Origin of the sequence: Halopseudomonas xiamenensis (assembly GCF_014219065.1) — a bacterium.
Classification (GTDB): Bacteria; Pseudomonadota; Gammaproteobacteria; order Pseudomonadales; family Pseudomonadaceae; genus Halopseudomonas; species Halopseudomonas xiamenensis.
Genome location: NZ_JACLGO010000003.1, coordinates 170,284 through 227,077, shown reverse-complemented (window position 1 = coordinate 227,077; position 56,794 = coordinate 170,284). Strand labels below are relative to the sequence as shown.

Genomic DNA, 56,794 nt, shown 5'->3' with positions numbered 1-56,794 from the left:
GCCGTGGCGCAGTGCTCGCCGCACTCCCGATCAACGATGCAGGAGGAAGGTTATGGGTCGCCTGGTAAAGGGGATATGGCACGACGAGTGGTATGACACGGGCTCCACCGGTGGTGCCTTCGTGCGTGAGGATGCCGGTTATCGCAACCGGATCGAGCCGGGTGGGCGCTTCACCCCGGACAGTGGCCGCTACCATCTGTACGTGTCGCTGGCCTGCCCCTGGGCCCACCGCACGCTGATCCTGCGTAAGCTCAAGGGGCTGGAACCGCACATCGATGTGACCGTGGTGCATCCGCACATGCTCGACAAGGGCTGGGTCTACGATCCGGTCGAGCCGTTGTATGGCTTCGAATTCCACTATCAGCTCTACACCCTGGCCAAGCCGGACTACAGCGGGCGGGTGACGGTGCCGGTATTGTGGGACAAGCAGGAGCAGACCATCGTCAACAACGAGTCGGCGGAGATCGTGCGCATCTTCAACAGTGCATTCAACGAGCTGACCGGCAATACCGACGACTATTATCCCGAGGCGTTGCGTGGGGAGATCGACCGGTTGAACGAGCGGGTCTACAACGAGGTGAACAACGGCGTGTACAAGGCCGGTTTCGCCACCGCGCAGGAGGTGTATGCAAAGGAATGTGCAACGCTGTTCAGCGCACTGGATTGGCTGGACGGCCTGCTCGCGGAGCGCCGCTATCTGGCCGGCGATCGCATCACCGAGGCGGACTGGCGGCTGTTCACCACGCTGGTGCGTTTCGACCCGGTGTACCATGGCCACTTCAAGTGCAATATCCGACGCATTCAGGATTATCCGAATCTGTCCGGCTTTCTGCGCGAGTTGTATCAGTGGCCCGGTGTGGCGGGGACGGTCGACTTTCACCATATCAAGCAGCATTACTACTACAGCCACGAGACCATCAATCCGACGCGGATTGTGCCCCTGGGCGAGGGGCCGGATCTGATGTTGCCGCATGGGCGCGGGGTACGACCGGCGGAGTGGTTGGGGCTTTGAGGTTGTGCCTGCGGGTAGGCTGTTTTCCCCCTCTCCCAAGCCCCGCTCCGCGCCCCGGCCCTTCGCAGAGCTCAGGGCGCTCAAGCGGGCGAAGCAATGCTTCGCTTATTCCGCTTTCGCCCCACCAGGGGAGAGGGAGCAGAACGGTGCTGATCGAAACAGCTCAGTCATTCTGCAATGAGATTACATCAGACATACCCAAAACAACCAGAACGCACAAACTAACTCCCTCTCCCCTGGTGGGAGAGGGCTGGGGAGAGGGGGCGCGCAGGGGCAGCCTCAATACTGTATATCCACCACCCAATACACCCGCTCACCCACCGGCGCCTGCACCACCACCTCGTCATCCACCCGCTTGCCGAGCAATGCGCGGGCCAGGGGGCTGTCGATGCTGATGTGCTGCTGCTTGGGGTCGATCTCATCCGGGCCGACGATGCGGACCTTCAGTGGCTGGCCGTCTTCATCCTCCAGTTCGACCCGGGCACTGAAGAAGATCTTCTGTGGGTCGCTGGGTGGCTGGTCGATGACCTTCAGGTTTTCCAGCCGCTTGCGCAGAAAGCGTACGCGGCTGTCGATCTGGCGCAGCATCTTCTTGCCGTAGGTGTATTCGGCATTTTCCGAACGGTCGCCCTGGGCAGCGGCTTCGCTGACCGCGCGGGTGACTTCCGGGCGTTGTACATTCCATAGCTGATGCAACTCGTCACGCAGGCGCTGGGCGCCTTCGGCGGTGATCAGTGGTGTGCCAGCGGAACGTGGAGGGCGGTAGCGGCTCATGCTCAGGCTCCCCGGTTGATCAGTTTCATGGGGCTCTGGTTGACCACGGCGCGGGTGCCGAGGGCGCCAGCGAAGCCAATCAGCAGGGCGCCGGCCAGCGGTACCAGCAGCCACAGCGAAAAGTGCGGTTGCCAGGCCAGGTCCAGGGCAAAGCGATACAGCAACCAGGTCACCAGTTCGGCGGCAACGATCGCCAGCAGGCCGGCCAGCGCTCCGAGCAGGCTGAATTCCAGCCGGTTGGCCTGGCGCAGCAGTTGCCGACGGGCGCCCAGGGTACGCAGCAACGCGCCTTCGTACAGGCGGGTGTCCAGGGTGGCCTGCAGTGAGGCGAACAATACGGTAAAGCCGGCCAGCAATACGAATATCAGCACATACTCCACGGCCAGGGTGACCTGGTCGAGGATGTCGCGCAGTTGCTGCAGTATGGCTTCGACTTCCAGCAGCGTCATTGCCGGGAAGGCTCTGGTCAGTTCACGCAGGCCGTCGCGCTGGTCGGCGGGCAGGTGGAAGCTGGTCAGCAGGGTGCTGGGCTGGCCTTCCAGTGCGCCGGGAGAGAACACCATGTAGAAGTTGGGGGTGAAGTTGTCCCAGTTGACCTCGCGGATGCTGCTGACTTCGGCCTCCACTGTGGCACCGCCGATGACGAAGCTGAGCTGGTCACCGAGCCCCACGCCGAGACTGTCGGCCAGCTCCGCCTCGACCGATACCCGGTGCTCGTCGCTGGGCGGTAGTTGCTCCCACCATAGGCCTTCACGCAGCAGGTTGTCGGGTGCCAGTTCGCTGGCCCAGGTCAGACTCAGGTCGCGGTTGATGGCGCGTTCCCCAGGGCTGTCCTTGGTGACGTGCTCACGTACCGGCTCGCCATTGATCGCGGTCAGCCGGCCCGGGGTGACCGGATACAGCGGTGCGCTGCGGGCGCCGATATCATCCAGGGCCTGGCGAAATGCCGGCTCCTCGGCGGGCAGGATGTTCAGGGCGAAGTGGTTGGGTGCGTCTTCCGGCAACTGCGCCTGCCAGGCGTCGAGCAGTTCGGTGCGCAGGATGAAGATCACCACCATCGACATCAGGATCAGCCCGAAGGCCAGTATCTGTCCGGCGGCCGCGGCAGGTTGCTTGAGCAGTTGGCCGCTACCCAGGCGCCAGGCCAGCCCGGCATTGCGCAGGCGATTGCCACTGGCGCGCAACAGCAGCCAGGCCAGTGAACCGAGCAGCAGTGCGGCAAGGGCGCCACCGAAGATCACCGCCAGGGTCATCGGCAGGTTGCCGGTGAATTGCCACATCAGCAGGCTCAGGCCGGACAGGGCCAGGCCGTAGATCAGCCAGGCGCTACCAGGCAGCGGAGTCAGCTCGCGGCGCAATACCCGCAGCGGTGAGACCCGGCCCAGGCGCAGCAGCGGCGGCAGGCCGAAGCCAAGCAGACCGACCAGGCCCGTGGCCGAACCCACCAGCAGCGGTTTGGGGCCGGCGGCGGGCAGGTCCGGCGGCAGCAAGTCGCGCAGCAGGTGGATCAGCCCCCATTGCATCAGCCAGCCGGCGAACAGGCCGAGCAGGGTGGCAATGATGCCGAGCCCCAGCAGCTGTAGCAGGAACAGACGCAGGGTACGTTGGCGGCTGGCGCCGAGACAGCGCAGCAGCGCGCTGGTGTCGTAGTGGCGGCTGGCGAAGCGGCTGGCCGAGAGTGCCACGGCAACGCCGGCCAACACTACCGCAGCAATGCTGGCCAGGCCCAGGAACTGGTTGGCGCGCTGCAGCGCGCTGCCAATCTGGCGGTTGTCATCGGCGACCGAGGTCAGCCGCTGGTGGCTTTCCAGGCGTGGTTCCAGCCATTGGCGGTAGCGTTGCAGATCTGCTTCGCTGCCACTGACCAGCAGGCGATAGCGGACCCGGCTGCCCGGTTGCACGACGCGGGTGGCGGGCAGGTCGGCGAGGTTCATCAGTACCCTGGGAGTAAGGCTGTAGAAGTCGCCGGCGCGATCCGGTTCATGGGTCAGCAGCGCGCTGATGCGCAGCTGTGCATAGCCGATTTCCAGCGTATCGCCGACCTCCAGCCCCAGCACATTGAGCAGGCGTGGCTCAATCCAGACGCTGCCGGCATCGGGAATGTCGGTGGCAACCTGTTCGGCGCCGAAGGCCTGCTGGGCGATACGCACCTCGCCGCGCAGCGGATAGTCGGGACCCACGGCCTTGATGCTGGACAGCTGCATCTCCATGTCACTTGAAGTGACGCTGGAAAAATCAACCATATCAGTATGTTGAAGGCTATTGTTGATAGCTTCCTGGAGGAACTCCTGCGGCAGTGGTTCCCGCGACGAGATGCGCATGTCGGCACCCAGGAACTCGGCGGCGCGGGTCGCCATGCCGCGCTGCAGACGGTCGGTAAAGAAGCTGATGGCGGTGCTGACCAGTACCGCTATCAGCAGTGCCAACAGCATTACCCGCAGCTCGCCGGCGCGCCACTCGCGCAGCAGCAGGCGCGAAGCCAGGGGCAGGTCGCGTCCGATCATGGCTGGTCTTCCTTGAGGCGGCCGGCTTCCAGATGCAGTGCAGCGGCGCAACGTTCGGCCAGGCGTGCGTCATGGGTGACCATGACCAGGGTGGTGCCCTGTTCGCGGTTGAGTTCGAACAGCAGGTCGGTGATATGGGCGCCGGTCACCGCGTCGAGGTTGCCGGTGGGCTCGTCGGCGAACAGGATAGCCGGTTCGCTGGCGAAGGCCCGGGCGATTGCCACCCGTTGCTGCTCGCCGCCGGACAACTGTCGCGGGTAGTGGCTCAGGCGATGGCCCAGGCCGACCCGTTCGAGCAACTGCCGCGAGCGCTCCGCGGCGTCGCGACGACCCTCCAGCTCCAGCGGTAGCATGACGTTCTCCAGGGCGTTGAGGCTGTCCAGCAACTGGAAGGACTGGAACACGAAGCCCACCTGCTCAGCGCGCAACGCGGCACGCTGGTCCTCGTCCAGGGTGGCGAGTGATTGCCCGGCCAGAATGACTTCGCCACTGCTCGGCAGATCCAGCCCGGCGAGCAGGCTGAGCAGCGTGGACTTGCCCGAGCCGGAAGCGCCGACGATGGCTACGCTGCCGCCGCGGGCGATGCTCAAGCTGACATCATCGAGAATGGTCAGCTTCGCTTCCGGGGCATCGACGACTTTGCTAAGGTGACGGGCGATGATAACGCTGTCTGACATGGGTATCGGCCTTGATGAATGTCTGGAAAAAATGCGCTGCCGGGGTGTTCTGTTGGGTGCTGGCATGGCCGGCACTGGCACAGAACATTCTGCTGGTCGGCGATAGTATCAGCGCCGCCTTCGGTCTGGAAATCGAGCAGGGCTGGGTAAGGCTGCTGGAGCAGCGTCTGGCGGAGGAAAACCAGCCCTACAGGGTGGTCAACGCCTCGGTCAGTGGCGACACCACCGCAGGCGGCCTGGCCAGGCTGCCCGCGCTGCTGGCGGAGGTCGAGCCGGAACTGGTGGTGATCGAACTGGGTGGCAACGATGGGCTGCGGGCATTGCCGGTAGCCAATATGCAACAGAATCTTTCCAGCATGGTTCGGCTGGCCCGGGAGGCCGATGCCGATGTGATCCTGCTGGGTATGCGGATTCCGCCGAATTATGGTCCGCGCTACTCGGATGCCTTCGAACAGGCTTTCACTTCGGTGGCCGAGGAGCATGAGGTGGCGCTGATTCCCTTCCTGCTGGAGGGCGTGGGCGGGGTCGAAGGCAAGATGCAGGACGATGGGGTGCATCCTACCGCTGCAGCCCAGGCGGTTTTGCTGGATAATGCCTGGCCGGCCATCAGCCAGTGGCTCGAGTCACGCTGATGGCATTGAGAGCGGCATTGATTCAGTGTAAGGAGCAGGTTGGTGACAGTGTCCTGGATGGCCAGACGTTGGTGTGTAGTTGAGCAGGACGAGCAGCAAGACCTGTTCGTGGGAGATCCATGGCATGTGCATCTGGTGGATATCAATCTGCGTCTGGATGCGCCGCTGGAGCGCTCGTTGTGTGGTGATCTGTTGCCATCGAAGCCGGTATACCGGGAGGTGCAGCGCAAGTTGCTGAAGAATCTGTGCCCGCAGTGCATGGATATGGCGCAGACATTGCGCGAGGCCGGCCGGCGTCCGGCGGCACGGCGGGGAACGGTGGTGGCGCCCATGGTTCAACAGTTTGATCTGTATGCAGCGGTCGGAGGGTGAGGGCATGAGGTTGCTAGGCAGGGTGGCAGGTGGCGCACTGGCGCTGTGGCTGACGGCCACGGCGCTGGCGGCCGACTATCCGCTCGAGCCGGGGCAGCAGGTGATCGGCTCGCTGTCCAGCGTGACGGCGGTGTATGAGGATACCTTCGCCGACCTGGCCGATACCTACGGCTTCGGTTTCCTGGAAATGCAGGCGGCCAACCCCGGGGTGGACCCCTGGTTGCCCGGCGCCGGCACCAGCATCCGCCTGCCCGGGCAGCACATCCTGCCCGATGCCCCGCGCAACGGTATCGTGATCAACCTGCCGGAATACCGTCTCTACTACTATCCGCAGGATGGCAACCGGGTCAGCACCTGGCCGGTGGGCATCGGGCGCGAGGGCTGGTCGTCGCCGATCGGCGAGACCCGGGTGGCGCGCAAGGAGGCCAATCCGTCCTGGTACCCGCCACAGTCGATCCGCGAGGAACATGCCGCGGCGGGTGATCCCTTGCCGGCCGTGGTGCCGCCGGGCCCGGACAACCCCATGGGGCCGTTCAAGATGAACCTGGCCATGAGTGGTTATGTGATCCATGGCACCAACAAGTCGTTCGGCATCGGCATGCGGGTCAGCCACGGTTGCTTCCGCATGAACAACCGGGATGTCACCGAGTTGTTCCCCCAGGTGCCGGTGGGCACGCCGGTGACCATTGTCAACCAGCCCTACAAGCTGGGCGTGCTGGACGGCGAGCTGTATCTGGAAGTGCACACGCCGCTCGACGAGCATGGCTTCCCTTCGTCGCTGGACAAGCTGGCGGCGATCCAGGCGTTGTTGCAGGCGCGCAGCGAGCTGGTCGCCGGCTACCGGCTGGACTGGCAGAAGATACGGGACATGGTGTTTGCCGAAGAGGGTGTCGCCGGGGTGATCGGCACGCCGTACAACGAGTTCGGTACGTTCTGAGAGACTGTGAAGGCGTCCGGGCCGTAGCTGGACGCCTTCACAGTTGACGCTGGCTTACTTGCGACTGGCTCTTTCGAGCATACGCAGGGCACGCTCGTTGGCTTCGTCAGCCGTTTGCTGGGCACGCTGTGCGGCAGCCAGGGCTTCCTCGGCCTTGCGGTTGGCCTCGTCAGCGGTGGATTGCGCACGGGCCGCGGCATTTTCGTTGGCAGACAGGCGGGAAGTGGTTTCTTCCTGGTACTGGTTGCTGCTGCAGCCCACTGCCAGCAGCGCTGCCAGAGACAATGCCGAAAGTTTCAGTGCAGTATTCATCTTGATACCCCTTTGTTGACGATAGTGTCGTTTTGCCGACATATGAATCCTAGCAGTTTTCAGACGGATGGCGATTGACTAGCGTCATAACCCCTGTGCGTTTGTCGACATTCAGCTCAATGACTGATGGCCGGGCAGGTTTGTTCCCGGCCGGGGCTGAGCTAATGTAGTTGGTGCAAAATCATAAATATAAAAGGATTGCATCACATGTTGGGATACCTGGGGTTGTTCGCGGGGCTCGCGCTGCTGATCTGGTTTGCGCTCAGGGGTGTGAATATCTTTCTGGCGTCGGTCGTCTGCGCGTTGGTGGTGGCGATTCCCAACGGCATTCTGCTGCCGGCGGCGCTGCTCGAGCATTATCCATTTGGTCCGCTGGGGGCTTTCACCTTCGCCGGTAAGTTCTTCCTGTTGTTTCTCTGTGGTGCGATCTTCGGTAAGGCCATGGCCACCAGCCAGGCAGCCAAGAGCATCGCCGTTGCCATTACCCGGGGGCTGGGGACCCGGCATACGCTGCTGGTCGGGATGGTGGTCTGCGCGCTACTGACCTACGGCGGGGTGGTGGTGTTCGTGGTGGTGTTCACCATGTATCCGCTGGGTATCACGCTGATGCGCGAAGCCAACCTGCCGAAGCGCATCTGGTGTGCGGCTACCGCGATTGGCGCTGGTACCTTCACCATGACCGCTTTGCCTGGCTCGCCCTCGATTCATAACGTGATTTCTGCCAGCGCCCTGGGTACCGACCTGTTTGCTGGTGGCTGGATCGGTCTGTTCGCCGCCGCGATCATGGCCGTGCTCGGCATGTGGTATGTGGAGCGGGAATGGCGTGTGGCCCGGGCCCGGGGTGAGGGTTTTGTCGAGAATGCCCAGGACCTGCGCATGGAACAATTGATCGGTGACCCGAACGAGGCGCCGCCGTGGGGCCTGGCGCTGATTCCGTTGATACTGGTGCTGGCGGTGATCATGTTGCCGCGTCTCATCCTGGGGCTGGCCGACTGGTCGGAAACCGAAGGGCTGTTGGCCCAGATACTGCGCTTCAGTGCCAGCCAGCCGATCGTCTGGCCGAGTATTGCGCTGATCGTCGGCTCGCTGGCCTGCGCCGCGCTGTTCGCCAATGCGCGGCGCAAGATCGGCCAGGTGTTCGGTCAGGGCGCCGAGGACTCGGTCATGCCGTTGCTCAATACCGCCGCGGTGATCGGTTTCGGTGGGGTGGTTACCCAGACCGCCGGCTTCGGCGAGTTTGCCCAGTGGATACTGGGGGTGAACATGCCGCCGCTGCTGTCGGTATTCGCCTCGATCAGTACGCTGTCGGCGATTGTCGGCTCGTCCTCGGGCGGACTGCAGATATTCATGCAGACCCTGGCACCGAGCTACCTGGAGATGGGTATACAGCCGGAGATCCTGCACCGTATCGCGGCGATCGCCTCCGGTGGCCTGGACTCGCTGCCGCACTGTGGCGCGGTCATCGCCACTTTCATGATCATGGGCCTGACTCACCGCGAGGCATACAAGGACATGTTCATGGTGACCGTGGCGGTACCGGTAGCGGCCTGCCTGTTGTCCGTCGCCCTGTTGATGGCGCTGGGCGTGGGTGTCACGCCACCGGCATGATGAAGGAATGGCCAGGAGCGGAATCTTCTGCCCTGGCCGCAGGTCAATTGATGTTCCAGCAACCCCTGGATGGGAGGCAGCAATGATGTCTGATGTTGCGGTTCGGCACGACCCTGCAAACAATATGTTCTATATCGATGGTGATGGTGGCCGGGCCTGTCTCAGCTACATGGACCTCGGCAAGCAGACCATGGATATCTATCGTACCTTCGTGCCCGACGCCCTGCGTGGGCATGGGCTGGCGGCCCGGCTGGCGGCGGAGGCACTGTGTTACGCGCAGCAGCAGGGCTATACGGTGATTGCCTCATGCTCTTATGTCGAGCGCTATATGCAGCGTCAGCAGGAGCCTGGCTGAAGATATGAAAAACCCCGCCGCAGCGGGGTTTTCAATACTCTGGAATCACTGGCCGCGCTTGCGCGCCGGCAATACATCCTTGAGCTTGGCATGCATGCTGCGCACGGCCTGGACCGTGGTGTCCCAGTCGATGCAGGCATCGGTGATGGATACGCCGTACTCCAGTTGCGTCAGGTCCTTGTTGATTGCCTGGTTGCCCCAGCCGATATGGCTTTCGACCATCAGGCCGACGATCGAGCTGTTGCCCTCGACGATCTGGTTGGCGACGTTGTCCATGACCAGTGGTTGCAGGGCCGGGTCCTTGTTGGAGTTGGCGTGGCTGCAGTCGATCATGATGTTCGGTTTGACGCCGGCCTTCTCCAGTTCCTTCTCGCACAGGGCGACGCTGACTGAATCATAGTTCGGCTTGCCGTTACCGCCGCGCAGCACCACATGGCCGTACTGGTTGCCGCGGGTGGTGACGATGGACACCTGACCTTCGGCATTGATGCCCATGAAGCGGTGCGGACTGGCGGTGGACTGCAGCGCGTTGATCGCCACGCCGAGGTTGCCGTCGGTGCCGTTCTTGAAGCCGACCGCCGAGGACAGCCCCGAAGCCAGTTCCCGGTGGGTCTGGGACTCGGTGGTGCGCGCACCGATCGCCGACCAGGAAATCAGGTCCTGCAGGTACTGCGGCGAGATCGGGTCCAGCGCCTCGGTGGCGGTGGGCAGGCCCATGTCGGTCAGGTCGCAGAGCAGTTGGCGACCGATATGCAGGCCATCCTCGATCTTGAAGGTGTCATCCAGGTAGGGATCGTTGATCAGCCCTTTCCAGCCCACGGTGGTGCGCGGCTTCTCGAAGTACACGCGCATCACCAGGTACAGGGTGTCGCCCACTTCGGCAGCCAGGGTCTTGAGACGCTGGGCGTAGTCCTTGGCCGCTTCCACATCATGGATGGAGCAGGGGCCTATGACGATGAACAGGCGCTGGTCCTTGCCATCCAGGATGTCGCGAATCACCTGGCGGCTGTCGACCACGGTAGCCTCCGCTGCCGGGCTCATGGGGATCCTGGCCTTGAGTTGGGCAGGGGTAATCATCACTTCGTTGGAAGCAACGTTCAGATCATTGATAGGTAAATCGGCCATCTTCCTTCCCAGCGAGTCTGCAAGGCCGGCAACCTGCCAGCCTGTCAATAATGGGCGACAGCTTAAAGCATGCATGCCGGCTCCGGCTACCCTGTCAGGTGCTATCGGGGGGATTGAGCCGGTATATCGGCAGCTTTGTCGCCAGGTTGACTGTTGCCCGTCGTGCACAGCGATTACCATGGAGCGGTTTATTGCGCATCGTTCAAACAAGAGAGGAAAGGCGAATGACAAAACCACGTATTGGCGTGATCGGCACTGGCGCCATTGGCGGCTTCTATGGCGTGATGCTGGCCCGTGCGGGCTACGATGTGCATTTTCTGCTGCGCAGCGAGTATGCCGCGGTCCAGCAGCACGGCATTACCGTGGAGAGCCGGGTGCATGGTGAGCTGAACCTCGCGCCGGTGCAGGCCTATGACGATGTGGAGGCCATGCCGGCCTGCGACTGGCTACTGGTCGGGGCCAAGTCCACCAGCAATGATTCGCTGGCACCGCTCATCGCGCGCGCCGCCGCGCCGGGCGCGCGGGTGATACTGCTGCAGAACGGACTGAACAACGAGGCGCACCTGCGTGACCAGTTGCCGGCGGACCTGCATCTGATCGGTGGCCTGTGCTACGTCTGCCTGTACCGCAAGGGGCCGGGCGTGGTGGTGCATCAGGACAATGGCATGATCGACCTGGCCTACCATTCCGGCCCGGCGAGCGTCGAGGAACAGCAGCAGATGATCGCCGACGGCGCGGCCATGTTCCGCGAAGCCGGGCTGAAGGCGCGGGAGCAGGACAATCTGGAGGGCGCGCGCTGGCAGAAACTGGTATGGAATGCGCCGTTCAATGGTGTGTCGGTGATTCTCAATGCCGGTACCGAAACGCTGCTGGCCAATCCGGCGAGCCGCCAGTTGATCCGTGACCTGATGCAGGAGGTGGTCGATGCCGCCGAGGCCTGTGGCCACAGCATGCCCGAGTCGCTGGCTGACAAGCTCCTGGTAGGGACCCAGCGCATGCCCGACTATCTGCCGAGCATGTATCACGACTGGCTGCACAAGCGCCCGATGGAGCTGGACAACCTGTACGGCGAAGCGCTGCAACTGGCCGCCGCTGCCGGCTGCAGCATGCCCCGCACCGAGGCGCTGCGAAACATGCTGCAGTTCATCCAGGATGGTTATCTGGCTGACGCCTGAGTATCGATGGCCGGGCTCTACTCTGGCCAATGGAGGGTCGAGGTCCATCTCGACCCAGGGACGGTCTGAGACCCTGCTGTCGTCGAGTCGATCGCGACCCGGTCCGATCGCGGCCCGAGGCGCTCGACAACCCGAGGGGGTGTAGCGCGCCTGCGCTACGCTTTGAGGTCGCACAGCAGTTCACTAACCGACCAGCGGCACCGTAAATTCCCTGCTGCCTCTTCGCTTTTATCATTCTTCGTCTAACCTCACCGTTGTACCTATGAATTTGGTTATAAACGGTCCATGATGTATCGCTTGTCTAGAACGGGGAGATGACATCGATGAAATTGCAGCAGCTGCGCTATATCTGGGAGGTGGCTCACCATGGTCTGAACGTCTCGGCCACGGCACAGAGCCTGTACACTTCCCAGCCGGGCATCAGCAAGCAGATCCGCCTGCTTGAGGACGAGCTGGGTGTCGAGGTCTTCTCCCGCAGCGGCAAGCATCTGACGCGCATCACCCCCGCTGGAGAACGCATTATCCAGACCGCCGGCGAGATCCTGCGCAAGTGCGAGAACATCAAGCAGATCGCCCAGGAGTTCAGCCATGAGCGCAAGGGCACACTGACCCTGGCCACCACCCATACCCAGGCGCGCTATGCCTTGCCGCCGGTGATCCGCCGTTTCATCCAGAACTATCCCGAGGTGTCCCTGCACATGCACCAGGGCACACCGACCCAGATCAGCGAGATGGCGGTGGATGGCACCGCCGACTTCGCCATCGCCACCGAGGGCATGGAGCTGTTCAACGAACTGATCATGATGCCCTGTTACCGCTGGAACCGTTGCGTGATCGTGCCCAAGGGCCATCCGCTGCTGGAGGCCGGCCCGTTGACCCTGGAACTGCTCAGCGAGCAGCCGCTGGTGACCTATGTGTTCGGCTTCACCGGCCGCTCCAAGTTGGACGACGCTTTCAGCCACCATGGGCTGCAGCCGAAGGTGGTATTCACCGCCGCCGATGCGGACGTGATCAAGACCTACGTACGGCTGGGACTGGGGGTAGGTATCGTGGCCAAGATGGCTGTCGATCCCGAACTGGACGATGATCTGGTGGTCATCGACGCCGGCCACCTGTTCGAGTCCAGTGTCACCCACCTGGGATTTCGCAAGGGAACTTTCCTGCGCGGGTTCATGTACGACTTCATCGAGACCTTTGCACCGCACCTGACCCGCGAGCGTATCGAGGAAGTGCTGCAATGCCAGAACCGCATGGAAGTCGAGGCGCTGTTCGAGTCGGTGGAGTTGCCGGTCTATTGAGCGGGTGCCATCGCATCGCCATTTGATGCGAGCGAGTGGGCTGTGATAATGTTGAGAACGATTATCATAAAGTCCGGAGGGAGAGGAGCATGCGTCTTCATGATGCGGGTTGTGAGCCGGAGGGGCGGACCTCTGCGCTCATCGGCATGCTCGAGCGTTCCTCCCTGTTCGCCAGCGTTGACCGTGACATCCTCTGCAGCCTGCTGGCCGATGCCGACCCTCTGCGCTTGAGCAACCGTCAGCACCTGTTCTACATGGGCCAGCAGGCAACGCATTTCTATCTGGTCCAGAGCGGCACGCTGACCCTGTACCGGCCCAGCTATACCGGCGACAACAAGGTGTTTCGTACCGTGGAGCAGGGCGACCTGCTGGTAGAGACCGCCATGTTCCTCGGCCAGCCGGAATATCCGCTATCGGCCCAGGCGGCGACGGACGCCGTGGTCTATCGCATACCGCGTAATAATCTGCTGCAGCTGTGCCGCGAGAATCCGGATTTCAGCCTGGCGATGCTCGGCGGTATGGCCGAGCGTATCTCCCAGTCGCTCAACCGTATCGACCTGCTGACCATCGGTAACGCCGCCCAGCGCCTGGTGATGTACCTGATGGACCTGTACATGCAGCAGCGCAGCGCCTGGCTGGTGCTGCCAGTGGCGCAGAGCCTGCTGGCGCGCCAGCTCAATATCACCCCGGAAACCCTGTCGCGGCAGATGAGCACCTTCCGCCGCAGTGGCCTGATCGGTGACAACCATCCCGAGGTGGTACTGCTGGATATCAAAGGGTTATGCGAGTCGGTCGGCCTGCCGCCACCGAACCCGCAGTTCGAAAGGGTATCGGCCGCCCAGCGCCTGGGCAGCAGCCTGTTCGACTGCTGCAACTACGCCAGCCAGGTGCTGGGCAAGCGCTGAGCCCCTGGACCTGTGTGGGAGCCCCACACTCGGGGCGAGGGGGACTACACCGAACACCCACCCTGATGCTCTTCTCCTGCTGCCAACGGCTCGGCACACCCCTCTTGACCATCCGTGCGTGGCCCACTGAGGGCTGACCAGTTCATTGCCAGGTAGGCCGCGAAACACCCGGCCCACAGCAGACCGGAGATGGCTTGCAATTGGCTCATCCAGGGCAGGAACAGATGCATGCCGGAGGCCGCCCGCAGCAGGGCAGCCAGCACCAGCAGGGTGGCGGTGATCGGCTGCCAGGGGCGGCGATCGAGCCAGAGTCCGGCGTGAATGCGTCCGGCAACCATCATGATGGCAAAGATCGACAGGCCCATGGCTCCGGCCATCAGCAGATGTCGCCCGGAGGATGGCAGCAGTGGCGCACCGAGCCAGGCAGCACCCATCAGAGCGTAGCCCAGCGCAATCAGCCAGTAACTGGCATAGAGCATCAGCGCCCAGCGGGTGAACAGGGCACGGCCGATATGCCAGTCGTTGAGCAGGTTGAGCATGGCCGCAGCGGCGGCCAGGGCCGTCCAGCCGGTGATGACGTCATGCCCGAAGATGAACTCGGTCATGCTGCAGATCAGGATGGTGACAATCGCCAGGTTGCGTCGGGGCGGGCGGGCCAGGTAGCCGACCTCTTCAGTCTGCTGTCGATCCGGATGACCGTGTTCAACCAGCCCATTGACCACACTCATGGATACCCGGCTGGTGGCGATGATGATCAGCACCATCACCATGCCCACACTCAGGTACAGCCAGGCCAAGGGATTACCGCCGGCACCTGCGGCGACAAAGAAGCCCAGTTGCAGCAACGCCAGTGCGGCGATGGCCCAGGCAAAGCTGACATGCCGACGCTCCGGTGCATTCCACACCCGGGGCAACACCTCCCGCAGCAGCAACACCCATAGCGCCAGATTCAGCAGCGCCGCTGGCCAGAGCCCGATCAGCGCAGGCCAGGCACCGGCCAGCAGGTAGGCCAGTCGGGCTGCCAGCCACAGCAGGGTCATCTGCACTAGCGCTCGGCGCGACGGAATCGGGGTGCGGGTAAACTCCGGCACGGCGGTCAGCACAAACCCGGCAATGGCCGCGGTAACGAAGCCGAACAGTAGCTCATGGCCGTGCCATAGCAGGCTGCCGCCGGGCATGCCAGCGGGTACCAGCCCGCGCAGCATCAGCAGCCAGGCGAGGACCATCACCACTGCACTGGCGCCAGTGAGAATAAAGAAAGGCCGGAAGCCGCACATGAACACCGGCCAGTCGCCGCGCAATGCGCCCTTCAATCCGCCGGGTATGCTGCTCATACACTGCACCCCGAATGTTGCTCATGGTGGCTGATCTGGACCGGTAGTTCGCCTTCGTCCAGCCCGAAACCGATCCGTACCTCCCGCACCTGCATCAGTTCAGCGGTGGTCTGGTAGACCCAGGTACTGCTGCGCTCGGCCTGCGGTTGCTGCAGGGTGAACTCGTAGACCATGCGACCAGGGTCCGGCACCATCATCAATATACGGTCGGCCAGGCGTACCGCCTCCATCAGGTCATGGGTGATCATCAGCACCGCGGTGCCCTGTTGCTGTACTTGCTCCTCCAGCTGTCGATAGAGTTCGGCCTTGAGACCGATATCCAGCGCGGAGAAGGGCTCATCCAGCAATAGCAGGTCGGGCTTGATCGCCAGCGCCCGGGCCAGCGATACCCGGCTCTGCATGCCGCCGGACAGCTCATGCGGGTACTTGGCCAGATCCTCGGGCGCCAGGCCCATGCGCTGGGCCAGAGCCGCCGCCTGGCGTTGCCGGGCGGTCTTGGGTACGCCCAGTGCCTTGAGCCCGAGAGCGATATTGTCTGCCGTGGTTTTCCATGGCATCAGCCGCGGCTCCTGGAAAACACAGGCAAGGCCACGAAAGGTCGACTGCATGACCACCTCCGACGGCGTCAGCAGCCCGGCGATGATATGCAGCAGGGTACTCTTGCCGCAGCCCGAGGGACCGACCAGCGCCAGGGTTTCCCCGGCGTACAGGTCCAGCCCGACATCAGCCAGTACCTCGGTCACGCCGTAGCGGTGATACAGATGGCGGATATGCAATTCACTCATGGTCCGGGCTCCGTACGCCAGCGTTCCACCCGCCGCTTGATCGGCTCCAGCAGCAGGTACTCGAAGGCCAGCAGCAGCCCCAGTACCGCAACGATCCAGCCCAGCGACGAGGCGGTGTCCAGTTGCGCGCGGGAGACCGCCAGCGCCGCGCCGACCCCGTCCACGGTAGTCAGCAGTTCGGCCATCACCACGACCTTCCAGGAGGTGCCCAGCGCGGTGATCCAGGCCGGAAACAGATAGGAGGTGATATGCGGCAGGTAGAGGTCGGTCAACAGCATGCGCCAGGGCAGGCGGTAGGCCAGGGCCACATCCTTGAGCTTGTTGTCCAGTGTGCGACCGCCCTGCATGGCCCCGGCAAAGGCAATCGGGAAGCAGGCGATGAACACGGTGAATACCGGTGTGGCATCGCCCATGCCGAACCACAGCATGGCCAGCACCAGCCAGGCGATCGGTGGCATGCCCAGCAGCAGGGTCACCAGTGGGCGGGACATCATCGCTGCGGTCATCGAGCGGCCGGCCAGCAGGCCCAGCAGGGTACCTATGCCCAGCGCCAGCCCCAGCCCGTACAGCGCCCGGCGGGCGGAAATGATCAGCTCCGGCAACGCCTGGCCACTGTCGAACATGCCCGACAGTTGCTGCAGGGTCGCCACCGGGCCAGGCAACACCAGATCACCATAGACCCGCCCACCCAGTTCCCACAGGGCACAGAACAACAGGATGCTGGCCACTGCGCCCCAGCCGCTCCACAGATAGGCGAGGGTGGCCCCCAGCGCATTGTGCAGTGACCGCAATGGACTCATGGCTGCAATCCGTAGAAGGCCGCATCCGGGAGTTTACCGCCGACACTGGCCGGTTGGCGCTCCAGCAGCAATTGCAGAAAGCGCTCCAGCTCCGGGCGGGCCTCGGCGGCACTGGCGTAATGCCGGGGCAGGCTGTTGATCGAGTCGGTGGCGGCTTCGGCGGTCAGTATGTCGATATGCCGTGCCGCCAGTTCGCCACACTCCACTGCTTGAGCCAGGCACCACTGGTGCGAGGCGGCGTAGGCAGCTTCCAGCTGTTGTACCAGTCGCTCATCCTGTCGCGCCTCGCCCAGCACCACCATGCCGGCCTGGGGAATGCGTGCCTCGGTCTGCAGCAGGCGACCCCATTCCGCCTGCAGATCGACGCTGCGATACAGCTCAGGCGCCACCACCGACACCGGGAACGAGCGGGTCTTGCGCAGCGCCATGGACACCGCCGGCTCGGCCAGCAGGGCATGATCCAACCGGCGCATCACCAGCAACTGCATGGCATCCATCGGCGTCGCCATATAGCGCAGGGTAAAGTCCCTGCGTGGGTCCAGCCCGGCCCGTTCGGCGAGGAAGGTGAAGACGATATCCGGCATATCGGCCCGGAAGGGCACGGCGATTTCCTCGCCCTTGAAGTCCGCCAGCGTCTTCAATTCGGGATTGCGCGACACCAGCCACAACATGCCCCACACTGAGACGTTGCTCAGCCGCAGCGGCACCTTGCGGTTATACAAGTTGGCCGCCACATTGGTCGGCATCGCGGTGAAATCGGCCCCACCCTCCAGGGTCAGCGCACGCAACTGATCGGGGTTGCTCCACAGGCGAAACTGTACCTGCCCGGCCACCGCGTCGAGGGCGCCGCTTTCCAGCATATGCAGAAGAGGATAGGACACCGTCGTCGGCGGTCCGGCCAGCACCAGCTTGTCACGGAGCAATGACTCAGCGGCTACCGGCAATGACAGCAGAGCGGTGAATAGGGCACCCAGGGTGCAGTTCAGGATGGGCTTGATAATGATTCGCATACGCCGAGTATATTTTCTTCGTCGTCGAAACGACATGACAAATATCAAGGCGTAAAAGCAAAAGCCAGCTTGCCAAGCTCATCACAGTCTGTCGCATTGCTCCTGTCCATGTCCCAGCCCCCTCTGTAATCCTGTTGCCACATACCGCCATCAAGGAAGCGATATGGCCCACAGCCACGATCAGAATTTCAAGAACCTGATCCTGGACTATCCCCGGCAGGCGCTGGAGTTCTTCGCCGAGCAGGAAGCAGTTGGTCTGGATCAACAGGTGCGGATTACCCCGATCCGCCAGGAACAACTCAAGGAGCGTCTCGGCGACCATTTTCGCGAACTCGATGTACCGCTACTGGTAGAGTGGCCCGACGGACGTCGGGAGACACTGCTGTTCGTCATCGAAGAAGAAACCGATCCCACGCGCTTTTCCATCCGCAGACTTGCCCGCTACTGCCTGGACCTGACCGAGCTAATGAAAACCGACCGGGTAGTACCGGTGGTGATTTTTCTGCGACCCGGCAAGCGGATTCCCACGCAATTGAAACTGGGTGGTGACCGCCACACCTACCTATCCTTCCGGTACCTGGGCTGTGACCTGGCCAGGCTGGAAGCAGGAGATTGGCTACGGAGCAGCAACCTGGTAGCCCGCCTTAACCTGCCCAATATGCACTGGCTGCCGGAACAGAAGATCGACATCTACGCCAGTGCTGTACGTGGATTACAGGAAATGGAGCCGGATCTGGACAAACAGGTCAAATATCTGGACTTCATCGACATCTACACCGCCCTGGATGATAATGAAATGCGTGAATATCAAGAGCGTTACCCGCAGGAGACAAACAAGATGAGTGGATTGCGAGAGCGTTGGTTGAGCGAGGGGAAAGAGCAGGGAATTGCGCAAGGCATAGAAAAAGGCGAACGCAGCCTGCTGTATCGCCTGTTGACCCGCCGCTTCGGCCCGCTGGACGAACCTACCGAAGCTCGCCTGCAAAAGGCAACGGCCGCCGAGCTGGAACGCTGGGCCGACAACATCCTCGAAGCCCGAACCCTGGAAGACGTTTTTACCCTGCACTGAACTGGAAGGCTGATCGCGGCCCGGTCGGGTTTCACCTCGGCCGGCGCCATCGCGGGCCGGCCCATCGCTTGAAATGCAGTTCTCCCTTTCTCCAGAATATCGAGCGTTCCGGTAAGCGGAGCCCGTCGGCAACTTCTCGTAAGAGCCGCCATACCCCATAAATCCCCGCCAATTTTTTCCTGCTCTCTTGACATTTATCAAGAGGGTTTCTGATCTCTTCCTGCTAATAATAATGATTCGCATTTGTGGTGGGCTTTGTTTATAGTCATTGACAGTCCTCGGAAGCCTCTGGCAGGGCGTTTCCAGGGACAGGGGGAGGGAAGCGGTAATGCCATTCAAGCAGAAAAAACTGGCGCTCATCATATCGGCGCTATGTCTGGCGGGACCAGCGACGCTGGTACACGGCCAGGAAAATACGAATAACACGGATAAGGTATCAACGGAGGAGGCCGCACGGCAGGACGAGGCGCTGACGCTGCCGCCGATCAACGTTCGCGGCCAGCGGCTGACCCAGGACGAAGTGGGGCATCTGAACGTCTACCAGGAAAACGTCACCAGCGTTTACCAGGGCCGCGAGGAACTGCAGCGCTTCCAGGTCACCAATCCCGGCGACGTGTTCAAGGGCATGAACGGCGTCTACAGCATGGACACGCGCAGCAGCCAGGCCATCACCCCGAATATCCGCGGCATTACCGGCGAGGGGCGCACGCCGCTGACCATCGATGGTACCGAGCAATCGACCAACGTCTGGCTACATTTCGTGGGGGCGGGCAACCGCAGCTATGTCGACCCGGCGCTGTTCCGCAGCATCGAAGTGGAGAAAGGCCCGTCGCTGAGCCGGGGTATCAAGAGCGGCGTGGGCGGGGCGGTGAACATCCGCACCATCGAAGCCGGCGACATCATCCCCGAAGGCGATAGCTGGGGTATCGAAGCTAACCTGAAAACCTCGGGCAATACCAGCAAGCCCCGGTTCGATGCCGCCTCGGTGTATGGTCAGGACTATCGCAGCATACCCGGTGCAGCGCGGGCTAACACGGATGGCATAACGATCGATACGCCACCTGCACGTACCAGAAGCGATAGTCAGGCACTCAACTTCGAGGACCACTCGGAAATGCTGGCCATTGCCGGGCGCAATGAGTTCGTCGATATCCTGCTGTCGCGCAGCGAGCGTACTTCGGGGAACTACTATGCCGGGAAAAACAATGCCGGCAGATATCAGGGACACGATGTATGGGATACCAGTAGCACTGACGTCTACCTCCCTAACCTGACCAAGGTATACGCTGCGGGCAGCGAGGTGTTCAATACCTCCAGTGAAACCGAAACCACCCTGATCAAGAACAATTGGTACCTGCCCAACGAACAAAGGCTGGGTCTGCAATTCATGCGTACCGATACGACCTTCGGTGAAACCACGCCCGGTCGCTCGATGCTGATGTATGCCTATCGAGAGGGCGCGGAGCAAGCCCAGCCGGATCTTGACTGGGCGAACATTCGCAACTTCGTCTATGAAGATCCGCGCTCGGAACTGAGGCTCGACAGTTACAAGCTGAGTTACGACATAAAGCCCATGGACTCCAGATGGCTGGATCTGGAAACCAGTCTGTGGCAGACCAAGGCGAAGGGCACCCGCTATCAAACGGGTGCGTCACCCTGGGGCCTCGATCTTGATGATGCCAAAAGGGATGAATTGGGACTTTGGGATAGTTTCTGTACTGGGCCGTGGGAAGGTACCTGTACTGGGATCTGGCCTGAGCCAGACCACGACGGCACCATTGTTCCCCTTGGCCGGCAATGGACCACTCATGACCGCACTGGCTTTGATTTCAGCAACCAGATGATCCTGGCCAGCAACCTGCAACTGACCCTTGGCGGCAGTTACCAGCAGGAGAAACTGGATGAGCGGGTACAGCAGAGTAATAGAAACACCAACAGCATGCTGCCGGATGGCGTTTATCTGAATACCGGGACCGACCGTTTCGGCCCGCGTTCGGGTGAACGCAAGGAATACTCGGCCATGATGAACCTGGCCTGGCAGGCCACCGATTGGCTCACTGTAACGGCAGGCACCCGCTATCTGCATTACACCGGTAAGGATACCGGCACGGCCAGGCTTCGCCGCCAGCAGAGTGAGTTTTATAAGGCAACACGGCGCAAAACCGGTGTGGAGCTGGAATGGGGAGAGTTGCTGACTCCTGAAGAAAACATGGCCCGTCAAGAAGCAATACAAAATGGAACAATATGGCAGTTCTATGAGGAACACGGAGAGGTTGTCGGAGCAAACGTTAATGGCTATAGATACGTATTCTGGAAGAAAACAGCATTTATTCCCTATAAGGATGGCAAGCCGGACTCTTCGCAAAACCCATTCGCCAATGGTGACGTTGACACTTCGAAGCTATATGAAGTCGTAGAAAACGCTTTGGATCAAAGTGGTAATGCGACAGAGATCAGTGTGCCCGTAATTTACCCAACAAATTCTTTATATGGCACGGATATTTATGAAACGCTGGATGCCAGCCAAGGATGGGAGGCTCCAGAAGAGCAGTCCGGTGATGCCTTTAGTCCGGTGCTTAGCGCCACCGCCCGCATTACCCCTTTTGGTACCGTCTTTGCCCGTTATGCACAAACCACTCGCTTTCCCAGTATCAACGAGCTGACCTCCAGTGCCATCCTCGACGGTGCCGGCACGGTGGGAACCCTGGCGGCGGGTGCCAGCAAGCCGGAACGCAGTAACAACTGGGAGGTGGGTTATGCCCATGACCTGACCCAGTTCTTCCCGAGTCTGGGATTTGCCGATGTGCGCCTGAGTTACTACAACACCGAGATCAAGAATTTTATCGACCGGGGTTCATTCTACGACAGCATTCAGTTCGACAAGAAAAAAACCAGTGGAGTGGAGTTACAGTCACGTTTCGATACGGGGCGTATGTTTGGCAGCCTGGGGGGCACCTACCGGCTGAACCAGAAACTCTGTGACAAGGATTACGCATCGAGCCTTGACCCGTATTACAACAGAATTCCCAGCTGCATGACCGGCGGTTTTCCCGGTACTTACAGCGGCAACAGCCTGCAACCCAAATACTCCATCGATCTATTGCTGGGCACTCGTCTGTTCAATGAGCGGCTGGAATTGGGCTGGCGCAGCGTATACCACGCGGGTGCGGAAAACAGCCAACTGGATAGCCTGCTGGCCTCGGAACTCTCTGCTGGCAACAGCTTGACCAGTCGGGATATGTGGTTCAGAGACGGTAATCAGGATGGCTTCTACTGGCGCTCGGTTCTACTGCATGACCTGTATGCCAATTTCGAGGTGAATAAGCAGGTGGCCTTGAACCTGGGCGTGACCAACCTGACCGATGAATATTATCTGGACCCGATGGCCAAGACCCTGTTGCCGGGACCGGGACGCACTCTTACAGCAGGACTAAAAATTAATTTCTAGTTTTTTGCTGGTTTTTTGTAAAAAACCAGCCGTTTTTAAACTCAATCAAGAGGATATGAAAATGAAAAAATCAACATTGGCTCTGGCCATCATGGCGCTGATAGGTAGTGGTGCTGCACTGGCTGTCCCTCTGGGGGGAACCTCGAATAGTGCGGGCGTGGCTGTGGGGGCGTCGAACCACATCCTGTTCGGTGGCGGTAACTCCGGTGTGGCGCTGAATGGGGCGAGCACCCGTATCGACCTGGCAGGTGGCCCGATCAATGGCTCGAATAACGCCATTGCCGACCATGGCAATGGCGCGATCATGACGCCTTCCGATATGGGCATGCCTGCCTTGCCGATCAACGTCGCCCAAGTGTGGAAAGATACCGGGTCGGTGAATGGCGCGGGTAGCACTTATGCCAACTTCGCCGTCAACAGCATTCGTCAGATCACCACCCTGTCCATCGCGCCGCAGTTCGGTGGCCTGGTGATCGGGCAGGTAGCGGCCAATAGTTCGGGCACTCCGGCCAGCCCTGTCGTTCCGCTGGCCGTGGGCAATGGTGTGTACTTCGGCGAGTGGGCACCTCGCGCTGTGGGTACTCCGCCAGCCAACAGCACCAACCTCAATATGACCGATACTGGTCGCACTGTCTGGTATGTGGGCGATAACCCTGTTGCGAATAACAGCATGCCAACACTGGTCAATGCGGTTTACGGTGTGATCGGTATCAATCAGACGGGTACAGACGCCGTGGGTAATGTTCTGCCTGGTGGCCTGCCGGGTAACCAGAGCTTCTATACTGGCGAGCTGACCGCTAACTATGCCTCGGGTGCAGGTGGTATTACCGGCACCATCGATCGGGGTAGTAGCAGCATTAACTTTGCTGGTACCAGCATTGGCAGCGATGGCACCTTCAATAATGGCAGCACTATCGAAGGTCGCTTCTATAACAATGCTGATGCCCTGGCCGGTATCTATACCGGCGGTGCAAGCGCGGCAGATCATGTCGCCTTCGGTGGCAGTAAAATCGCTCCCTAAGGTTTGACCACTCTCCACTGGCGGCCACCAGTGAAGAGCGTCAAACAGGGCAATCCGGGTGGTTTCCACTTGGCATTGCTTGTACGGAGAGTACCTGTAGTACCTGATGGAGGCCGGTTCGCCGGCCTCCATTCTATGACGCCATCACTCAGAATGGAAAAATTTCTATGTCTTGCCGTTCCACAGCCCTCTGGCTGTCGTTTATGGCGTGCCTTGTTGCGCCCGCAATCTGGGCCGATGACGACGATACGCGCTTTTTGCAGGAGCAGACCCGCCGCAGTCTTGAGCAGCGATCCCAGGCCGAGGAGGAGCTGGCACCGCCGCCTGGTACGCTGATGTATGAGGGCCAGCGCTACCAGGTGCCGAGTACCCTGGAGGCGCTTACTCCGGCGATCTATGTGGCGATCAATACCCAGCAGTGGACACAGTTGCCGGACTTTATCGCCCGTTATCGCGAGCTGCCGGGGCATCGGCCCGCGCTGGCGAATATGGCGGAAAGCCTGTATGCCCGTTTTCAGGGCAAGTATCCGCAGGCACTGCGGCTGATGGAGCAAGCCAACGAGCAGGAGCCGCAGGATGCAAGGATCCAGTTGGAGCTGGCCCGTCTGTGGTTTGAAGATCATCAGGAGCAACGTGCCGCGCAGGGTTTTGACAAGGTGCTGGCCATGGGGCTGCCCGCAGAGGTGCAGATGCTGGTAGCGCAATACCAGCAGGCCATGGCCATCCGTGACCGTTGGCATGGCAGCGCGGCGGTCGGGGTGGGGTATAACGACAATATCAACCAGGGCAATGGCTATTACAGCTGCCTGAACTATTTTGCCGGTATCTGCTTTTTTGAACGGCAGATGCCTGATCCCATCGAGTCCGGGCTGGTTAATTATGAGCTGTCGTTGCAACGGCGCTATAACCTGTCAGGCAATCACAACCTGCAACTGCGGCCGATGAGCTACGGCACCTATTACGACAAAACCAATCCGTTGAGCACCGCGACCATGCAGGACTACAGCACCAACCTGGCCCAGTTGCAGGTGGGCTATCAGTATCTGAATGCGCGCAACAGCATCAGCGCCATGCCCTACGTCGAGCATTATTACCGCAACCGTGCCAGTGAGTATCTGGCCCACGGGCTGCAACTGGAGTGGCGGCATACCCTGGGCCGCAAGTGGCAGATCAGCACTAACCTGGACGCCCGCCGCTACGAATATACCAGCAAGGGCCAGCGTCTCGGCGCGGATTATGAGTTGTATCAGTGGGGCGCGACGGCGGCTTATATGCCGCAAGTCAATACCAGTCTGTATGGCGGGTTAACTGTGAGTCGCCGCAAATACGAGATAGAGCAGGCCAGCAGCAAGGATTGGGCGGCGAGGGCAGGGGTGTACCACGGCTTTCCCGGGCCAGCCGGTTTGTTTGTCAACGGCATGGCTATCTACCGCGACAGCCGCAATGATGCCCATGACTTCTTTCTCGGTGACCGGCGGCGGGACCGGCAGCAGGTGTATATCCTCAGCGCCGGGGTCAATGGCTGGAAGGTTGCGGGACTGACGCCGGAGATCCGGTTGCGGCATAGCATCAATCACAGCAATCTGGATTGGGCGTTCGGGTTTGAGCAGACCGAGGTGAGTTTGATGTTGCGGCGTAGCTTTTGAGGGAAAGGTCGCGGTGGTTTTTCATCGAGCAGGCACTCGCCAACCCTGGCGGGCTTGCCGGTTTGCAGCACGCATATAATCAATCCACACACCAGCGGCCTGCAGTCTTGGGGTGTAGCGCACCTGCGCTACGCCTGCAATTTCGAGCCGCTGATGGCTGTCGGCGAGCAGGTGCTCGCCAACCCTGGCGAGCTTGTCAGTTCTTTGCGATCAGGTTACCCGCGTGCAGGCCACATTCCTTCTGGGTGGCTTCTTCCCACCACCAGCGGCCTTCGCGTTCATGCTGGTTGGGCAGCACCGGGCGGGTGCAGGGTTCGCAGCCGATGCTGATGAAACCGCGCTCATGCAGCTTGTTGTAGGGAATCTCCAGCATGCGGATGTAGTTCCATACATCCTCGCTGCTGTAGTTGGCCAGCGGGTTGAACTTGATCAGCGGGCGTTCGATACTGCCGAAGCTCAGGTCCTGTTCGATGACCGGTACATGACTGCGGGTGCCGGGGCTCTGGTCGCGGCGCTGGCCGGTGATCCAGGCGTCGACGGTAGCCAGCTTGCGGCGTAGCGGGGCGATCTTGCGGATGCCGCAGCACTCGCCGTGACCGCTTTCGTAGAAGTCGAACAGGCCCTTTTCCTTCACATAGGCTTCCAGTGACCGCTGGTCCGGGGACAGTACCTCCAGCTGGATGCCGTAGTGCTTGCGCACTTCTTCGAGGAAACGATAGGTTTCCGGGTGCAGGCGGCCGGTGTCCAGGGTGAAGACCTTGATGTTCGGGTTGATCTTCCAGGCCATGTCGAGCACGACGATATCGTCGGCGCCGCTGAACGACAGCCACAGATCATCGAATTGCTGTATGGCCAGCTTGAGAATATCCTGCGGCGACTTGCTGGCATATTCCGCGGCCAGGGTTTCTACATCGAACAGATTGGTGGACATCAGGCTCTCCCGCAATGCGGCCCTGCATGCGGGCCATCTTTAATCGCGGCATTTTAACAAGCGCCGCTTAGCACTTCTGCTTTTATTTGGTTATAGTTTTATGCTCTTTGGCTATCAATATCCGGTGTTCGGTCGGCTCGCCGTTGCGCCCCGCAAGCGGAGCCGGTAGATTGTTGCGCCAGTTCAATCACTGCTTCAGGAGTACTCTGTGGAAATCGCCTGCCTTGACCTCGAAGGTGTTCTGGTCCCCGAAATCTGGATTGCCTTTGCCGAGAAAACCGGTATCGCCGAGCTGCGTGCGACCACCAGGGATATCCCGGATTACGACGTGCTGATGAAGCAGCGCCTGCGCATTCTCGATGAGCATGGCCTGAAGCTGACGGACATCCAGGAAGTCATCGGCACGCTGAAGCCGCTGGACGGCGCGGTGGAGTTCGTCAACTGGCTGCGTGAGCGCTTCCAGGTGGTGATCCTGTCCGATACCTTCTATGAATTCTCCCAGCCGCTGATGCGTCAGTTGGGCTTTCCGACCCTGCTGTGCCACAAGCTGGTGACCGATGACAGCGGCCGGGTAGTGGACTATCAGCTGCGCCAGAAGGATCCCAAGCGCCAGTCGGTGCTGGCATTCAAGAGTCTGTACTACCGGGTGATCGCCGCTGGCGATTCCTACAATGACACCACCATGCTGTCCGAGGCGCATGCCGGCATCCTGTTCCATGCACCAGACAACGTCATTGCTGAATTTCCGCAGTTCCCGGCGGTGCATACCTTCGAGGACCTGAAGCAGGAATTCATCAAGGCGTCGAATCGTTCGCTGGTGTTGTAAGGCTGGTTCCATGGAAGGTCGAGTTCCACCTCGACCAGTGCCGTTCATAGAAACACCGCTGGCCGGGATGGAACCCGGCCTTCCCTGGCCTGATGTTAGCTCCTCCCGATTTTACAGCTAACCTGAAAACCCCCTTCGATCCCGAAGACTCCTACCTCCTCCGGGCTCCCCGGATAATGCAGCCATGTTCACAGCCGGCCTCCCATTGCGCCGGCCATAACAGGGGGCTGCATGCATTCATTCGATGTAATCGTTCTTGGCGGCGGTAATGCCGGGCTCTGTGCCGCGCTGGCGGCGCGGGAGACTGGGGCCCGAGTGGCGCTGGTGGAGCGCGCGCCTGAGGAGCAGAAAGGTGGCAACTCGGCACATACCGGTGGCGCCTTTCGCGTGGCCTACCGTGGCAATGACGACCTGCGGGTGCTGATGCCCGATCTGCTCGACAGCGAGCTGGAGACCAGCGACTTCGGCAGCTACAGCGAGGATGATTTCTTCGGTGAACTGGCTGCCATGAGCCAGTACCGGGCCGACCCGGAGGTGCTCGACACCGTGGTCACCCAGAGCCTGGATACGCTGCGCTGGATGACCACCAAGGGCGTGCGTTTCATGCCGATCTACGGGCGCCAGGCGTTCAAGGTGGATGGCAAGTACAAGTTCTGGGGTGGTCTTACCGTGGAGGTATCCGGCGGTGGCCTCGGGCTGGTCGAGGCGCTGAGCAACCGGGCACAGCGCGAGGGCGTGGAGGTCTTCTATGGGGCGCGTGCCAAGCGCCTGAACCGCTGTGGCGATGGTCGCTGGCAGGTGCTGGCCGCCGATGGTGAGGTGTTCGCCGCGCCGGCGGTGATCGTCGCCACCGGTGGTTTCCATGCCAACCTGCGCTGGCGCGCCCAGTACCTGGGCCCAGGCTGGGATCTGGCCAAGGTGCGGGGTTCGCGCTTCAATACCGGTGATGGCATCCAGATGGCGCTGGATATCGGCGCCGCCGCGCATGGCAACTGGTCCGGTTGCCATGCGGTGTTCTACGACCTCAACGCCCCGGCGATGGGTGATATCGACCTGCTCAACATGCAGAAGAACTACTTCCACCTGGGGGTGGTGGTGAATGCCGAGGGGCGGCGCTTCGTCGATGAGGGCGAGGACTTTCGCAACTACACCTATTCCGGCATGGGCGAGAAGGTGCTGCGTCAGCCGGGCGGGGTGGCCTGGCAGATCTTCGACCAGCATAGCGAGTCACTGTTGCCCGACGAATACCGGGTGCGCCAGGCGACCCGCATTCAGGCCGATAGCCTCGAAGAGCTGGCTGGCAAGCTGGAGGGTGTCAATACCCGGGCGTTGCTGCAGACCTTGGAGGAATACAACGCGGCGGTGCGTAGCGACATTCCCTTCAACCCGGCGATCCGCGACGGTCGCTGTACCGAAGGCCTGGCCCTGCCCAAGTCCAATTGGGCCAATCCGCTGATCAAGCCGCCCTTCGTTGCCTATGCGGTGACCTGCGGCATCACCTTTACCTTTGGCGGTTTGCAGGTCGACAGCCAGGCGCAGGTGCTGGATGAGCAGGGACAGCCGATCGACGGCCTGTACGCCGCCGGCGAACTGGTCGGCAACCTCTATTACGTCAAGTACGCCGGTGGCGCGGGCCTGACCTCCGGCTCGGTGCTGGGGCGGCTGGCCGGTGCCGGGGCGGCAGCCCGTAGCGATGAGTGGCAGCGGGCCTGAACGGAACAACAATAATGACAACAAGAGATTGCACTATGCGATATCCCCAAGGACCCTGGGCGCTGCGGCGCCAGGCGCTGAGTTGGGCCTTGCTGTGCGGGCTGGGCATGAGCTGCTCGCTGCCGGCTGCTGCCGCCCCGGTCGACCGCGCGGCCATCAGTGCCGAGCTGCCAGGCAACGATTGGCTGGCCTACGGGCGCAACTACTCGGAGCAGCGCTTCAGCCCGTTGCAGCAGATCAATAGCCAGAACATCTCGGAGCTGGGGTTGGCCTGGGCACTGGACCTGCCCGAAGCGACCTCGCTGGTATCGACGCCGCTGGTGAAGGAGGGCGTGATCTACTTCAGCGCCACGCACAGCGTGGTACACGCGGTGGATGCGCGCAGCGGCAAGCCGCTGTGGCGCTACGACCCCAAGGTCACCGAAGCCTTTCGCGACAATAACCCGCGTCGCCAGCGCATGTACTGGGGCATGAACCGTGGCCTGGCGATGTGGGGGAACAGTCTCTTTGTCGGCACCGGTGATGGCCGGTTGATCGCGCTGGACATGGCCAGCGGCGAACCGCAATGGTCGGTGCAGACCACCGACCCGCAGAGCAGTGCGATCATCACCGGCATGCCGCTGGCATTCAACGGCAAGGTGCTGATTGGTTTCGGCGGTGCCGATAATGGCCCGTTGCGTGGCTATGTGAGCGCCTATGACGCCAAGACTGGCGAGTTGTCCTGGCGCTTCCATACCGTACCCGGCAACCCGGCAGAGGGTTTCGAGAACGAGGCCATGCGCATGGCCGCCGAGACCTGGAGTGGCGAGTGGTGGAAGCACGGCGGTGGCGGCACCGTGTGGAACTCGATGACCTACGATCCGCAGTTCAACCGGGTGTACCTGGGTACCGGCAATGGCGCGCCGTGGAACCGCAAGATACGCAGCCCGGAAGGGGGCGACAACCTGTTCCTCTCATCCATCGTCGCGCTGGATGCCGACAGCGGCGAGTACCAGTGGCACTACCAGACCACGCCCGGCGAGACCTGGGATTTCAACTCCTCGATGGACATGGTGCTGGCCGAACTGGAGATTGACGGCGAGCCGCGCCAGGTGCTGTTGCATGCGCCGAAGAACGGTTTCTTCTATGTGATCGACCGGGCCAGCGGCAAGCTGATCTCCGCCGAGAAACTGGGCGAGGTGACCTGGGCCGAACGCGTCGATCTGGCCACCGGCCGCCCGGTGGAGGTGCCCGGCGCGCGTTATGAAAGCGGCGAGGCGTTCATCTGGCCGGGGCCACCGGGGCGTCATAGCTGGCATCCGATGTCGTTCAACCCACAGACCGGGCTGGTGTACGTGCCGGCGCTGCACATTCCCGGTTACTACAACGACATGGGTATCGATCCGAAGAAGTGGCTGCATCGCAGCCATACCTATGCCTTCGGTCTCAATCTCGGCGCCGGTGATGCGCCGCGCGAGGCGGGTAGTTCATCGCTGATCGCGTGGGACCCGCTGGCCCAGCGCGAGGTCTGGTCGCAGCCCACCGCCGGTGCCTGGCCGGGCGGTACCCTGACCACCGCCGGCAACCTGGTATTCCAGGGCCAGGCCGATGGCTATCTGAAGGCCTTCGATGCCGCCAGCGGTGCGCCGCTGTGGCAGTTCCAGGCCCAGCGTGGCATCAGTGCACCGCCGGTGAGCTACAGCGTTGATGGTGTGCAGCAGATTTCCGTGCTGGTCGGCTGGGGTGGCGGAGGTCCGCTGGTCGGAGGCTCGTTGTTCGCCCAGCACGGCTGGGGCTATCGCGACCAGACCAGACGCCTGCTGACCTTCCGTATTGGCGGCGAGGCCGCATTGCCGCCGGTAACCAGCGCAGCGCTGCAACTGCTGGATAACCCCGATCTGCAACTGGATGCCGAGCACGTGCAGCGGGGGCGGGATCTGTATGTGCGCAATTGCCAGACCTGCCATGGCAACGATGTGATCAGCGGTGGCGGCGCCCCGGACCTGCGCGCCTCGGCCCTGGCGCTGAGCCCGGAAGGCTTCGATCAGGTGGTGCGCGGTGGTGCTCTGCAACTGCGCGGCATGCCGGTGTTCGATGATTTCGACCAGGCGCAGCTGCAGGCGCTGCAGCAGTTCATCCGGGATCGCGCCCGGGCCAGCCAGCCGGCCGAACCCGGCCTGGTCATGGAGGCCAACCGTTCCGACAACCATATCGACAAGGACCAACCATGAGTATTCGTATCTGGCACCAGAGCTTTACCGTTCTCAGTGACCTGGGCGCCTATGACGCCGCGCTGCGTGCGCATTTCCGCAAGGTCGCCCGTCCGGATACGGTGATCGACATGCATGGCATGCAACCGGGCACCTACCGCAGCAACTATCCGGGCACCGATATCAAGCATGCCGCGCTGCAGTACCTGCATGGCCTGCAGTTCATGGCCAATGGCATCAATGCCGAGGCCCAGGGCTATGACGCCTACGCCATCAGCACGCTGCCGGAGCCGGCGCTGCGCGAGATTCGTAGCCTGCTGCGGATTCCGGTGGTGGGGTATGGCGAGTCGGCGATGCTGACCGCCTGCATGCTGGGGCGCAAGTTCGGTGTGCTGGTGTTCATCGACGAGCTGGCCGAGTTGGTCGCCGACAACGCCGAGCGCCATGGTCTGGGCCAGCGCCTGAGCGGCGTGCGGCATGTCGGCTTCGGCTTCAACGATGTGCTGGCGGCCTTCGAGCAGCCGGACAGGCTGATCGAGCGTTTCCAGGCCGCAGCCCATGGCCTGATCGAGGCCGGTGCCGAGGTGATCATTCCCGGCGAAGCACCGCTGAACGTGCTGCTGGCCACCCACGGCATCAACCAGGTGGACGGGGTGCCGGTGCTGGACTCGCTGGGCGCCTGGATCAAGCAGGCGGAAAGCATGGTCGATCTGCAGCGTGCCAACGGTACCGCCAGCTGCGACCGCAACTACTTTTCTGCCCGGCCTGATCCGCTGCGGGTACGTGAGATTCTTGAATTTTATGGCCTGGGCGAGCGTCTGCTCGACCCGCGCTGAGGAACACTGAGATGAGCAATTACCTGAACACCCAACTGTTGGTCATTGGCGGCGGCCTGGCTGGTTTCGCCGCTGCCTTGAGCGCTGCCGAGGCGGGACTGCAGGTGCTGCTGCTGGAAAAGACCGCAGCCAGCGGTGGTTCCTCGGCCATGAGCGGCGGCTGCCTGGCGTTTGCCGGCACCGACCTGCAACAGGAGCGCGGCATCGAGGATTCGGCCGAGCTGCTGTTCCGCGATCTGGTGGACGTGGGCAAGGGCGAGTGCGACGAGGCGCTGGTCAGGGCCTACGCCGACAACCAGCTGGCCACCTACGAATGGCTGAAACACCACGGCGTGAGCTTCCAGCCGGTGATCGAAACGGCTTCCGGGCAATCGGTACCACGGGTGCATAACGTCGATCCGGCGGACATGGTACGGCAACTGGAACAGGCGGCGCGCAGCAGCGGCAGGGTGGAGGTCCTCTACCAGACCCGTGCCCGTCGGCTGCTGCGTGATATCGGCGGGCGGGTGATCGGCGTGACTGCCGAGCAGGCCGGGCAGACCCTGGAGATCCATGCCGAGCGGGGCGTGATCCTGGCCTGCGGCGGCTTCGTGCATGATCGCGAGATGATCCACCGCTTCGCCCCGTTGTATGACGAGGCGGTCTTTATCGGCGGCGAGGGCAACGAAGGCGATGGTCTGCGCATGGCCTGGGCGCTGGGCGCCGATGTGCGCGACATGGTGCATATCAAGGGCACCTTCGGCAAGCACCCGATGGATGAGCACAACCACCATGCCTGCCTGGCGGTGTACAAGGGCGCGATCGCAGTCAATCAGGATGGTCGGCGCTATGTCGATGAGTCGCTGTCCTACAAGCTGTTGGGCGATGCCTGCATGCAGCAGCCCTATGGGGTGACCTACCAGATTCTCGATCAGGACATCATGCGCAGTGGCGACAATCGGGTGCGCATTCTCGATTTCGAGCGGCGCCTGGAAGAGGGCCTGTTCGTCGAGGCCGACAGCCTGGAGCAACTGGCCCGCTTGCTGGAGCTACCGGAGCAGACCTTGGTCGATGAGGTAAATGCCTACAACGCCGCAGTCAGCGAGGGGCATACCCCCGAATTCGGCCGTCAGCATCTGGTGCACCAGTTCGGCGAGCTGCGCCCGATCCTGCGTCCGCCATTCTATGCCTATCCCTCCACCGCGGCGGTATTCGGCACCTATTGCGGGGTGCGGGTGGATGCGCGGATGCGCGTACAGGATGTGTTCGGCGAGCCGATCGAGGGCCTGCTGGCTGCCGGGGAAATGGTCGGCGGGCTGCATGGCGCGGCCTATATGACCGGCTCGGCGCTGGGCAAGGCGGCGATCTTCGGTCGGCTGGCCGCGGCCACTGCGGTCAATGGCTGAGGCGGGGAGGGCGCGATGAATATCCTGGTATTGCTGGCGGGGGTGGCGGACAACCGCTACCCGCTGCATGACATCGGCCTGGACAATGGCCGGATTGCTGAAAGTGGCCAGTCGCGGCGCATTCTCAGTCCGTTCGACGAGGGTGCGCTGGAGCTGGCACTGAAACTGCGCGACCAGCGCGACGACTGCCGTATCGAGGTACTGGTGCTGGGTGGCAGCAACGAGGACAACCTGTTGCGTGCCGTGGCCGCGTTCAAGCCCGATCGCCTGCGCTGCCTGCAGCTGCAGCCGTACTGCCCCTGGGATGCGCGGCTGAGTAGTGGGCAGATCGCCCAGCTGTTGGCGGATGAAGGGCTGCAGCCGGACCTGCTGCTGATCGGCCGCGAGTTCGGTGACCTGGACGAAGGTGGCCTGCCGGTGATGCTGGCGGCTCGCCTGCACCTGCCGCTGTTCGCCCTGGTCCAGTATGCCGAGTGGCAGGACGGCCAGCTCAGCCTGCTGCGCGAGCGGGCTACCAGCCAGCAGTGGCATCGTCCGCGGGCGGCGTTGCTGGCGACGGTGACCAATGACCGGCGCAACAAGTTGCGTCATCCACTGATGAAGAACGTGATGATGGCCAGGAAGATGAGCTTCGAGACGGTCGTCGCCCACAGCGAGGCCAGCAGCTGGCTGCCGTTGGGGCGGTTGCTGCCGGCGCGGGAGGTCCAGCGTGGCGGCAACTGCCGGATGCTGGAGGGCGACGTGACCAGCCAGGCGATGGTCTTGCTGGCGTATCTGCAAGGGGAGGGACAGGCATGAGCGCGACGCATGGCATAGTAGCGGTGATTCCACTGGCCTGGGGCGAGGACGCACTGGTCGCTACCCTGGGCACGGCGCAACAGGTCAGCGCCAGTGCCGGCTGCGGCTTCGACGTGCTGCTGCTGGGCGAAGACGTGCCCGCGCAGGTGTTGCAGCGGCTGGCTTCGGCGGGCGCAGGTGCGGTACGGCTGGCGCAGCACAGTGCCCTGGCCGATGCGCAGAACCAGCCGGCACTGGCCGCCGCCACGGCGCAGGTGCTGGGGGACCTGAGCGGTCAACAGGTTCTGCTGGTGCCGCCGGGCGCCGACGGTGAGGAGCTGGCCGGCCACCTGGCGGCGCAACTGGATGCGCCTTTGCTCGGCCGCTGCCAGCAGTTGCTGTGGGATGACGCCGGCTGGCTTGCCGAGCGGGCGGTATGGGGCGGGCGCAAGACCCTGGAACTGCGCCTGGACGCGCCGCTGGGCGTGGCCTGCCTGCGGCTGGGCAAGGCACAGGCGGTGGCCGCGGGGGAGCTGGCCGAGCCGCAGAGAGTAGCGCTGTCACAACCGCTGCCGCCGGCCATGCTTATCGAGCAGAGCCGGAGCGAGCAACGCCTGGCACCGGTACAGGGCGCGCGGCTGGTGGTAGCTGGTGGGCGCGGGGTCAATGAGCAGGGCTTTGCCCTGCTCGAGGAGCTGGCGGCCAGACTCGATGGCGCGCTTGGCGGCAGCCTGCCGGCGGTGGATGCCGGGCTGGTGCCGGTGGCCCGGCAGGTGGGTATTTCCGGCAACTTCGTCACTGCCGGGGTGTATCTGGCGGTCGGTATCTCTGGCACCCCGCAGCATCTGGCCGGGATCAGCAGCGAGACCTGCATCCTGGCGGTCAACAAGGACCCGGCGGCGGACATCTTCAAGGTCGCCAATGTGGGGGTGGTGGCCGAGTGGGAGCAACTGCTGCCTGTGTTGTTGGAGCAGTTGCCGGGCTGATGCTGATGGGGGCGCGCCTCGTATGGCCCCGTCAGGTAACGCTGGACCGTTTCTGGGCACGTCGAGCACCAGCTCGATGAATGGGGCCAGCCGGTAACACCCTGGCTGCCGGCGCGCCTTGGTACGAGCTGGTGCTCGATGAGATGGTCTCCTCCCTCCCCCCTTACGGCGTCGTGATGCGCCAGGAAATAGATGCTAAACATCTATTGAGAGAAACGAGGAGTCGGGAGGAGACCATGAACTCAAGTATGACTATCGGCATCGATCTGGCAAAGAGCATTTTCTTCGTTGTGGCTTTGAGTCCTTCAGGCAAACAGTTGCAACGCAAGAAGCTGCGGCGAGCACAGGTGCTGTCCTATCTGGCAAATCAGCCACAATGTGTCGTGGCTTTGGAAGCCTGCTCCGGCGCCCATTATTGGGCCAGAGAGATCCAGGCACTGGGCCACGAGGTGAAGCTGCTGCCGCCGCAGCACATCAAGGCCTACCTGCGCCGACAGAAGAATGACTATAACGATGCCGAAGCCATTGCCGAGGCGGCTCAGCACGGACGCATTCGTCCTGTGGCACCGAAGACGGTGGAGCAGGTGCTGAACCAGAACCTGCACCGCATACGCAAGGCTCTGGTGGCCGATCAGACGCGCCTGATCAACCGTACCAGAGCACTGCTGGCCGAGCATGGCGTGGTCATACCCGAAGGCAAGGCACGCTTTGGCAGCACGGTCGCGGCCCTGCTGGAAGAGGGTGAGAACAGCCTGCCCTGGCGCTTGCGGCAACTACTGGATCGTCAATACCAGCAGTACCGCCTCTGGGAGGAGGAACTCGCATGGTACACCCAGGAGATCGAGAGCCAAGCCAAGCAGGATGAAGTCTGTCAGAACCTGATCAGCATTCCCGGCTTCGGCCCTATCAGCAGCAGCGCCTTCCGTAGCTGGATGGGCAACGGTCAACAGTTCAAGTGTGGTCGCGATGCGGCAGCAGCTCTGGGCCTGGTCCCCAGACAGCATAGTACGGGAGGCAAGTCCATCCTGGGCCGCATTACCAAGTCCGGGGACAAGTATCTGCGCGCCTTGCTGATCCATGGGGCCCGGTCAGCCATACGTTATGCGCACAAGCACAATGACAGGCTCCGACAGTGGGTTCTCAGCCTCGTGGAGCGGCGAGGTTACAACAAAGCCACCGTCGCCCTGGCAAACAAGATGGCCCGTATAGGCTGGGCAGTCATTACCCGATCCGAGCGCTACCAAGCCGCGCCCTGTGCGTAAAGACATCAAAGCAGTTAAACAAGGTTAACAAGAGGCACACCCCAGGTTGCGAAGGCAATCAGCAAACGATGACAACACAGGTAAACCGGTGTATCGAAAACCTTCGGAGGTTCAAAGCCATCACAGGCTGTGTGCTCGATCAGGACGATACACTTGCAGATCTCATCGGGGCCCGCAGTTCAAGCTGCATACAGAGGCCGGATATACGACAGACAACCTGCTCTTGTCATTGAACGTTGAAGGCCTTGCAATGAGGGAGGAGACCATATACGAACCTCCCAGGGCCAGGCAGTATTTCCTGTGAGTGCGCGACGCTCCTGACCTCTCGCTACTTGCGCCCATGCTCCAGGCTCACCTGCACGCCGACGGGTATTCGCCGCTGGGCGTCCAGGCAGCTGGCCATATAGTCGATGAACGCCCGGGTACGTGGCGCGACGAAGCGTGACTTGGGGGTGACGCTGAAGAAGGTGCGGCCGTAGGTGCTCCAGTCGGGCAACAGTTCCACCAGCAATCCCTTTGAAATCAGCGGGTTGACGAATACATCCAGCACATAGATATACCCCCGGTCAGCCAGTGCGGCATCGATCAGCGCATCGGTGCTATTGAAGTGCACCGGCCCTTCCGGCAGCAACTCGTGGTGTTCTCCGTTACGGCTGAACGACCATACCGCCGGGCTGTAGCTGGCCTTGCGGAACAGGCCGAGGCAGCGTGCGGCGCGCAGGTCGCCGGGGTGCTGCGGGGTGCCGGCCAGTTGCAGGAAGCTGGGCGTGGCGCAGGCCACGTAGTGCGCCTGGTACAGCGGGCGGGCTACCAGGTCGGCGTCATTCACCGAGTCGATGCGAATCGCCACATCCGTGCCGCTCTCGATCAAGCCTTCGGGGTGGTCGGTCAGACGCAGGGCGACCTGCAGTTCCGGGTGCTGCTGACCGAAGTCGGCCAGCAACGGGGCGATGACTTCCTTGCCGAAGGCGGCGGGGGATTCGATACGCAGCTGGCCGCTGATATTGCCGGTCTGCTCCATCACCTCGGCCTCGGCCTCGGCGACATGGCGCAACAGAGCCACACAATGCTGAAAGAAACGCTCCCCCGGATCGGTCAGGCGCAGGGTGCGGGTGTTGCGGCTGAGCAGGGTGACGCCCAGGTAGGTTTCCAGGTTGCGCACGCTGGCGGTGACGGTGGCGTTGGCGATGTCCAGGGATTCCGCGGCGCGGCTGAAACTGCCGCATTCAACCACCCTGGTAAACACCTGCATGGCCCAGAGTTTGTCCATTCGGTTCTTCATGTTTTTCTAAAACCCCATTAGCCCAGCCAGCCTCGAACCCATTCGAGCGGGTTCCTATAGTAGCAACCACCTGAGGGAGGCACAAAAATGACTGAACTGAATTTTGATCTCATTGTGGTGGGTTGTGGCGCAGCCGGCCTGTCAACGGCGGTATCGGCAGCGGAGCGGGGCTTGAAGGTCGCGGTGCTGGAGCGTTCGCTGCGTGAGGAGCGCGGTGGACAGACGCGCTGGACCGAAGCCTACCTGCGCATGCAGAGCCACGACGAGGTCACCGACGACTTCGATCTCTTCCTCGCTGAAAACGCCGGTTTCTACCAGGACCCGGACTTTGTCGCCGAGACCCTGAGCGACCGCTCCGCCTGGTCGACCCAGGCGCGCAACCAGGCGTTCATCGACGCCAGCCTGATCGGCACCTTCGCCGAGAATGTACCCGGCACCATCGCCTGGTTGAAGGAGCAGGGCGTGCGTTTCGATTTCCTGCCGACCCAGTTCCTGACCAGCACCCAGCCGCGCCTGTTGCCGGTGGGTGGCGGCGAGGCCATCGTCGAGTGCCTGGCGGCGCGTGCCGAGGCATTGGGCGTGGCGTTCTTCTACCAGACCACCGCCCGTGGCCTGGTCAGCCATGAGCTGAACCGGGTCGCCGGTCTGCGGGCCTGGTCGGTGGAGCGTGGCGCGCTGCAGTTCAATGGCGCGGTGATGCTGGCCTGCGGTGGCTTCCAGGGCAACCTGGAAATGCTCAGCCGTTATCTCGGACCCAAGGCGGCGTTCATTCGCCCGGTATGCAAGGGTGGCTACTTCAACCGTGGCGAGGGCATCCAGATGGCGCTGGATATCGGTGCGGCCGCCGCCGGCGAGTACGGCAACTTCCACGCCGAGCCGGTCGATCCGCGCTCGGGGATTTCCGAGCCGTCGATCTTCATCTTTCCCTACGGTGTATTGCTGAACAAGGAAGGCAAGCGCTTCACGGACGAGGCACCCGGCACGGTGGATGCCTGGTACGAGCGGGTGACCCGGCAGATCCTGGCCCAGACCGAGGGCATCGCCTGGGTGATTCTCGACCAGAAGGTCAAGGATATTCCCAACTACAAACTGGGCATCCGCACCGACCAGCCCGCCATCGAGGGCGCGACCCTGGCCGAGTTGGCGCGCAAGCTGGAATTGCCGGTGCAGCAGGTCGAGCGCAGCATTGCCGAGTACAACGCTGCCTGCCGCCCCGGCAACTGGAAGCCACTGGAGCTGGATGGCGTGGCCACTGAGGGCCTGCAGCCGCCGAAGAGCAACTGGGCGCTGCCGCTGGATGCCGGCCCCTATTTCGCCTATCCGATCATCTCCGCCAACGTATTCACCTTCGGTGGCCTGAAGATCGACGAGCAGGCCAGGGTGATCAATATCGACGGCGCGCCGATCGACAACCTGTACGCCGCCGGTGAAGCCGCCGCCATGTATTTCAACAACTACTGTGGCGGTACCTCGGTGCTGCGTGGCCTGGTCTATGGTCGCCGCGCTGGCCAGACCGCGGCGCAGGTGACGGCATGAGCGCAGGCAAGGGGCTGGCGCTGGTGACCGGTGCCTGTGGCGCCATCGGCAAGGCCACCTGCGAGCGCTTGCTGGCCGAGGGTTACAAGGTACTGGCCACCGACATGCAGCCGGGCTCTTCCTTGCCCGCTGCAGTGTCGTTTCGCGGCCTGGATGTGACCGACGAGCAGGCGGTGAGCCAGCTGGTCGAGGAGGGCGAGCAGCGCTACGGGCAGATCACCGCGCTGGTCAATGTGGCCGGCGTGGTGTCCCGGGGGCGGGCCATGGACCTGCCGCTGGCCGAGGTCGAGCGGGTCTGGCGCATCAATGTGCTGGGTACGCTGATCGTCTGCCAGCAGGTGGGGCGGCGCATGGCAGCGCGGGGAGGCGGGGCCATCGTCAATATCGGCTCGGTGGTCGGCAAGAATGCCGGTAATGCGCGGCCCTGGCTGGACCCGGGCGAGCTGGAGCGGGCCGGCAACATCGCCTACGGCATGTCCAAATCGGCCATTCATACCCTGACCGGGTTCCTGGCCAAGGAACTGGCGCCCCAGGGCGTACGGGTCAATGCGGTGGCTCCTGGTCCGATTGCCACGCAGATGACCGACAGTTTTCCCGAGAGCCTGCGGGCGCTGGTGCCGGCGGGGCGCATGGGCACGCCGGAGGAGGTGGCCCATGCGATCCACTTTCTGCTCGATGAGCGTTCCGGCTTTATCAGTGGCGAGATTCTCGATGTCAACGGCGCACTCTGGTGCGACTGAGTTCACCAACCATAAGGACGATTTCAATGAAGAGTATTTACCTGGTTCTGGACATGCAGAACGACCTGGTACACGCCGATGGCGCCAGCGGCAAGGCGCCGATGCAGGCCGACATCCAGGCCCGCGAGGTGATCCAGCGCACCGCCAACGCCATCGCCAGGGCGCGGGCCAAGGGTATTCCGGTGGCCTACGTACGGGTGGCGTTCTCCGATGATCATCGCGAGGCCAACCCCGACTCCCAGGTATTCGGCCCGATCGCCAGGAACGGCATCCTGAAGATGAATGCCTGGGGCGGCCAGGTGCACGAGGCGCTGGCACCGCAGGCCGGCGATTGGGATATCGTCAAGCACCGGGTCTCGCCTTTCTACCAGACCAGGCTGGAACTGCTGCTCAAGCGTGAAGGGATTGAGCGTATCTACTGCAGCGGCGTGAGTACCCAGGCGGTGGTCCAGGCCACCGTGCGTGACGCCCATGACCGTGATTTCGATGTGGTGGTTCTCGAGGATTGCTGTGCCGGCCCCAACGAACAGGAACACGCCAACTCGCTGGCCAGCATTGCCCGTTTTTGCTCCGTGGCCACTTCCGAGTCGGCCTTTGCGTAACTCACTGCCTGCCCCGAGGTGGTGATGTGCAGCCCGGTCCCTTGATGAGACCGGGCTTTTTTTCTTCCAGCAGCCTGGCCGGTGAGCTTCAATCCTGCGCTTCGCGCCGCAGCAGTTCACGCTTGCGTTCCACGCCCCAGCGGTAGCCGGAGAGGTCGCCATCGCGGCGCACGACACGGTGGCAGGGAATGGCAACGGCAATGTGGTTGGCCGCGCAGGCCCGGGCGACTGCGCGTACGGCCCTGGGCGCGCCAATGCGCTCGGCGATGTCGGTGTAACTCGCCCGCGATCCCGGTGGGATTTCGCGTAGCGCTTGCCAGACCCGTTGCTGGAACGCGGTGCCGCGTACGTCCAGGGGCAGGTTCAGTCCGACGGCGGGTGCCTCGATAAAGCCGACCACCTGGGCGACCAGCCGTTCGAAGTCGTTGTCGCCGCCAATCAACTCGGCGCTGGGAAACTGGTCCTGCAGATCCTGTACCAGGCGCTCGGGATCGTCACCCAGCAGGATGGCGCAGATACCGCGCTGGCTTTGCGCGACGAGAATGGCGCCCAGCGAGCATTCGGCGACGGCGAAGCGGACCACCGCACCGGCGCCGCCAGCGCGATATTCCCTGGCGTGCATGCCCAGCACCTGACCGGCGGTCTCGTAGAAGCGGCTGTTGGAATTGAATCCCGCACCGTAGATCGCGTCGGTGATGCTACCACTGGCGTTCAACTCCTCCTGCAGTTTGCGAGCGCGGTAGGCCGTGGCATAGGCCTTGGGCGTCAAGCCTGTCTCGGCCTTGAAAACACGATGAAAGTGCGATTGGCTGAGGCCGGCATGGGCTGCCAGTTCACTCAGCCCGGGTGGGGTTTGCGAAGACTCGATCAGGCGACAGGCCTGTGCCACTAGCGCGCTGCGTTCCGCGGTAGCGGCGGTGCGGTCGCCCTGGGCGCGGCGGCTGGGGCGGTAGCCGGCGGCTTCGGCCGCGGCCGGCGAGGGGAAGAACTCGACGTTTTCACGGTTCGGCAGGCGAGCCGACGAACTGGGACGGCAGTACACACCGGTGGTGCGCACGGCATAGACGAAATGCCCATCGGCCCGGGCATCCCTGGTCTGCACGGCCTGCCAGCGCGCCTCGTCGGTGTCGTAGGCGGGCAGCATGGTGGTATGAGCGTTCATGGCATCATCTCTGGCTTGGGCATTGGTTGTCAGCTTAAGCCAGCCTGCCATCGCGGGAACTCCGATTCTTGCGGTCGAATTCTGCCTGTTCCCGGTCGCTGCCGCTTGCTCTCATCACGGGCTTGCCCTGCCACGCAGATGCCCGGTTGGCAATGCGGTAGTGTACTTGACCTGGTTCAGCGTAAAGCTGGACCGGATGCTGGCCACTACCGGGATCTGGGTCAGGCAGTCGAGCAGCAGGACCTGGTACTTGGCCAGGTCTTCGATCACCACGCGCAGCATGAAGTCCGCCTCGCCGCTCATGAGGTAGCACTCCATGATTTCCGCTCGGTTGGCAATGGCCTGGGTAAACACCTCCAGCGATTCCTTGTCCTGCTGCTTGAGTACGACGTGGACGAATACGTTGACTGCCAGCCCCAGCTTCAGTGGGTCGACCAGCGAGACCGAGCCGCGCAGCACCCCGTTCTGCTTCATTTCCGAGACCCGCCGCCAGCAGGGCGAGGGTGACAGGCCCACCCGTTCCGCCAGTTCGGCATTGCTCAGTTCAGCGTTCTTCTGCAGCTCATCCAGGATACGGAGGCTGGCTTCATCCAGGTCGACCTTGCTCAAGGATAATCTCTTCTGTTTGTTCGTGTAATCGGGAAAGTTGATTCTGTTTTGGCTGGTTATTGGGATATATAGATAATTAATTCCGCCGGGGCAAGGGTAGCATGATCTTTCGTCTTCTGGATCGATACTCTGATGAACAGCTCAAGAACCTCTGCCCATCTGTCCCGCGCCCAAGCCGCTCCCTTCGCCAGCGTCAGCACCCTGGTCTGGCTTGGCGTCATGGTGTTGCTCTGGGGGCTGAGCTGGCCCGCCACCAAGCTCGCGCTGGATGCGGTGCCGCCCCTGTGGTTGGCCGCCATCCGCTTTGGCAGCGCCGCGCTGTGCCTGTTCGTGCTGCTGGCGATCCGCGGCTCGCTGGCGTTCCCGCCCCGGCGCGACTGGCCGATAGTGTTCAGTATCGGGCTGCTGCAGATGATGGCGTTCACCGGCCTGGGTCTGATCGCCATGACCCATGTGGATACCAGCCGCGCGGTACTCCTGGCCTATACCACACCGCTGTGGGGCATGCTGGTCGGCTGGCTGCTGTTTCGCGATACACCTACCCGCTGGCAGCTTCTTGCCCTGGCACTGGGCCTGGGTGGTGTCGGACTGATCTGCTCGCCCTGGGAGATGGACTGGTCCGCTCCGGGCGTGGTGATGGGCTCGGCCTTCCTGATCATCGCCGCCATAAGCTGGTCGCTGGTGATCCTGCATATCAAGCGCCATCGGTGGACGGCATCACCCCTGTCGTTGGCGCCCTGGCAGATGTTGTTGGCCAGCGTGCCGCTGGTGGCGTTCGCTGCATTGCTGGAGGGCCCGCCAACCGCGATCGCGTTCGACCGGAGATTACTCGAGTTGCTGTTCTTCATCGGCCCGGTGGCGACCTCGGCCTGCTTCGTGATTTCCGCCGAGCACGGTCGCCGCATCAGTACCTTCGCCATGTCCAACTTCACGCTGGGCGTGCCGTTGATCGGTATCCTGGCCTCGGTACTGTTGCTGGACAATCGCTTGTCGCCGTTGTTCGTGCTGGGCCTGTGCCTGGTTTTCGCCGGCATGTTGCTGGCCGCCGCGGCTGCACGGCACGCCAGCCGGCAGGCGGGCTAGCCGTCGCTGTTGGCCATCTTCTTCAGGCGATAATCCATCTGCGCCCGGGTCAGGCCGAGCAGGGCGGCGGCGCGGGTGATGTTCTGTTGGGCCAGCTGCATGGCGGCACGTACGAAGGCGTCCTCGATATCGTTGAGGCTGAGCGGCTGCTGTTGCAGCAGGCGCAGGGCGGTGTGATCGAGCGAGGGGCCGGCAGCGGCCTCGGTGCCTCCAGCCGGGCGGGTGGTGGGTTCCGGCAGGCGGATGCCGATACCGGGCGCCTGGTCCCAGCTGACGGTGCCGTGCTGGCGTTCGCGCTGGTTGTCCTCCAGGCCGGAGAGGTGCCGCAGGTCGATGGTTTCGCCGTCGTCGGCGAGGATCACCGCCCGCTCGATGACATTCTCGAACTCGCGGATATTGCCCGGCCAGGGGTAGTCCAGGATGCGCTGCAACGCCCTGGGAGTGATGCCGGCCAGTTGTCGGCCGTGTTGCTGGCACAACTGGTTGACGAAGCGCTCCAGCAGCAGCGGCAGGTCGTCCTTGCGTTCGCGCAGCGGCGCGATGGTCACCGGGAACACATTCAGGCGGTAGAACAGGTCACTGCGAAAACGCCCCTGCTTGACCGCTTCGGACAGGTCCTCGTTGGTCGCGGCAATGACCCGCACATCGATCTTCAGGGTCTTGGTGCTGCCCAGGCGCTCCAGCTCGCCACTCTGCAGCACACGCAGCAGCTTGCCCTGGGCGGTCATGCTCAGGGTGCCGATCTCGTCGAGGAAGATGGTGCCGCCATCGGCGATCTCGAAGCGTCCGGGGCGCGCTTCGGTGGCGCCGGAATAGGCGCCGCGCTGCACGCCGAACAGCTCGGACTCGATCAGGGTATCGGGAATCGCCGCGCAGTTGATCTCGATGAAGGGCGCCTCGGCGCGCCGGCTGTTGGCATGCACTTCATGGGCGAACATGGTCTTGCCGACGCCGCTTTCGCCCAGCAGCAGAACGGTGGCATTGGTCGAGGCGACCCGCAGGATCTTGTGCAGCACCGCGTGGTAGGCCGCCGAGCTGCCCACCGGCCGGTCCAGCTCGACCACGTCCTGCTGCTGGAAGGCCAGCCCGAAGGGGGCCTTGCCCGGCTGCATGCCGGCGAACTCGCTGCGCGCCGGGGCCTTGCGGCGCTGTTGGCCGGACAGGCGGGGCTGGAAGTATTGCAGGTCGTCCTCGGCATCCTCCCAGTCTTCCACCGGTCGGGCCACCGCCCGGCAGGCATCATCGCCGCGGGCTACGCATTCGGCCTCGCGTACCAGGATGCGCTTGCCCATCAGCCGGGTCAGGAAGCCGGAGCCGTAGCCCGAGGCCATCCAGCATACCGGGTCGTGGCTCTGGCCGTGGCTGGCCAGGTGCAGGTCGCTCTCGATCGAGTGCTTCCAGATGAACTCGCCGTACAGGTAACCCTGGTGCTGGTCGACCTCGATACGCACAGGCTCAACCTTGATGGTGCCGCACAGCGCATGGATCTGCGCGCCGGCGGCGAGGATATCGAGCTGGCTACCGTTCTGCCGGGCCTTGATTGCCAGTTCCGCATCGCGGGTGCCGCTCAGATAACCGATGCGGGTCAGCAGGCCGCGGGTCTGTTCCACGCCGATGGTTTCCAGCAACTCCTGGCGCAGGGCGCCGAAGGCTTCGGCGTGCAACAGCAGCATGCGTTTCTCGCCCAGCCAGATCATGCCCTCTTCCGGGTTGAAATACAGATGCTCGGCCAGGTCCTGCATGTCCGGAAAGCGCAGGTCGGTGATCACGTCCTTGAGCGAGTGCGGGCGGCCGTGGTTGTTGTCGGAAGAGGAGGACATGTGTTCACCATGCATATTGTTGTTGTAGCAGACCGCAGGGATATCGATCTGCCATGGGAAAAAGTCTAACAGATGCGTCGCCCCGGCAGTGGTGGATAGCGGGGAGCGAATGGGCTTTTCAGCTTGTTCGAAAGGTGTGCGGATTTTTCATGCGGAAAATTTCGAGGTTCCCGAAAAATATGAAGTGCATATTTTTCCGGCCCTGTACCAGTAAACCGTGAAGGCTCCCTGCTTTTGTCCCTATCTTGTTGTTATTGAAGGAGAAAAATATATTTAGAGCCGTTGGCGCGCTATCTGGCACAGCCGTTGCTATTGCTCTTGTACAACGCAAGAGACGTTCTGGTCACCCTTGGTTGGACTGGAAAACAAGAATAACGGAGATAGCACAGTGGCTGAGATTTCTTCTTTGGGCTACGTCGGTTTCGGCGTCAGCGACCTCGACAAGTGGCAGGTGTTCGCCACCGACATCCTCGGCATGCAGGTCGGCCGGCGCGATGCCACCAGCATGACCCTGCGCATGGACGAATACTGCCAGCGTTTCTTCCTCGAACAGAACGCCGCCGATGACATCATCGCCGCCGGCTGGGAGTTTACCAGCGAGCGGGAGCTGGAGGAGTACGTCGCCGGGCTGCGCGACAAGGGCGTCGAGCTGCACACCCTGAGTGCCGAGCAGTGCGCCCGGCGGCATATCGAGAAGGGCTACAGCTGCAAGGACCCCAATGGTTTCGACCATGAGTTCTTCTTCGGCCACGGCGTGGTGCTGCTCAAGGACCAGTTCCGTTCCAAGGTGCTCAAGGGCGGCTTCGTCACCGGCAACCTGGGGGTAGGGCACATCCTGCCGTTCGCCAACCGTGGCAACGGTGCCGAGACCGTGGACTTCTACAAGAACGTGCTCAAGTTCCGCATCAGCGACTACATCCGCCAGGAAGTACAACCGGGGATGATGGTCGAGGCGACCTTCTTCCATACCAAGACCGGCCGTCACCACTCGATCGCCACCGCCGAGGCGCCTACCAACAAGGTACTCAACCATTTCATGGTGCAGCTGGAAGACATGGACGATGTCGGCCTGGCCTATGACCGCGCCGTCAATGCCGGTATCCCGATCGTGCTGGAGCTGGGCCATCACCCGAACGACAGGATGTTCTCCTTCTACGCGCAGACCCCGTCGGGCTTCAACTTCGAGTTCGGCTGGGGCGGGATCGTCATCGACGAGAACGACTGGGAGGTCAAGACCTTCCACCAGATGAGCGACTGGGGGCACAAGCGCAACCTGATCCCGGTTCCGGAAACCGAAGAGCACCCCCTGTCCTGATCGCGGCCTTACCTGGAGAACAAGAACATGAGTATCTGGTTGGATTTTCTCGGCGCAGAGATACGTTTTGTCGATCTGCCCACCTATGGCCGTACGCGCATTGCCGAAGCCGGGCAGGGCAAGCCCGAGGCGCTGATCCTGATGCATGGCATCGGTGGTCACCTGGAGGCCTATGCCAGGAACGTGGTCGCTCTCGGCGAGCATTACCACGTGATCGCCTTCGATTACGTCGGTCATGGCCTGTCGGCCAAGAAGCTGGATATCGAGTACTCGATCAGCGACTACGTCGAGCAACTGCGTGAACTGATGGACGTGCTGGGCATCGAGCGGGCGCATATCTCCGGCGAGTCGCTGGGCGGCGTGGTCACTGGTGGTTTCGCGGTGCGCTATCCCGAGCGCATCCTGCGTGCGGTGTTCAACACCACCGGCGGCATTCCGATCGTCAGTGACCAGGGCCGCCAGGACCTGAAGAACCTGGCCGAGCTGTCGGCCCGCAGCTCCGGCCAGCAGCCTACCTATGACAGCGTGCTGGCGCGCATGCAATGGCTGCTGTACGAGGGCAACTGGGATCTGCTCAACGAGGAGCTGGTCGGCTCGCGCCTGGCGATCTATTCGCGGCCCGATTTCCAGGCCAGTGCGCCGCTGGTGTACGGCCGCCTGCGCAAGGTCAACGAGGGCGGCACGCCGGACATGATCGAGCTGGAGAAGGTGCAGTGCGAATCGCTGCTGCTGTGGACCAGCCACAACCCGATCCATGACGTGGCCGCCGCCGAGTCGGCGCTGCCGCGCCTGGCCAGGGGGCAGCTGTATGTGATGAAGAAACTGGCCGGGCACTGGCCGCAGTACGAGTCGCCCGAGGAGTTCAACCAGGTGATGGTCGAGTTCCTGTCGACCGGGCGGGTAGGTGCATGAATGCCCAGGTCGCCATGATGAAACCCTCACGCGAACACCTACCGGTCGCCACGCCCGATTTCTGCAAGGCCATGCGCAACCTGGCCGGCCACTGCGTGGTGATCGCCAGCGGTGATGATCAGCAACGTGCCGGGCTGACCGCCACCGCGGTGTGCTCGATCACCGCCGAGCCGCCACGCCTGCTGGTATGCGTGAACCGTAACGTCTATGCCCACGGGGTGATTACCGCCAGCCGTCACCTGAGTGTGAACGTGCTTGGCTGCCGGCAGGAATCGATCGCCCGGCGCTTCGCCGGCATGGTCGACGGGGTCGCCGGTGAACAGCGTTTCGATGACGGCGCCTGGGTGCCGGGCATCAGCCAGGTGCCGGTGCTCAGCGATGCGCTGGTCAGTTTCGAGTGCCGGGTGGTCGAGGCGGTGCCGGCCAGTACCCATGACATGTTTCTCTGCGAGGTCATCCAGGTGACCGGACAGATGAGTGAAGAAGATCCCCTTATCTATTTCAACGGACGATTCGCGGCGCTTGCCTGAGCCGCGAGGTTGCTGCCCGGATAACAACAAAGTGAGAACCGATATGACTAGTGTGCTGAAAAAGACTGCCGACCAAGCCAGTTGTGTGCCCTCCGAGGCCGAACTGATCCAGCGTGCCCGTGACCTGATTCCCATGCTTATCGAGAAGGCCGACTCGGTCGAGAAGAACCGCATGGTATCGCCGGAAACCATCCAGGCCTTCGTCGATGCAGGGTTCTTCAAGATCCTGCAGCCGGCCAAGTTCGGTGGCTACGAGATGAACCCGGCGGTGTTCTACAAGGTATTGATGGAGCTGGGGCGCGGTTGCTGCAGCAGCGCCTGGAACATGATGATCCTCGGGGTGCACCAGTGGGAGTTCGGCAGTCTGCCGGATCAGGCCTGCGAAGATGTCTGGGGTGAGGATGACAAGACCATCATCGCGTCCTCCTACCCGCCCTTCGGCAAGGTCGAGGAAGTCGAAGGCGGCTACCGGATCAGCGGCACCTGGAAGACCTCCAGCGGCTGCGACCATGGCAAGTGGGCTTTCCTCGGTGGGCTGCGCCGTGATGCCCAGGGCAATGTGATCGATCGCCTGTCCATGCTGGTACCGGCCACCGACTACGAGATCGAGGATGACTGGCACGTGTTCGGCCTGGCCGGCACCGGCAGCAAGAGCTTGGTGGTCCGCGAGACCTTCGTTCCCTATCACCGTACCCACAGCCTGATCCAGTACCACAAGGATGATCGCGGTACGCATTACCTGTACCCGTTCAATCAGATCTTCTTCGGCTCGGTGTCGGCGCTGATCGTCGGCATGGCCCAGGGCGGTATCGATGAGTACATCCGCCAGATGACCGTGCGCACCAATACCACCGATGGCGGCAGCGCTGCCCTCAGCCCCTACGTCAAGGATCGCCTGGGCAACGCGGTGGTGCGGGTGCGTTCGGCGCGGGCACGGCTGTTGCAGATGATGGCCGAGACCACCGAGATCGTCGAACGCGGCGAGCTGGTGCCGAACTACGACCGGGTCCACCACATGCTGGATATCGCCCGGGTCGGACGCGACTGCGAGGAAGCGGTGATGCTGCTGTTCAAGGCGACCTCGGCGCGCGGTATCTATCTGAACAACCCGCTGCAGCGCATCCTGCGCGACGTCATCGCCGCGGCCAACCATATCACCCAGAACGCCGACGATACCGCCGGCATGCTGGGAGCCTACCTGCTCGGTCAGCAACTGCCGCCCATGGTCTTCGGCCTGGAGCCGGTGTCGCTGAACGCTTGACCTGATTTGGGGCCTGCCCCGAATGGATCGCACCGGCCATCACGGTGGTCGGTGCGGGATAAAAATAAAAGGCGGAGTACCGCCCATATCTGAGGTGCCTTATGTCTTACCGAAGGATGAACAAGACGTTTCAGCTGTCAGCCCTGAGTGCTGCCATCCTGCTCTGTTCCCCATTGCCTGCCCATGCGTTCCAGTTCGATACCGCCAATCCCGACCTGCGTATCCGTCTGGATACCAACGTGAAGTACAACGCGGCCTGGCGGGTACAGGGTCAGAAGGAGCGCCTGCTTTCCGACATCACCCTGGATGACGGTAACCGTAACTTCGACAAGGGGTCGATGATCAACAACCGTGTCGACCTGTTCTCCGAGTTCGACGTCAACTACCGTGGCATGGGCGTGCGTGTCAGCGGTGCGGCCTGGTATGACCGGGTCTACAACCGCAAGAACGACCATGACAACCCGGACAGCGCCAACAACCTGTCGGTGGCCTACAACGAGTTCACCAAGGAGACCCGCGACCTGCACGGCCGTGATGCCGAGCTGCGTGACGCCTTCGTCTATTCCGACTTCAGCCTGACCGATGATGTCTGGGGCGTGGTGCGTGTCGGCCAGCACTCGCTGCTGTATGGCGAGAGCCTGTTCTTCGGCAACAACGGCATTGCCGGCGGCATGATGCCGATCAACGCGATCCAGGCGCTGTCGGCGCCCAACTCGCAGTTCAAGGAGCTGGTACTGCCGGTCAAGCAGATTTCCGCTGACCTGCAGCTGACCCCGGCCCTGTCGCTGGGCGCCTATTACCAGTTCGAGTGGGAGCGCACGCGGATTCCGGCGGCCGGCAGCTATTTCAGTCCGGCGGACCTGCTCGATGGCGGTGGCGAGCGCATTCTCGCTGCGCCGGGGGTATCGCTGTACCGCACCAGCGACATCGAGGCGCGTGACTCGGGGCAGTGGGGCTTCCAGCTGCGCTACCGGGCCGACAGCATCGATACCGACTTCGGTCTGTACGCGATCAACTACCACGACAAGAACTTCCAGGTGCAGACCCGGCCGTTCGACGTGCCGCAGCCCGGCGTGGCCGATGACATCGTCGTTGGCGAGCATATGCTGGTCTTTCCCGAGGATGTGCGGGCCTACGGCTTCAGCGCGACGACCGGCATCGGTGATGCCAACGTCGCCTTCGAGGGCTCGATCCGCCGCAATGCACCGCTGGTCAGCCTGACGGTGGCCGATGTCACCGGCGACCACGACAATGACCGCAATCCGCTGTACGCCGTGGGTAATACCGCGCATGCCCAGATCAGCATGATTCAGATCATGCCCCAGAGCCGCTTCTGGGATACCGCCGCGCTGATGGGCGAGCTGGCCTGGAACCGCACCCTGAGCGTGACCAAGAACCGCGAGTGGCTGGACCCCAACAACACCCGCGACGCCACCGCCATGCGCGTGGTGTTCACCCCGACCTACTTCCAGGTGTTCGATGGCATCGACCTGTCGGTACCCATGGGCGTGAGCTATGGCATCGATGGTCGTTCCTCGGCGGTGGGTGGCTTCAGCCAGGCCAAGGGCGGTGGCTTCAACATCGGTGTGTCGGCCGAGTACCTCAAGCGTGTCACCGTGGCGCTGAGTTACAACGGCTTCTACGGTCCGACCGACCGGGTCAACCGCATGGAGTTTGTTGAGTCGATCGGCGCCGTGTCGGGCGTCAAGACCTACAAGCAGACCAACGGCGACCGCGACTTCATTTCCCTGAATGCATCCTATACGTTCTGAGGCCAGATCATGCATAACAAGAACATTCGTCAATTCGCTCTCTGCGTTTCCCTGCTGGCGCTGGCCGTCGGCAGCGCCAGCGCGGCGGTCAGCCCCGAGGAAGCGGCCCAGCTCAAGTCCAGCCTGACGCCGCTGGGGGCCGAGCGCGGCGCCAATGCCGACGGCAGCATCCCGGCCTGGGACGGTGGCTATACCACGGTGCCGGCCGGCTTCAAGAACGGTAATCGGGACTTCGACCCCTTTGCTGACGACCAGCCGCTGTACTCGATCACCGCCGCCAATCTGGGCGAGCACCAGGACAAGCTGGCCGCCGGTGTGGTCCAGCTGTTCAAGGCCAACCCGGATACCTATCGCATCGACGTGTACCCGACCCGGCGTACCGCTGCGGCGCCGCAGTGGATCTACGACAATACCTTCAGAAACGCCACCAGTGCGACCCTGGAGAACAATGGCCTGACCGTGCGCGGTGCCTATGGCGGGGTGCCGTTCCCGATTCCCAAGAGCGGCATCGAGGTGGTGTGGAACCACCAGCTGCAGTGGCGTGGCGAGTCCACCGACACCAAGTACCAGGTCTGGACCACCACCGGCGAGGGGCGTCGTATCCTCGCCACCGCGGCGCAGGACTACGCGCAGTATCCGTACTACTACGCCAGTGGCTCGGCGGACTCGACGCCCAATCCGAAGTACATGCTGGCCATCCAGCTGGCCTACGAGCCGGCGTTCCGCGCCGGTGAGGCACTGATGGTGCACAACACCCTGGACTACCACCAGGGCCGCACCCTGTGGCAGTACCTGGTTGGCCAGCGCCGTGTGCGCCAGGCGCCGAGCATCAACTTCGACACGCCGAACGTGGTGGCTTCCGGTACCAACTTCGTCGACGAAACCTTCGGCTACGGTGGCTCGCCCGAGCGCTATGACTGGAAGCTGGTCGGCAAGCGGGAAATGATCATTCCCTATAACAACAACGCGCTGATGGCGCACAGCGACGCCGACGTGCTCGGCCAGCGGCATGCCAACCCCGACCTGGTACGTTGGGAGCTGCATCGGGTCTGGGAAGTGGAGGCGACCCTGAAGCCGGGCAGCCGCCATGCGGTGCCCAAGCGCCAGTTCTACTTCAGCGAGGACAACTGGGGCACGGCGATCTTCGACGGCTGGGACGCCGAGGGCACCCTGTGGCGCACCGCGATGAGCACGCCGTTCGTGGCGCCGGACATCCCGGCGACGGTGAACTACTGCAATGGCTTCTTCCATGACCACCGTACCCGTGCCTGGGTCTACAACTGCGCCATGGGCACGGACGTCAAGGGCAGTCAGTTCAGCATGGCTGACAAGCGTTCGGAGACCTACTTCTCGCCGCAATCGCTGCTGCGCATGAGTGGTCGCTGATCGATCCCGTTGCCCCCTGCCAGTCATGGCAGGGGGCAATCCGCCTTGCGAGGAGTTGCCCAAGTGAAGAACAAGATTACAACGAGCCTGCTACCGCTGTTCGCCGCCACCGCGCTGGCCTGCCTGCCGGCGCTGGCGCTGGCGGTGGAGCTGCCGGATACCCTCAGCCGGCCGGCCATGCAGACCGAACTGGCGGCCCGTTCCATGCTCAGTGCGGTGACCCGGGCCGGGGATCGGCTGGTAGCGGTGGGCGAGCGTGGTCACATCATCCTGTCCGATGACCAGGGCCAGAGCTGGCGCCAGGCGCCATCCCCGGTCAGCGTGACCCTGACCGCCGTATGTTTCGCCGACGACCAGCGTGGCTGGGCTGTCGGGCATCGCGGCGCGATCCTGCACAGCAGCGATGCCGGCGCCAGCTGGAGCCTGCAGCTGGATGGCCAGCGCTTCGCCCAGGCCGCCCTGCAGCTTGCCCGGGAGCAGGGCTCGGAACTGGAATACACCGCCGAGATGCTGGTCGAGGATGGTGCCGACAAGCCGTTCCTGGACGTGCAATGCCTGGGCGACCGGACGGTGCTGGCGGTGGGCGCCTATGGCCTGGGCGTGCGCAGCGGTGACGGCGGTGCCAGTTGGCAGCCGCTGCTGGCGCTGCTGGAAGGCACCGAGCAGAGTCACGTGAACGCCGTGCTGGCGGTTGGCGATACGCTGTACCTGGCCGGCGAGATGGGCGGCCTGTATCGCAGCGATGCGGCGGTCAGCCAGGTCGAGCGCCTGGAGCAGCCCTACGAGGGCAGCTACTTCGGCCTGCTGGGCAACAGCCGCCAGTTACTGGCCTTCGGCCTGCGTGGCCACGCCTTCGTTTCCAGCGATGCCGGCCAGCACTGGCGGCAACTGCCGGTACCGACCAGCCAGAGCCTGACCGCCGGCACCCTGCTCAGCGATGGCGCACTGCTGCTGGCCGATGCCGCCGGCGGTGGCTGGCTGAGCCGGGATGACGGTCGTTCGTTTTCGCGCATCCGCGCCGCGCGCCCGTTCCCGCTGACCGAGCTGCTGCCGCTGGCCGATGGCAGCGTGCTGGGCGTCGGCGCCAATGGTGTTACCCGTTTCTCCGCCGAGCAGCTCAACTGACCGGCCTGCGCCAGAGGTTCTTCGATATGGCTATTTCATCTTCAGACGGTTTCCAGACCATTACCAACCTGAAGGATTTCGACCAGCGCTCGGGCAATGGCCTGGAGCGTCTGCTGTTCAACTACCGGGGCTGGATCATCGCCTTCTGCGTGCTGATGACCGTGCTGTTTGCCGCGTCGGCGACCCAGGTGCGCATGAACGCCAGCTTCCTCAAGACCATCCCTACCAGCCACCCGTTCATCCTCAACTATCTCAAGCACCAGGATGAACTCAAGGGCACCGCCAACACCTTGCGCATCGCCGTGGCGCTGGAGGGCGAGGGCGACATATTCAGCGCCGAGTACATGGAGACCCTGCGCCAGATCAACGACGAGGTGTTCCTGCTGCCGGGGGTGGACCGTTCCTTCATGAAGTCGCTGTGGACCCCGCTGACCCGCTGGCAGGGGGTGACCGAGCATGGCTTCGATGGCGGCACGGTGATTCCCGACGGCTTCGCCGGTAGCGCCGAGGACCTGGAGGTGCTGCGCGGCAACGTGCAACTGTCCGGCGAGATCGGCCAACTGGTGGCGCCGGACTTCCGTTCCAGCATCATCCTGGTACCGCTGCTGGACGTGGACCCGGCCACCGGCGAGGCGCTGGACTACAAGCAGCTGTCCGATGCGCTGGAGGATATCCGTGATCGTTATGCCGATCAGGGTGTATCGCTGCACATCATCGGCTTCGCCAAGGTCATGGGTGACCTGATTTCCGGTCTGTATGCGGTGCTCAGCTTCTTCGCCGCCGCAGTGCTGATCACCAGCGCCATCCTACTGTACTTCACCCGCTGCTGGCGCAGCACCCTGGTGGTACAGGGCTGTACCCTGGTGGGTGTGGTCTGGCTGCTGGGCGTGCTGCCGCTGCTGAGCTACGAGCTCAATCCCTATTCGATCCTGGTGCCGTTCCTGGTCTACGCCATCGGCGTCAGCCATGGTGCACAGAAGATGAACGGCATCATGCAGGACATCGGGCGCGGCACCCACAAGCTGATCGCCGCACGCTATACCTTCCGCCGCCTGTTCGCCGCCGGCATGACCGCACTGCTGGCCGACGCGGTGGGTTTTGCGGTGATGACCATCGTCGATATCCCGGTGATCAAGGAGCTGGCGATCATCTCCAGCATCGGTGTGGCGCTGCTGGTGTTCACCAACCTGGCACTGCTGCCGATCATGCTGTCCTACACCGGTGTGTCACCGCGTGCCGCGCAGCGCCGGCTGGACGCCGAGCGTGCCCATGAACAGCCGGACTACCGCAAGCCCGCCGTAGTGCGTGGACTGCTGGCCTTCACCCGCCCGCGGGTCGCCATCAGCGCCTTGCTGTGTGCCGGTGCGCTGGCCGGCTGGGCAGTGCTCGAGGCGCGTAACCTGCAGGTCGGTGACCTGGACCCCGGCGCGCCGGAGCTACGCGCCGACTCGCGCTACAACCAGGACAACCAGTTCATTATCAGCAACTACCAGGCCAGCAGCGATGTGTTCGTGTTCATGGTCGAGACCCCTGCCGGGCAGTGTGTCGACTACCAGACCCTGCGCAAGGTCGAGGAACTGGAGTGGCGCCTGCGCCAGTTGCCGGGCGTGGATGGCACCAGCTCCATCGCCGGGGTGGCGCGGCGGGTCAACGTCGGGATGAACGAGGGCTTCCTGAAATGGAACGAGCTGCCGCCGAACCAGCCGATGATCAATGCCGCGGCCAACCGCTCGCCACGTGACCTGTTCAATGCCACCTGCGAGCTGCTGTCGGTGTTCGTCTACCTGCAGGATCACAAGGCACAGACCCTGAGTGGGGTGGTGTCCACAGTGGAGGACTTCACCCAGGAGTTCAACGACGAGCAGGCGCGCTTCATCATGGCCGCCGGTAACGCCGGTATCGAAAGCGCCACCAATATCGTGGTCAAGCGCGCCAATACCCAGATGGTCATCGGCGTGTACCTGGCGGTGAGTCTGCTGTGCCTGCTGGCGTTCCGTTCCTGGCGGGCGACCATCTGCGCGATCCTGCCGCTGATGCTGACCTCGATGCTGGCCGAGGCGCTGATGGTCAAGCTGGGCATGGGGCTGAAGGTATCCACTCTGCCGGTGGTGGCGCTGGGGGTGGGGATCGGCGTCGACTATGCGCTGTATATCCTCAGCGTCATGCTGTTCTGGCTCAAGCGTGGCTCGAACCTGTCGGAAGCCTACTTCCAGGCACTCAACTTCACCGGCCGGGTGGTGGTGTTCACCGGCGTGACCCTGTCGCTGGGCGTGGTGACCTGGATACTGTCGCCGATCAAGTTCCAGGCCGACATGGGCCTGCTGCTGACCTTCATGTTCTTCTGCAACATGCTGGTGGCGCTGATCCTGGTGCCGGCGCTGGCGTGTTTCCTGCTGCAGCCGAAGCATTTTACCTCGCAATATGTACTGCGGCAGAAGCAGGCTGAGCAGACGCAGTCGGGCGATGCCCTGCATCCGAGCGAGCGCCGCGCCTTCGCTGTAGAGGAGGTGCTGTCATGAGCCGCCATGGATTACCCCTGCCGCGCCTGCCCGGCGACGGCCTGGCGCTGGACCTGGCCCGGGTCGGGGTCGATGCGGCGCTGGACTGCGCGCGGCGCAACCAGCTGCAGGTCAGCATCGCCGTGGTCGATGGCGGCGGCCACCTGATGGCCTTCGCCCGCACCGAGGGCACGCCCTGGCACAGCATCCAACTGGCCACCGAAAAGGCCCGCACCTCGGCCTCGTTCGGCCTGCCCAGCAGCACCCTGGGCGATATGATCGACAACGCCAGTGAGCGCATCCGCATGAACCTGTTGCTGCGCCCGGAGATCGTCGCCATGGGTGGCGCCTTCCCGATCCAGTTGGCGGGGCGCATGGTCGGTGCCATCGGTGTGTCCGGTGCCAGTGAGGAAGAAGACATTATCTGCGCGCTGGCCGGCTGCGAGGCGATGGCCCGTCAGGCCGAGGCAGCGCTTGAATCCGAAGGAGCCCAACCATGAGCAACAACCCCCTGCATGCCCAGCTCGGCGATGAGCTGTTCGTCGCCCTGCGCGAGGCGCGCATGGTGGCGCCGCTGACCGAGCGCCATCCGCAGCTGACCATCGAGGACGCCTACGCCATCCAGCAGCAACTGATCGCCCGGCGCCAGGAGGATGGCGAACGCCTTATCGGCAAGAAGATCGGTGTCACCAGCCAGGCGGTGATGGACCTGCTCAAGGTCGACCAGCCGGATTTCGGCATGCTTACCGACCGCATGGTGGTGAACCAGGGCCAGTGCGTGGACATGACCACGCTGATCCAGCCCAAGGCCGAAGGCGAGATCGCCTTCGTACTCAAGCAGGATCTGGCCGGTCCCGGCGTCACCGTGGCCGATGTACTGCGCGCCACCGAAGGGGTGATGGCCTGCTTCGAGATCGTCGACTCGCGCATCCGTGACTGGCAGATCAGGATTCAGGACACCGTGGCGGACAACGCCTCCTGCGGACTGTTCGTGCTGGGTGATCGGCTGGTCGACCCGCGAGGACTGGACCTGTACACCACCGGCATGGTGCTGGAAAAGAACGGCGCCATCGTCGGCACTGGTGCCGGTGCCGCGACCATGGGCTCGCCGGCGATCGCCGTGGCCTGGCTGGCCAATACCCTGGGGCGGCTGGGCATGAGCCTCAAGGCGGGCGAGGTGATTCTGTCCGGTGCGCTGTCGGGCATGGTACCGGTGGCTGCCGGGGACAACCTGAACATGACCATTGCCGGCCTTGGCAGCTGCAGCGTGCGCTTTGCCTGATTCATCTGAGGAATGACAACAATGAGCAAGAAACTCAAAGCCGCGATCATCGGCTCGGGCAATATCGGCACCGACCTGATGATCAAGATCCTGCGCAACGCGCAGCATATCGAGATGTCGGTGATGGTCGGTATCGATCCGTCATCCGACGGTCTGGCCCGTGCCCAGCGCCTGG

General features: G+C 62.8%; 50 protein-coding genes (1 of these 50 cut by a window edge). 36 read left to right on the top strand and 14 right to left on the bottom strand.

The annotated features are described in order from the left end of the window. Positions 1-52 precede the first annotated feature (52 nt). Positions 53-1,012, top strand: a complete 960-nt coding sequence (locus H6X51_RS03550) for a glutathione S-transferase family protein (RefSeq protein ID WP_185266127.1) — start codon at positions 53-55, stop codon at positions 1,010-1,012. 279 nt (positions 1,013-1,291) lie between these two features. Here the strand turns inward: H6X51_RS03550 and greB are convergent, their stop codons facing one another. The 3 genes from greB to H6X51_RS03535 are packed head-to-tail and all read right to left on the bottom strand — an operon-like array spanning position 1,292 to position 4,967. Further along, on the bottom strand, positions 1,292-1,786 hold the full coding sequence (greB, locus tag H6X51_RS03545) for a transcription elongation factor GreB (protein ID WP_185266126.1): 495 nt from the start codon (positions 1,784-1,786) through the stop codon (positions 1,292-1,294). A gap of 2 nt (positions 1,787-1,788) precedes the next feature. Further along, positions 1,789-4,290, bottom strand: a complete 2,502-nt coding sequence (locus H6X51_RS03540; protein ID WP_185266125.1) for an ABC transporter permease — start codon at positions 4,288-4,290, stop codon at positions 1,789-1,791. Further along, complete coding sequence (locus tag H6X51_RS03535) at positions 4,287-4,967, bottom strand: ABC transporter ATP-binding protein (RefSeq protein ID WP_185266124.1); 681 nt, start codon at positions 4,965-4,967, stop codon at positions 4,287-4,289. Before H6X51_RS03535 ends, H6X51_RS03540 begins: the two co-directional genes overlap by 4 nt. Before the next feature lie 14 nt (positions 4,968-4,981). Here H6X51_RS03535 and H6X51_RS03530 point away from each other — a divergent pair, with 14 nt between their 5' ends. The 3 genes from H6X51_RS03530 to H6X51_RS03520 are packed head-to-tail and all read left to right on the top strand — an operon-like array spanning position 4,982 to position 6,908. Continuing rightward, positions 4,982-5,599, top strand: coding sequence for an arylesterase (locus H6X51_RS03530; protein WP_185266123.1), 618 nt, complete (start codon positions 4,982-4,984; stop codon positions 5,597-5,599). A 42-nt stretch (positions 5,600-5,641) separates the two neighbouring features. After that, positions 5,642-5,971, top strand: a complete 330-nt coding sequence (locus H6X51_RS03525; protein ID WP_185266122.1) for a hypothetical protein — start codon at positions 5,642-5,644, stop codon at positions 5,969-5,971. A gap of 4 nt (positions 5,972-5,975) precedes the next feature. Beyond that, positions 5,976-6,908 carry a L,D-transpeptidase family protein gene (locus H6X51_RS03520; RefSeq protein ID WP_185266121.1) on the top strand — a complete coding sequence of 311 codons (933 nt, stop codon included), beginning with the start codon at positions 5,976-5,978 and terminating at the stop codon, positions 6,906-6,908. 54 nt (positions 6,909-6,962) lie between these two features. Here H6X51_RS03520 and H6X51_RS03515 read toward each other — a convergent pair whose 3' ends face one another. Then, positions 6,963-7,220 carry an Lpp/OprI family alanine-zipper lipoprotein gene (locus tag H6X51_RS03515; RefSeq protein ID WP_185266120.1) on the bottom strand — a complete coding sequence of 86 codons (258 nt, stop codon included), beginning with the start codon at positions 7,218-7,220 and terminating at the stop codon, positions 6,963-6,965. A gap of 207 nt (positions 7,221-7,427) precedes the next feature. Between H6X51_RS03515 and H6X51_RS03510 the strand changes: the two genes are divergently transcribed. After that, positions 7,428-8,828: a GntP family permease gene (locus H6X51_RS03510; RefSeq protein WP_185266119.1), complete on the top strand. Its 1,401-nt coding sequence runs from the start codon at positions 7,428-7,430 to the stop codon at positions 8,826-8,828. 82 nt (positions 8,829-8,910) lie between these two features. Then, positions 8,911-9,183: a GNAT family N-acetyltransferase gene (locus tag H6X51_RS03505; RefSeq protein WP_185266118.1), complete on the top strand. Its 273-nt coding sequence runs from the start codon at positions 8,911-8,913 to the stop codon at positions 9,181-9,183. Positions 9,184-9,228: 45 nt separating this feature from the next. On the opposite strand, the gene H6X51_RS03500 is transcribed toward H6X51_RS03505, so the two are convergent. Continuing rightward, positions 9,229-10,308 carry a 3-deoxy-7-phosphoheptulonate synthase gene (locus H6X51_RS03500; RefSeq protein WP_185266117.1) on the bottom strand — a complete coding sequence of 360 codons (1,080 nt, stop codon included), beginning with the start codon at positions 10,306-10,308 and terminating at the stop codon, positions 9,229-9,231. A gap of 224 nt (positions 10,309-10,532) precedes the next feature. Between H6X51_RS03500 and H6X51_RS03495 the strand changes: the two genes are divergently transcribed. From H6X51_RS03495 to H6X51_RS03485, 3 genes are all read left to right on the top strand, one after another. Then, positions 10,533-11,483, top strand: a complete 951-nt coding sequence (locus tag H6X51_RS03495) for a putative 2-dehydropantoate 2-reductase (RefSeq protein WP_185266116.1) — start codon at positions 10,533-10,535, stop codon at positions 11,481-11,483. Between the two features lie 323 nt (positions 11,484-11,806). Next, a complete protein-coding gene (cysB, locus tag H6X51_RS03490; protein ID WP_185266115.1) occupies positions 11,807-12,781 on the top strand; it encodes an HTH-type transcriptional regulator CysB in 975 nt (324 codons plus the stop codon). 89 nt (positions 12,782-12,870) lie between these two features. After that, positions 12,871-13,686: a Crp/Fnr family transcriptional regulator gene (locus H6X51_RS03485; protein WP_185266114.1), complete on the top strand. Its 816-nt coding sequence runs from the start codon at positions 12,871-12,873 to the stop codon at positions 13,684-13,686. Between the two features lie 44 nt (positions 13,687-13,730). Here H6X51_RS03485 and H6X51_RS03480 read toward each other — a convergent pair whose 3' ends face one another. From H6X51_RS03480 to H6X51_RS03465, 4 genes are read right to left on the bottom strand one after another with little or no spacing between them, the layout of a single operon-like run. Beyond that, on the bottom strand, positions 13,731-15,020 hold the full coding sequence (locus H6X51_RS03480; protein ID WP_185266113.1) for an NnrS family protein: 1,290 nt from the start codon (positions 15,018-15,020) through the stop codon (positions 13,731-13,733). Next, positions 15,017-15,805 carry an ABC transporter ATP-binding protein gene (locus tag H6X51_RS03475; RefSeq protein ID WP_185266112.1) on the bottom strand — a complete coding sequence of 263 codons (789 nt, stop codon included), beginning with the start codon at positions 15,803-15,805 and terminating at the stop codon, positions 15,017-15,019. The genes H6X51_RS03480 and H6X51_RS03475 overlap by 4 nt, the downstream gene beginning before the upstream one ends. Beyond that, entirely contained in the window at positions 15,802-16,596 is a 795-nt protein-coding gene (locus H6X51_RS03470) for an ABC transporter permease (protein ID WP_407925938.1), read from the bottom strand. The genes H6X51_RS03475 and H6X51_RS03470 overlap by 4 nt, the downstream gene beginning before the upstream one ends. Before the next feature lie 5 nt (positions 16,597-16,601). After that, positions 16,602-17,615: an ABC transporter substrate-binding protein gene (locus H6X51_RS03465; RefSeq protein ID WP_185266110.1), complete on the bottom strand. Its 1,014-nt coding sequence runs from the start codon at positions 17,613-17,615 to the stop codon at positions 16,602-16,604. 163 nt (positions 17,616-17,778) lie between these two features. Here H6X51_RS03465 and H6X51_RS03460 point away from each other — a divergent pair, with 163 nt between their 5' ends. The 4 genes from H6X51_RS03460 (at position 17,779) to H6X51_RS03445 (ending at position 24,799) form a co-directional block, all read left to right on the top strand. Next, a complete protein-coding gene (locus H6X51_RS03460; protein ID WP_185266109.1) occupies positions 17,779-18,684 on the top strand; it encodes a DUF4351 domain-containing protein in 906 nt (301 codons plus the stop codon). Between the two features lie 328 nt (positions 18,685-19,012). Next, entirely contained in the window at positions 19,013-22,132 is a 3,120-nt protein-coding gene (locus H6X51_RS03455; protein ID WP_185266108.1) for a TonB-dependent receptor domain-containing protein, read from the top strand. A 55-nt stretch (positions 22,133-22,187) separates the two neighbouring features. Further along, entirely contained in the window at positions 22,188-23,153 is a 966-nt protein-coding gene (locus H6X51_RS03450) for a HupA family protein (RefSeq protein ID WP_185266107.1), read from the top strand. 203 nt (positions 23,154-23,356) lie between these two features. Beyond that, entirely contained in the window at positions 23,357-24,799 is a 1,443-nt protein-coding gene (locus tag H6X51_RS03445) for a surface lipoprotein assembly modifier (RefSeq protein WP_185266106.1), read from the top strand. A gap of 196 nt (positions 24,800-24,995) precedes the next feature. Here the strand turns inward: H6X51_RS03445 and H6X51_RS03440 are convergent, their stop codons facing one another. Further along, positions 24,996-25,730, bottom strand: coding sequence for a phosphoadenylyl-sulfate reductase (locus H6X51_RS03440; RefSeq protein WP_185266105.1), 735 nt, complete (start codon positions 25,728-25,730; stop codon positions 24,996-24,998). 208 nt (positions 25,731-25,938) lie between these two features. Between H6X51_RS03440 and thrH the strand changes: the two genes are divergently transcribed. The 8 genes from thrH to H6X51_RS03400 all read left to right on the top strand — a co-directional run bounded on the left by thrH (position 25,939) and on the right by H6X51_RS03400 (position 35,704). After that, a complete protein-coding gene (gene thrH / locus H6X51_RS03435) occupies positions 25,939-26,556 on the top strand; it encodes a bifunctional phosphoserine phosphatase/homoserine phosphotransferase ThrH (protein ID WP_185266104.1) in 618 nt (205 codons plus the stop codon). 231 nt (positions 26,557-26,787) lie between these two features. After that, positions 26,788-28,269 (top strand): FAD-dependent tricarballylate dehydrogenase TcuA, encoded by a 1,482-nt coding sequence (tcuA, locus tag H6X51_RS03430; protein ID WP_185266103.1) that lies wholly within the window; start codon positions 26,788-26,790, stop codon positions 28,267-28,269. Positions 28,270-28,304: 35 nt separating this feature from the next. Further along, positions 28,305-30,479, top strand: a complete 2,175-nt coding sequence (locus tag H6X51_RS03425; RefSeq protein WP_185266102.1) for a PQQ-dependent dehydrogenase, methanol/ethanol family — start codon at positions 28,305-28,307, stop codon at positions 30,477-30,479. Next, on the top strand, positions 30,476-31,294 hold the full coding sequence (locus tag H6X51_RS03420; RefSeq protein ID WP_185266101.1) for an aspartate/glutamate racemase family protein: 819 nt from the start codon (positions 30,476-30,478) through the stop codon (positions 31,292-31,294). Before H6X51_RS03425 ends, H6X51_RS03420 begins: the two co-directional genes overlap by 4 nt. Before the next feature lie 11 nt (positions 31,295-31,305). After that, on the top strand, positions 31,306-32,679 hold the full coding sequence (locus H6X51_RS03415) for an FAD-dependent oxidoreductase (RefSeq protein WP_185266100.1): 1,374 nt from the start codon (positions 31,306-31,308) through the stop codon (positions 32,677-32,679). A gap of 15 nt (positions 32,680-32,694) precedes the next feature. Continuing rightward, positions 32,695-33,477, top strand: a complete 783-nt coding sequence (locus tag H6X51_RS03410) for an electron transfer flavoprotein subunit beta/FixA family protein (RefSeq protein ID WP_185266099.1) — start codon at positions 32,695-32,697, stop codon at positions 33,475-33,477. Further along, positions 33,474-34,442 carry an electron transfer flavoprotein subunit alpha/FixB family protein gene (locus H6X51_RS03405; protein ID WP_185266098.1) on the top strand — a complete coding sequence of 323 codons (969 nt, stop codon included), beginning with the start codon at positions 33,474-33,476 and terminating at the stop codon, positions 34,440-34,442. The genes H6X51_RS03410 and H6X51_RS03405 overlap by 4 nt, the downstream gene beginning before the upstream one ends. Before the next feature lie 80 nt (positions 34,443-34,522). Further along, positions 34,523-35,704, top strand: a complete 1,182-nt coding sequence (locus H6X51_RS03400; RefSeq protein ID WP_221627199.1) for an IS110 family RNA-guided transposase — start codon at positions 34,523-34,525, stop codon at positions 35,702-35,704. A 328-nt stretch (positions 35,705-36,032) separates the two neighbouring features. Here the strand turns inward: H6X51_RS03400 and H6X51_RS03395 are convergent, their stop codons facing one another. Then, entirely contained in the window at positions 36,033-36,974 is a 942-nt protein-coding gene (locus tag H6X51_RS03395; RefSeq protein ID WP_185266097.1) for a LysR family transcriptional regulator, read from the bottom strand. A gap of 99 nt (positions 36,975-37,073) precedes the next feature. On the opposite strand from H6X51_RS03395, the gene H6X51_RS03390 reads away from it, so the two are divergent. Genes H6X51_RS03390 through H6X51_RS03380 form a run of 3 tightly spaced genes read left to right on the top strand, consistent with a single transcriptional unit; the run spans position 37,074 to position 39,864 of the window. Beyond that, complete coding sequence (locus H6X51_RS03390) at positions 37,074-38,522, top strand: FAD-dependent oxidoreductase (protein ID WP_185266096.1); 1,449 nt, start codon at positions 37,074-37,076, stop codon at positions 38,520-38,522. Then, positions 38,519-39,262 carry an SDR family NAD(P)-dependent oxidoreductase gene (locus H6X51_RS03385; RefSeq protein WP_235991222.1) on the top strand — a complete coding sequence of 248 codons (744 nt, stop codon included), beginning with the start codon at positions 38,519-38,521 and terminating at the stop codon, positions 39,260-39,262. The genes H6X51_RS03390 and H6X51_RS03385 overlap by 4 nt, the downstream gene beginning before the upstream one ends. Positions 39,263-39,288: 26 nt before the next feature. Beyond that, positions 39,289-39,864, top strand: a complete 576-nt coding sequence (locus H6X51_RS03380) for a cysteine hydrolase family protein (protein WP_185266095.1) — start codon at positions 39,289-39,291, stop codon at positions 39,862-39,864. 88 nt (positions 39,865-39,952) lie between these two features. Here the strand turns inward: H6X51_RS03380 and ada are convergent, their stop codons facing one another. Further along, positions 39,953-41,026: a bifunctional DNA-binding transcriptional regulator/O6-methylguanine-DNA methyltransferase Ada gene (ada, locus tag H6X51_RS03375; protein ID WP_185266094.1), complete on the bottom strand. Its 1,074-nt coding sequence runs from the start codon at positions 41,024-41,026 to the stop codon at positions 39,953-39,955. Between the two features lie 114 nt (positions 41,027-41,140). After that, the gene (locus tag H6X51_RS03370) at positions 41,141-41,635 is read right to left on the bottom strand and encodes an Lrp/AsnC family transcriptional regulator (RefSeq protein WP_185266093.1); all 495 of its coding nucleotides are present in this window, start codon (positions 41,633-41,635) and stop codon (positions 41,141-41,143) included. A 132-nt stretch (positions 41,636-41,767) separates the two neighbouring features. Between H6X51_RS03370 and H6X51_RS03365 the strand changes: the two genes are divergently transcribed. Next, positions 41,768-42,718 carry a DMT family transporter gene (locus H6X51_RS03365; RefSeq protein ID WP_185266092.1) on the top strand — a complete coding sequence of 317 codons (951 nt, stop codon included), beginning with the start codon at positions 41,768-41,770 and terminating at the stop codon, positions 42,716-42,718. Here the strand turns inward: H6X51_RS03365 and H6X51_RS03360 are convergent. Continuing rightward, positions 42,715-44,538, bottom strand: coding sequence for a sigma-54-dependent Fis family transcriptional regulator (locus tag H6X51_RS03360; protein ID WP_185266091.1), 1,824 nt, complete (start codon positions 44,536-44,538; stop codon positions 42,715-42,717). The genes H6X51_RS03365 and H6X51_RS03360 overlap by 4 nt on opposite strands. A gap of 388 nt (positions 44,539-44,926) precedes the next feature. On the opposite strand from H6X51_RS03360, the gene H6X51_RS03355 reads away from it, so the two are divergent. From H6X51_RS03355 to H6X51_RS03305, 11 genes are all read left to right on the top strand, one after another. Continuing rightward, positions 44,927-45,853 (top strand): VOC family protein, encoded by a 927-nt coding sequence (locus H6X51_RS03355; RefSeq protein WP_185266090.1) that lies wholly within the window; start codon positions 44,927-44,929, stop codon positions 45,851-45,853. 27 nt (positions 45,854-45,880) lie between these two features. Further along, complete coding sequence (locus H6X51_RS03350) at positions 45,881-46,765, top strand: alpha/beta fold hydrolase (protein WP_185266089.1); 885 nt, start codon at positions 45,881-45,883, stop codon at positions 46,763-46,765. Continuing rightward, positions 46,762-47,295 carry a flavin reductase family protein gene (locus H6X51_RS03345; RefSeq protein ID WP_185266088.1) on the top strand — a complete coding sequence of 178 codons (534 nt, stop codon included), beginning with the start codon at positions 46,762-46,764 and terminating at the stop codon, positions 47,293-47,295. The genes H6X51_RS03350 and H6X51_RS03345 overlap by 4 nt, the downstream gene beginning before the upstream one ends. 43 nt (positions 47,296-47,338) lie before the next feature. Then, entirely contained in the window at positions 47,339-48,556 is a 1,218-nt protein-coding gene (locus H6X51_RS03340) for an acyl-CoA dehydrogenase family protein (protein ID WP_185266087.1), read from the top strand. A 116-nt stretch (positions 48,557-48,672) separates the two neighbouring features. Next, the gene (locus tag H6X51_RS03335; protein ID WP_185266086.1) at positions 48,673-50,328 is read left to right on the top strand and encodes a DUF1302 domain-containing protein; all 1,656 of its coding nucleotides are present in this window, start codon (positions 48,673-48,675) and stop codon (positions 50,326-50,328) included. 9 nt (positions 50,329-50,337) lie between these two features. Next, positions 50,338-51,714, top strand: a complete 1,377-nt coding sequence (locus tag H6X51_RS03330) for a DUF1329 domain-containing protein (protein WP_185266085.1) — start codon at positions 50,338-50,340, stop codon at positions 51,712-51,714. Between the two features lie 63 nt (positions 51,715-51,777). Next, on the top strand, positions 51,778-52,839 hold the full coding sequence (locus H6X51_RS03325) for a WD40/YVTN/BNR-like repeat-containing protein (RefSeq protein ID WP_328795613.1): 1,062 nt from the start codon (positions 51,778-51,780) through the stop codon (positions 52,837-52,839). A gap of 26 nt (positions 52,840-52,865) precedes the next feature. Beyond that, positions 52,866-55,358: an efflux RND transporter permease subunit gene (locus tag H6X51_RS03320; RefSeq protein WP_185266084.1), complete on the top strand. Its 2,493-nt coding sequence runs from the start codon at positions 52,866-52,868 to the stop codon at positions 55,356-55,358. After that, complete coding sequence (locus tag H6X51_RS03315; protein ID WP_185266083.1) at positions 55,355-55,837, top strand: GlcG/HbpS family heme-binding protein; 483 nt, start codon at positions 55,355-55,357, stop codon at positions 55,835-55,837. Before H6X51_RS03320 ends, H6X51_RS03315 begins: the two co-directional genes overlap by 4 nt. Beyond that, entirely contained in the window at positions 55,834-56,619 is a 786-nt protein-coding gene (gene dmpE, locus H6X51_RS03310) for a 2-oxopent-4-enoate hydratase (protein WP_185266082.1), read from the top strand. The genes H6X51_RS03315 and dmpE overlap by 4 nt, the downstream gene beginning before the upstream one ends. Positions 56,620-56,640: 21 nt before the next feature. Next, positions 56,641-56,794, top strand: partial view of an acetaldehyde dehydrogenase (acetylating) gene (locus H6X51_RS03305; protein WP_185266081.1) — the 5' end (the start) only. Its footprint extends 797 nt past the window's final position; 154 of the gene's 951 nt are visible here — the first part of the coding sequence; the start codon lies at positions 56,641-56,643; its stop codon lies beyond the right edge, outside the window.

Bases quoted from the DNA above. Each gene is read 5' to 3' on its own strand.
- H6X51_RS03425 (WP_185266102.1), top strand. From the start codon at position 28,305: ATGCGATATCCCCAAGGACCCTGGGCGCTGCGGCGCCAGGCGCTGAGT.
- H6X51_RS03360 (WP_185266091.1), bottom strand. From the start codon at position 44,538: ATGTCCTCCTCTTCCGACAACAACCACGGCCGCCCGCACTCGCTCAAG.
- H6X51_RS03485 (WP_185266114.1), top strand. From the start codon at position 12,871: ATGCGTCTTCATGATGCGGGTTGTGAGCCGGAGGGGCGGACCTCTGCG.
- H6X51_RS03350 (WP_185266089.1), top strand. From the start codon at position 45,881: ATGAGTATCTGGTTGGATTTTCTCGGCGCAGAGATACGTTTTGTCGAT.
- cysB (WP_185266115.1), top strand. From the start codon at position 11,807: ATGAAATTGCAGCAGCTGCGCTATATCTGGGAGGTGGCTCACCATGGT.
- H6X51_RS03390 (WP_185266096.1), top strand. From the start codon at position 37,074: ATGACTGAACTGAATTTTGATCTCATTGTGGTGGGTTGTGGCGCAGCC.
- H6X51_RS03315 (WP_185266083.1), top strand. From the start codon at position 55,355: ATGAGCCGCCATGGATTACCCCTGCCGCGCCTGCCCGGCGACGGCCTG.
- H6X51_RS03385 (WP_235991222.1), top strand. From the start codon at position 38,519: ATGAGCGCAGGCAAGGGGCTGGCGCTGGTGACCGGTGCCTGTGGCGCC.
- H6X51_RS03550 (WP_185266127.1), top strand. From the start codon at position 53: ATGGGTCGCCTGGTAAAGGGGATATGGCACGACGAGTGGTATGACACG.
- H6X51_RS03335 (WP_185266086.1), top strand. From the start codon at position 48,673: ATGAACAAGACGTTTCAGCTGTCAGCCCTGAGTGCTGCCATCCTGCTC.
- tcuA (WP_185266103.1), top strand. From the start codon at position 26,788: ATGCATTCATTCGATGTAATCGTTCTTGGCGGCGGTAATGCCGGGCTC.
- H6X51_RS03380 (WP_185266095.1), top strand. From the start codon at position 39,289: ATGAAGAGTATTTACCTGGTTCTGGACATGCAGAACGACCTGGTACAC.
- dmpE (WP_185266082.1), top strand. From the start codon at position 55,834: ATGAGCAACAACCCCCTGCATGCCCAGCTCGGCGATGAGCTGTTCGTC.
- H6X51_RS03440 (WP_185266105.1), bottom strand. From the start codon at position 25,730: ATGTCCACCAATCTGTTCGATGTAGAAACCCTGGCCGCGGAATATGCC.
- H6X51_RS03330 (WP_185266085.1), top strand. From the start codon at position 50,338: ATGCATAACAAGAACATTCGTCAATTCGCTCTCTGCGTTTCCCTGCTG.
- H6X51_RS03410 (WP_185266099.1), top strand. From the start codon at position 32,695: ATGAATATCCTGGTATTGCTGGCGGGGGTGGCGGACAACCGCTACCCG.
- H6X51_RS03530 (WP_185266123.1), top strand. From the start codon at position 4,982: ATGAATGTCTGGAAAAAATGCGCTGCCGGGGTGTTCTGTTGGGTGCTG.
- ada (WP_185266094.1), bottom strand. From the start codon at position 41,026: ATGAACGCTCATACCACCATGCTGCCCGCCTACGACACCGACGAGGCG.
- H6X51_RS03450 (WP_185266107.1), top strand. From the start codon at position 22,188: ATGAAAATGAAAAAATCAACATTGGCTCTGGCCATCATGGCGCTGATA.
- H6X51_RS03520 (WP_185266121.1), top strand. From the start codon at position 5,976: ATGAGGTTGCTAGGCAGGGTGGCAGGTGGCGCACTGGCGCTGTGGCTG.
- H6X51_RS03475 (WP_185266112.1), bottom strand. From the start codon at position 15,805: ATGAGTGAATTGCATATCCGCCATCTGTATCACCGCTACGGCGTGACC.
- H6X51_RS03395 (WP_185266097.1), bottom strand. From the start codon at position 36,974: ATGGACAAACTCTGGGCCATGCAGGTGTTTACCAGGGTGGTTGAATGC.
- H6X51_RS03540 (WP_185266125.1), bottom strand. From the start codon at position 4,290: ATGATCGGACGCGACCTGCCCCTGGCTTCGCGCCTGCTGCTGCGCGAG.
- H6X51_RS03345 (WP_185266088.1), top strand. From the start codon at position 46,762: ATGAATGCCCAGGTCGCCATGATGAAACCCTCACGCGAACACCTACCG.
- H6X51_RS03495 (WP_185266116.1), top strand. From the start codon at position 10,533: ATGACAAAACCACGTATTGGCGTGATCGGCACTGGCGCCATTGGCGGC.
- H6X51_RS03465 (WP_185266110.1), bottom strand. From the start codon at position 17,615: ATGCGAATCATTATCAAGCCCATCCTGAACTGCACCCTGGGTGCCCTA.
- H6X51_RS03455 (WP_185266108.1), top strand. From the start codon at position 19,013: ATGCCATTCAAGCAGAAAAAACTGGCGCTCATCATATCGGCGCTATGT.
- H6X51_RS03480 (WP_185266113.1), bottom strand. From the start codon at position 15,020: ATGAGCAGCATACCCGGCGGATTGAAGGGCGCATTGCGCGGCGACTGG.
- H6X51_RS03515 (WP_185266120.1), bottom strand. From the start codon at position 7,220: ATGAATACTGCACTGAAACTTTCGGCATTGTCTCTGGCAGCGCTGCTG.
- H6X51_RS03365 (WP_185266092.1), top strand. From the start codon at position 41,768: ATGAACAGCTCAAGAACCTCTGCCCATCTGTCCCGCGCCCAAGCCGCT.
- H6X51_RS03535 (WP_185266124.1), bottom strand. From the start codon at position 4,967: ATGTCAGACAGCGTTATCATCGCCCGTCACCTTAGCAAAGTCGTCGAT.
- H6X51_RS03505 (WP_185266118.1), top strand. From the start codon at position 8,911: ATGATGTCTGATGTTGCGGTTCGGCACGACCCTGCAAACAATATGTTC.
- H6X51_RS03320 (WP_185266084.1), top strand. From the start codon at position 52,866: ATGGCTATTTCATCTTCAGACGGTTTCCAGACCATTACCAACCTGAAG.
- H6X51_RS03500 (WP_185266117.1), bottom strand. From the start codon at position 10,308: ATGGCCGATTTACCTATCAATGATCTGAACGTTGCTTCCAACGAAGTG.
- H6X51_RS03420 (WP_185266101.1), top strand. From the start codon at position 30,476: ATGAGTATTCGTATCTGGCACCAGAGCTTTACCGTTCTCAGTGACCTG.
- H6X51_RS03510 (WP_185266119.1), top strand. From the start codon at position 7,428: ATGTTGGGATACCTGGGGTTGTTCGCGGGGCTCGCGCTGCTGATCTGG.
- H6X51_RS03445 (WP_185266106.1), top strand. From the start codon at position 23,357: ATGGCGTGCCTTGTTGCGCCCGCAATCTGGGCCGATGACGACGATACG.
- greB (WP_185266126.1), bottom strand. From the start codon at position 1,786: ATGAGCCGCTACCGCCCTCCACGTTCCGCTGGCACACCACTGATCACC.
- H6X51_RS03340 (WP_185266087.1), top strand. From the start codon at position 47,339: ATGACTAGTGTGCTGAAAAAGACTGCCGACCAAGCCAGTTGTGTGCCC.
- H6X51_RS03400 (WP_221627199.1), top strand. From the start codon at position 34,523: ATGGGGCCAGCCGGTAACACCCTGGCTGCCGGCGCGCCTTGGTACGAG.
- H6X51_RS03460 (WP_185266109.1), top strand. From the start codon at position 17,779: ATGGCCCACAGCCACGATCAGAATTTCAAGAACCTGATCCTGGACTAT.
- H6X51_RS03415 (WP_185266100.1), top strand. From the start codon at position 31,306: ATGAGCAATTACCTGAACACCCAACTGTTGGTCATTGGCGGCGGCCTG.
- H6X51_RS03405 (WP_185266098.1), top strand. From the start codon at position 33,474: ATGAGCGCGACGCATGGCATAGTAGCGGTGATTCCACTGGCCTGGGGC.